Below are 57122 nucleotides of genomic sequence, written 5' to 3' on the forward strand. Positions count from 1 at the left end.
TCTCAAACAACAACCCCGTACCACACACCCCACACACACCCACAAAGGGATAACGCGCGTGATCGGTGCAGCCAGGAAACCAGAAACAAACAAAACCCGGAAAGAAACCCTCCCGGCCCTGTTGCCTCAGGACCCAACAGTGTGCCAAACACTAAACCGCCCTTTACCCTCCCCGCACCGTTCCAGGACACCCGCGCCTTCCAAAGGAAGAGCAGGATCCGTACTGGGTGCCGGGAAGAAACCGGCGGCCGCTATTCGTTGATATTCCACCCATGAGCACCCGCCGCAGAACTTGCGTCTGCGCAACGGGCCTTTACTCCTGACAACCAGCCCTCCGGGACATGCGTCCCGGCCACCGGTTGTAGGTGCTCCTTAGAAAGGAGGTGATCCAGCCGCACCTTCCGGTACGGCTACCTTGTTACGACTTAGTCCCAATCGCCAGTCCCACCTTCGACGGCTNTTGTAGGTGCTCCTTAGAAAGGAGGTGATCCAGCCGCACCTTCCGGTACGGCTACCTTGTTACGACTTAGTCCCAATCGCCAGTCCCACCTTCGACGGCTCCCTCCCACAAGGGGTTAGGCCACCGGCTTCGGGTGTTACCAACTTTCGTGACTTGACGGGCGGTGTGTACAAGGCCCGGGAACGTATTCACCGCAGCGTTGCTGATCTGCGATTACTAGCGACTCCGACTTCATGGGGTCGAGTTGCAGACCCCAATCCGAACTGAGACCGGCTTTTTGGGATTAGCTCCACCTCACAGTATCGCAACCCTTTGTACCGGCCATTGTAGCATGCGTGAAGCCCAAGACATAAGGGGCATGATGATTTGACGTCGTCCCCACCTTCCTCCGAGTTGACCCCGGCAGTCTCCCATGAGTCCCCGCCATTACGCGCTGGCAACATGGAACGAGGGTTGCGCTCGTTGCGGGACTTAACCCAACATCTCACGACACGAGCTGACGACAACCATGCACCACCTGTGAACCGGCCCCAAAGGGGAAACCACATTTCTGCGGCGGTCCGGYCCATGTCAAGCCTTGGTAAGGTTCTTCGCGTTGCATCGAATTAATCCGCATGCTCCGCCGCTTGTGCGGGCCCCCGTCAATTCCTTTGAGTTTTAGCCTTGCGGCCGTACTCCCCAGGCGGGGCACTTAATGCGTTAGCTACGGCGCGGAAAACGTGGAATGTCCCCCACACCTAGTGCCCAACGTTTACGGCATGGACTACCAGGGTATCTAATCCTGTTCGCTCCCCATGCTTTCGCTCCTCAGCGTCAGTTAATGCCCAGAGACCTGCCTTCGCCATCGGTGTTCCTCCTGATATCTGCGCATTTCACCGCTACACCAGGAATTCCAGTCTCCCCTACATCACTCTAGTCTGCCCGTACCCACCGCAGATCCGGAGTTGAGCCCCGGACTTTCACGGCAGACGCGACAAACCGCCTACGAGCTCTTTACGCCCAATAATTCCGGATAACGCTTGCGCCCTACGTATTACCGCGGCTGCTGGCACGTAGTTAGCCGGCGCTTCTTCTGCAGGTACCGTCACTTTCGCTTCTTCCCTACTGAAAGAGGTTTACAACCCGAAGGCCGTCATCCCTCACGCGGCGTCGCTGCATCAGGCTTGCGCCCATTGTGCAATATTCCCCACTGCTGCCTCCCGTAGGAGTCTGGGCCGTGTCTCAGTCCCAGTGTGGCCGGTCACCCTCTCAGGCCGGCTACCCGTCGTCGCCTTGGTGAGCCATTACCTCACCAACAAGCTGATAGGCCGCGAGTCCATCCAAAACCACAAWAAAGCTTTCCACCCCCCACCATGCGATGAGGAGTCATATCCGGTATTAGACCCAGTTTCCCAGGCTTATCCCAGAGTTAAGGGCAGGTTACTCACGTGTTACTCACCCGTTCGCCACTAATCCCCCAGCAAGCTGGGATCATCGTTCGACTTGCATGTGTTAAGCACGCCGCCAGCGTTCATCCTGAGCCAGGATCAAACTCTCCGTTGAAGTAAAACAGACACAACCAGGCACCACGGGAAAACGCGGAACCAGGCTGCACAAAATTTGAAACCAGCTAAAAACACCAGACCATCCACGGGGTGGACGAGTCCGGCACAATCAACCAATTCATATAAAATAAACCGGTATCAACAAACTTGGCACACTATTGAGTTCTCAAACAACAGACACATGGGTGGACGAGTCCGGCACAATCAACCAATTCATATAAAATAAACCGGTATCAACAAACTTGGCACACTATTGAGTTCTCAAACAACAGACACACCCGGCACCACCACAACCACATTCGGTCGCGGATCGCTCCGGAGCAACTTTCCAAACTTACCCGGTTTCAAGACTCAAAGCAAATCAGCGTTTCCGCGATCCGCCGGCCATCGAAACCAGCCCCACCCTCACACAGCACACCAAACGGCGAACCATATTTCAGGCTGTTCAGAAGGGGATTGGCCGCCTCCGGTAACCAGCTCCTCGCCGGCCCCCTCTCGGCGACTTAGAAAACAATACACCCACCCCACCCCCACCGCAAACCCACCGGTATCAACAAACTTGGCACACTATTGAGTTCTCAAACAACAGACACACCCGGCACCACCACAACCACCATTCGGTCGCGGATCGCTCCGGAGCAACTTTTCAAACTTACCCGCTCGCTTCCTCCGTGTCAAATCGGCGTCTGCGGCTCCTGGATGCCTTGGGCATCTTAGCTGCTGTACCGACCAACTCCGGGGAGCGGCGCGGAAATAAACTCTACCACTACTTTGCCCTGCAGCCAACCCACCGCCGCAAGGGGCCGAAAAGGCCCGGAATCACGGGGATTCCGGGCCTTCTCGTCGCCCCGTCTGCGGGGTCCATTTGTGGGGTCCGTCAGCGGCGTCCGCTAACCTCGACGGACCGACCGCATGGTGCTTAAGTCAGCGGTCCGCCTGGCAGTGCCGCGCCACCGTCCTCGGGTGCGGGTGCGGGTGCGGCTGAGGCTGCGGCCGTGCCGCCTGCGACCCCTGCGATGCCGGCCGGCTGGAAGTAGGCGACGCCCAGCGGCGGCAGCGTGACGGTCAGGGTTGCGGGCTGACCGTCGATGCCCTCGTCCTCCGCCGTCAGGGTCCCCCCGTTGAGAACACCCGATCCGCCGTACGCGGGCGCGTCGGTGTTGAGCACTTCGGTCCAGGCACCGGTGGACGGCACTCCGAGGGCGTAGTCCTCATGCGGCCCGCCCGAGAAGTTGACCGCGCAGACCAACGGGTTCCCCTCGGTGTCCCAGCGGACGAATGTCAGGACGTTGCGGTCCGCGTCGGCTCCGTTGATCCACTGGAATCCGCCGGGCTCGTTGTCCCGCGTGTACAGCGCGGGAGTGGACTTGTACAGTTCGTTCAGGTCCTTGGTCAGCAGCTGAAGTCCCCGGTGCGCCGGGATGTCCGCCAGCCACCAGTCGAGGCCGTGCTGTTCGGACCATTCGGCTTCCTGGCCGAATTCGGTACCCATGAAAATGAGCTGCTTGCCGGGATGCGCCCACTGGTAGCCGAGGAACGCACGGAGGTTGGCCAACTGCTGCCAGCGGTCGCCGGGCATCTTGCGGAGCATGGACCCCTTGCCGTGGACCACCTCGTCGTGGCTGATCGGCAGGAGGAAGTTCTCGGTGAAGGCATAGACCATCGAGAACGTGACCGTGCCGTGGTGCCATTTCCGGTTGACCGGATCCTCAGAGGCGTACTTGAGCGAATCGTGCATCCAGCCCATGTTCCACTTGAGTCCGAAGCCGAGGCCGCCGTGGCTGGTCGGTGCCGTGACTCCGGGGAATGCAGTGGACTCCTCCGCGATCATGACCGCTCCCGGATGGGTCTTGTACACCGTGGCGTTGGTCTCCTGGAGGAACGAAATGGCCTCAAGGTTTTCTCGCCCGCCGAACCTGTTCGGCTGCCATTGGCCGTCTTCGCGGGAGTAGTCCAGGTACAGCATGGAAGCGACGGCATCCACGCGCAGGCCGTCGATGTGGAACTCGTCCAGCCAGTACAGCGCGTTGGCGACCAGGAAGTTGCGGACCTCGGTGCGCCCGAAGTCGAAGATCAGGGTGCCCCAGTCCGGGTGCTCCCCCAGGTTGGGATCGGCGTGTTCGTAAAGGGGCTGCCCGTCGAACTGGGCCAGGGCCCAGTTGTCCTTGGGGAAGTGCGCCGGCACCCAGTCCAGGATGACGCCGATGCCGGCCTGGTGGAGAGCATCCACCAGGTGACGGAACTCGTCCGGGTGGCCGAAGCGGGAAGTCGGAGCGAAGTAGGACGTGACCTGGTAGCCCCAGGAGCCGCCGAAGGGGTGCTCGGCCACCGGCATGAACTCAACGTGGCTGAAGCCCAGCCACTTCACATACTCCACGAGCTCCTTGGCCAGCTCGCGGTAGCTCAGGCCGAGCCGCCAGGACCCGAGGTGCACCTCGTAAACGCTCATGGGCGAGTTGTGGGGGTCCAGTTCGGCCCGCGCCTTCATCCAGTCATCGTCCTCGAACCGGTAGTGGGACTCGACCACCCTGGATGCGGTCAGCGGCGGCACCTCCGTGCCGAAGGCCAGGGGGTCAGCCTTCTCCACCCAGTAGCCGCCCTTGGCCTTGATCTCGAACTTGTAGCACGCCCCTGCTAAAACTCCGGGGACGAACAGTTCCCAAACACCGGAGGACCCGAGGGAGCGCAGTGAATTTTCGCGGCCGTCCCAGGCATTGAAGTCGCCCTTGACCCGCACGGCTTCGGCATTGGGAGCCCACACGGCGAACGACACGCCGTCGACGTCACCCAGTGAGGACTTGTAGTGCTGCACATGCGCGCCCAGCACCTCCCAGAGCTTCTCGTGGCGGCCCTCACCGATCAGGTGCAGGTCCACTTCGCCAACGGTGGGGAGGTAGCGGTACGGATCGTCCACGGTCACCGGTTCGGCACCCTCGTACGTCACCTCAAGCCGGTAGTCCGGCACGTGGCCGGCCTGCAGGGGCTCGACGACGGCAACCCACACGCCGTCGGACTCATGGGTCATGGGCACTGCGCCGGCAGCGGTAACTACGTTTACCGCTTCGGCCAGGTGCTTGACGGTGCGGATGGTTACGTGGCCGTAGTCATCGAGGTGGGCACCAAGCACCGAGTGCGGCGCGTGGTGTTCGCCAGCCGCCACCTGCGAGAGCGTATGCGCATCCACGTGTAACGGCGCGTGGTGGCTGTCGGTATGTGCAGAGCCTGTCATCTTCTTACCTTCCGCTGCGGCGCCGGCCGGTTCGCCGGTGCCTTTACTGCTGAGAAGCCGCTTGGACGCATTGACCGGAATGGCCAGCCAGCCGGGCCTGTTGCGCAATTCATAAACGACTTCGTACAACGCCTTGTCCAGCCACAATGCCACAAACAGCGGCGACTTCCGGTCGATCGTGCCGGGCGTGACTTCGGAATAGCCCGCGAGGAAGGCCTCGGCGCAGTCGTCGACCCAGGATTCGGGCACGCGGGCGTCGGTTCGCTCCCGCTCCGCGGCACCGGCGGCGTAGTCGAAGGAGCGCAGCATGCCCACCACGTCCCGCAGCGGCACATCGGGAAAATTACGTTCAGAGATGGGCCGCAGGGGCTCCCCCTCGAAATCGAGGATGGCCCACCGGTCAGGTCCGCCGCCGCTGCCGGGAACCTGAAGGATCTGGCCCAGATGGAGGTCTCCATGAATGCGCTGCAGCGCACCGGCCGGGACACCCTCGAGGTTGTTGAGCAGGCTTTCCAGCGCCTCTTCGTGAGGCCCGACGGCGGCACGGGCCTCCGTCCATGCCTGGCGGACGCGCTGCGCTACTCCGGGGGCGATGACGCCGCCCGGGACGGCTTCGGCGGAAACGCCGAGCGTTTCCGCGAGCCTGCGGTGGACCGTGGCTGTTGCGTGGCCCAGGGCGTGCGCCTCTGCGGTGAAGTCAACTCCGGCGCCGGCGGCTTCGACGGCGAGCCGCCAGGCGTCCCGGCCGCCGGCCAGGAACTCATGGGCCACCGCCAGTTCACCTTGGGCACGGCCGGCCGGGGCGTCCCATTCGCCGGTGACCCAGCCCAAGGTGGCCGGCACCTCGGTAGTGCGCGCGGCGGAAAGGGCAGCCCCGACTTCCACTTCAGGATTGCGTCCGGCGGAAAGCACCCGGAAGAACTTCACGATGGCCGCGGAGACGCCGTCGTCCACTATCACCGAACTGTTGGACTGTTCACCGGAGAGGACCTTGACCGTCCCGGAAGCGCGCGGCAGGGGCTGCCCGGCGCCCGACAGATGACCACTGGCCGTGCCGGCGGAAGCAAGTCCTTCCGTACGGATGAGTTCCAGCCATTCCGCAATGAACACACGGTCGTGGACGGCATCGTAGATCCATCGGTGGCCCAACTCGGCGTCGTCGCTTTCGCCGATCAGCGCACCCTCGGCGCCGGGCAGCGGTTCGCTGCGGTAGCTCAGCGGCACCTGCACAACATCGGTGCGGCGGCCGCCGTCGGCCGTGCCGGAAACCACGGCGGCGAGGAACACCTCGAGGCCCACCTTGCCCGAGGCGTCGTTGAGGATGAGTCCGCCCACGGGAGCCAGCGAAAATTCGGCAGATTTCACCGGGAACCAGCGCTGGCGCGGCAGCCAGCCGCGGAGCAGTTCTTCGAGCGTGGGTGTCAGCGTGGATTCGCTCATGTCAGCCCTCAATGGACAGGATCGGCATCGCCTGGGTAAACGGGGACGCCGGGTTGGAGGACGCCGTGCGGACCCGCAGCCAGAAGAAATCGTGGCTGCCCAGCGTCAGGGTCAGGTTCCCGTCCTCACCGATGCCCGGAAACGGCTGCCCGCCAAAAACGTCCCGGAGCCCGCGGCCGGCAAACTGCGGGACCTTCAGCGTTGTGGCCACCGGATGCTGCGAGAGGTTGAAGGCGCACAGGATGGACTCGGCCGGCTCACCTGCCGCGTTGCCCTCCGGCAGTTCGCGCAGGTAGGCCACGACGACGTCGTGGTCGGCTTCAACGTGCTTAAACCCGCCGAGGCCGAACGCCGCGTGGTTGCGCCGGACGCTCAGGATCTGGCGGGTCCAGCGCAGCAGGGATCCGGAGTGCGCGGCCTCAGCCTCGACATTCGCCATGCTGTAGTTGTAGACCAGCGACTGGATCACCGGGAGGTACAGCTTGCCCGGGTCGGCGTTGGAGAATCCCGCGTTGCGGTCCGGGTTCCACTGCATGGGCGTGCGGACGGCGTCGCGGTCTTCGAGCCAGATGTTGTCGCCCATGCCGATTTCGTCCCCGTAGTACAGAAAGGGGCTGCCCGGCAGGGACAGCAGCAGGGCGTTGATGAGCTCAATCTCTGCCCTGGAGTTATCCAGCAGCGGCGCCAGCCTGCGCCTGATGCCGATGTTGGCCCGCATGCGGGGGTCCGGGGCGTACCAGCCGAGCATGGCCGCCCGTTCATCCGCGGTGACCATTTCGAGCGTCAGTTCGTCGTGGTTCCGGAGGAACGTTCCCCATTGGGCGCCCTCCGGGATCTCCGGCGTGTCGTGCATGGTCTCGATGATCGGAGCCGCCTTCTGATCACGCAGCGCGTAGTACAGCCGCGGCATGATGGGAAAGTGGAACGCCATATGGCATTCAGGCTCTTCCTCGGTCCCGAAGTATTCCACCACCTCGTTGGGCGGCTGGTTGGCCTCGGCGATGATCACCCTGCCCGGGTAGCTGTCATCCACCATTTTCCGCAGCTTGCGCAGGAAGTCATGGGTGGCGGGCAGGTTTTCGCAGTTGGTGCCCTCTTCCTCGAACAGGTACGGAATGGCATCGGCCCGGAAGCCGTCAATCCCCTGGTCCAGCCAGAACCGCACGACGTCGAACAGCGCGTCGATGACCTTCGGATTCTCGAAATTCAGGTCCGGCTGGTGGCTGAAAAAACGGTGCCAGAAAAACTGGCGCCGGATGGGGTCGAAGGTCCAGTTGGACTCCTCCGTGTCCACGAAGATGATACGGGCGTCCTGGTACTTCTCATCGGTGTCGCTCCACACGTAGAAGTCACCGAACGGCCCGTCCGGGTCCTTCCGGGACTCTTGGAACCACGGGTGCTGGTCCGAGGTGTGGTTCAGCGGCAGGTCAATGATGACCCGGACTCCGCGGGCATGTGCCTCGGCAACAAGCCGTTTGAAGTCGCTGATGGTGCCGAACTCGTCAAGTACGGAGTTGTAGTCCGAAATGTCATAGCCGCCATCCCGCAGCGGTGACTGGAAGAACGGCGGAAGCCAGAGGCAGTCCACGCCCAGCCACTGCAGGTAGTCGAGTTTTTCGATCAGGCCATGGAAGTCGCCTGAGCCGTCGCCGTTGGCGTCCGCAAAACCCCGGACAAGCACCTCATAGAACACCGCCTTCCTGTACCACAGGGGATCGTGCTGCAATCCGGGGGCGTTGAGCTCGAACGAGCTCTTGGGTGTGAAGTGGTGACTCGGGTTCTGCGGGCTGAAACTCACTTGAGGCTACCTCCGGATGTTCAGAATGTGTGCAGGTTCAACATGGGCATCGAGTCTTACGTAGTTGTATTCGCCCCATTCCCACGCCTCGCCCGAGATCAGGTCATCGACACGGAATCCGCCGTTCGCGGTGAGGTCATCGGGGTCGAGTTGCAGTGCGGCGAGATCAAGCGAAACTGTGCTTTCCCGCGTGCTGTGCGGGTCCACATTGACCACCACGATGATGGTGTCCTTGGTGCCGTCCGGAAGGGTCTTGTGCTTGGAATACACGATGGTGGCGTCGTCGGTGCTGTGGTGCAGCGTCAGGTTCTGCAGGTCCCCCAGCGCCGGGTGGGCCTTCCGGATTTCGTTAAGCCGGGTCAGGTACGGTGCGAGGGTCCTGCCGGACGCGTCGGCCGCGTCCCAGTCGCGGGCCTTGTACTCGAACTTCTCGTTGTCGATGTACTCCTCCGCCCCTGGCCTGGCCACATGCTCGTACAGCTCGTAGCCGGCGTACACGCCCCACAGCGGGGTGGCGGTGGCAGCGAGGGCCGCCCGGATCTTGAACGCGGCGGGCCCGCCGTACTGCAGGTACTCGGTGAGGATGTCCGGCGTGTTGACGAAGAAGTTCGGCCGGAAGTAGGCCGGCGACACGTGGCTGACCTCCTGGAAGTACGCTTCGAGTTCCTTCTTGGTATTGCGCCACGTGAAGTACGTGTAGGACTGCTGGAAGCCGGCCCTGCCCAGCGCATGCATCATGGCGGGCCGGGTGAAGGCCTCGGCGAGGAACACGACATCCGGGTTCTTCTTGTTGACCTTGGCGATCAGCCATTCCCAGAACCACACGGGCTTGGTGTGCGGGTTGTCCACGCGGAAGATCTTCACGCCATGGCTGACCCAGAGCTGGACGATGCGCAGGATTTCCTTGGACAGGCCCTCGGGATCGTTGTCGAAGTTGAGGGGGTAGATGTCCTGGTACTTCTTCGGCGGGTTTTCCGCGTAAGCGATGCTGCCGTCAACGCGCGTGGTGAACCATTCCGGGTTGGTCTGCACCCAGGGGTGGTCCGGCGCCGCCTGCAGCGCAAGGTCGAGTGCCACCTCCAGACCGAGTTCGTTGGCCCGCGCCACGAAGGCGTCGAAGTCCTCAAAGGTTCCGAGGTCCGGGTGGATGGCGTCGTGGCCGCCTTCCTTCGAACCGATGGCCCAGGGCGAACCGGGATCGTGGGGACCGGCAATCAGGGTGTTGTTCGGGCCCTTGCGGTGCTGCACGCCGATCGGGTGGATGGGCGGCATGTAGATGACGTCGAAGCCCATGCCGGCGACGGCGTCCAGCCTCTTGGCCGCAGTCCGGAAGTTGCCCGACGTCCATTCGCCCGTCGAATGGTCCCGGACGGCGCCTTCCGACCGGGGAAAGAACTCATACCAGGCCCCGCGGCCGGCGAGGTCCCGCTCAACCAGCAGCGGAAAGGCTTCGGACACAGCGACCAGCTCGCGGATCGGCTCCCGGTCGACGACGGCGGCCACGTCCGCGCCGAAGCCCGCCCCCAGCCGTTCTTCGGCGGACAGCGACGTGTCGGACACCACCGAGGCGGCGGTCCGGAGGGTTCGCCTGTCGTCGGAGTTCCGGGAAGGATCTTCGGCAGCCTGGGACAGCAGTGCGGCCCCTTCGTCGAGCATCAGCTCGACGTCGATGCCCGCTTCGACCTTGACCTCGGCGTTGTGGTGCCAAGTGCCGTAGCGGTCGTGCCAGGCTTCGATGACGAACGACCAGTTGCCGGTTTCCGCCGGCGTCAGCAGGCCTTCCCAGAGGTCCGTGCCCTTGCCCCGGTCCCCGGGCGGGGGCTGCAGCCGCACCCGCTGGCGTTCCTTGCCTTTCGGATCCAGGAGGACCGCGCTCACGCCAAGCTGGTCATGGCCTTCGCGGAAGGACCGGGCACTGACCACGATTCCCTCGCCGGGGAGGGCCTTCGCCGGGAACTTCCCCCCTTCAACAACAGGCTGGACGTCCGTGATCGGAAAACGGCCAAACCGGAGGCCGTCCATGATCGAAACTTTCGGCGTTTGCTTTGCTGGGGCACTGGTTCGCGTGTTAGTCGTCACAGGCTCGACGTTAGCGAGAAACGGGGCGAATTGCTAAGCCTGCGATCCTAATTTGCGAACAGATTCGTCATTTACCGGAAAGTAATCGAAAGCGGTTCCTGCCGTTCATCTTGTCGGTTAGTGTGGCGCAGGTGAAGGCAATCCGCAGATTTACCGTCCGTACCGTTCTTCCCGAACCGATCCGGCCGCTTGCCCGTTTGGCCACCAACCTTCGCTGGTCCTGGCACCGGCCCACGAGGGAACTCTTCGAGGGGCTCAACCCCAAAGTATGGGCCGAAAGCGGCAACGATCCGGTAAGTTTCCTGGGACTTGTGGGCCGCGAGGAAATGCACCGGCTGGCCACTGACCAGGATGTAGTGGCCCGTGTGCAGGCTGCGGCCGATGACCTCGACCGGTACCTCCAGGAACCGCGCTGGTACCAGAGCCTGGGTCACGACGCCCCTGCCTCCATTGCCTACTTCTCCCCCGAATTCGGCATCACCGAAGTCCTGCCCCAGTACTCGGGCGGCCTCGGCATCCTCGCCGGTGACCACCTCAAGGCGGCCTCCGATCTCGGTGTTCCGCTGATCGGAGTGGGACTTCTTTACCAGGCCGGTTATTTCAAACAGTCCCTGTCCCGCGACGCCTGGCAGCAGGAGACCTATCCGGTGATTGACCCGGACGGCCTGCCCCTGACGCTGCTGCGCGAGCCCTCCGCGGACGGCAACGGCAAGCCCATCCAAATTGCGCTGCCGCTGCCCAACAGCCGGCGCCTTTTGGCACACATCTGGCGTGCCGACGTCGGGCGAGTCCCCCTTCTGCTGCTCGATTCCAACGTCCCGGGCAATGACGACGCCGCCCGCGGCATCACCGACCGCCTCTACGGAGGCGGAGGTGACCACCGGCTGCAGCAGGAGCTCCTGCTGGGCATGGGCGGCGTGAAGGCGCTGCGGGTCTACGAGCGGCTGACGGGCACCACGGCGCCGGAGGTGTTCCACACCAATGAGGGCCACGCCGGGTTCCTGGGCATCGAGCGGATCCAGGAGCTGATGGCCGGGGAGCAGGCCCTTACGTTCGATGAGGCCCTCGCCGCCGGACGCGCGTCCACCGTGTTCACCACCCACACGCCCGTTCCGGCCGGCATCGACCGCTTCGAAACGGCGCAGATACAGCATTTCTTCGAAGCAGGCCTTGCACCGGACGTTCCCATATCGCGGATCCTGGACCTCGGCCGGGAAGACTTCGCGGACGGAAACCCCTTCCTCTTCAACATGGCCGTCATGGGCCTCCGGCTTGCGCAGCGCGCCAACGGCGTGGCCAAGCTCCACGGTGAGGTGTCACGGGGCATGTTCTCTGCGCTCTGGCCGGGATTCGACCACTCCGAGGTGCCCATCACCTCGGTGACCAACGGCGTGCACGTTCCCACCTGGGTTGATGCCCGGATTTCAAGTTTCGCCCGGAAGCGCTTCGGCCCCGAGGCGGACGTCAACGGCCGCTGGGACCTCGCCTACAACGTCAGCGACGCCGAGGTCTGGGCGCTGCGTCGTGAAATGCGTGTCTCACTCGTCGAGGACGTCCGGCGCAGGCTGCGTGCGGCCTGGAAGAAGCGGGGTGCTGCCGACGCCGAGCTGGGCTGGACCGACTCGGTGCTGGATCCGGACATCCTCACCATCGGGTTCGCCAGGCGCGTGCCCACCTACAAGCGGCTGACGCTGATGCTGCGCGAGCCCGAACGGCTGAAGGCCCTCCTGCTGCACAAGGAGCACCCCATCCAGCTGGTCATCGCGGGGAAGTCCCACCCGGCGGACGACGCCGGGAAGAAGATGATCCAGGACCTGGTCCGCTTTACCGATGATCCCGCCGTCCGCCACCGCATCGTGTTCCTGCCGAACTACGACATCGCCATGGCCAGGACGCTGTTCCCGGGCTGCGACGTCTGGCTGAACAATCCGCTGCGTCCGCTGGAAGCCTGCGGCACGTCCGGCATGAAGGCGGCCATCAACGGGTCCCTCAACCTGTCGGTGCTCGACGGCTGGTGGGATGAGATGTACGACGGCGAGAACGGCTGGGCGATTCCGACCGCCAACAACGGCGCTTCCGCCGAGGAACGGGACGACATCGAGGCAGCTGCGCTGTATGAGCTGCTCGAGACCCAGGTTGCCCCGCGTTTCTACGGCAACACCGTATCGGAGTCGGCCGGCGCTGCGGGTCCGTCCGAGTCCGGCCAGGAGAAGATTCCCACGCACTGGGTGTCCATGATCAAGCACACGCTGGCCCACCTGGGTCCGGCCGTCTCGGCCGAACGGATGCTGCAGGACTACGTCAATATCCTGTACAGGCCCGCCGCAATCTCGGGCCGGCATGCCGTGGCCGATTCCTTCGCCCAGGCCAAAGCACTCGCGGCCTGGGTCTCAAAGGTCCGTGCGGCCTGGCCCTACCTCCACGTGGAGCATGTGGACTCCGTGGGCGTGTCCGAGGAGCCGCAGATCGGTGACACGCTGCAGGTCAACGCCTACGTGGGGCTGCAGAACCTGTCCCCCGGCGACGTCTCCGTGGAGGTGGCTTACGGCCAGGCGGAGGAAAACGACGAACTCGCCAATGTGACCTTGGTTGAACTGGAGCCCAAGGAGGAACTCGGCAGCGGCCACCACCTCTTCAGCGGGTCCATCGTGATCGACCGCTCCGGGTCCTTCGGGTACACCGTCCGCGTGCTGCCCAAGCACGAAGCGCTGGCATCCAAGGCCGAACTGGGGCTGATCGTCAACGCGTAGTCAGCCTGGGCTCAAACGTCGCCGCTTAAAGGAAGACGGCGATGACTGACAGGTCCTGGCCGGCGTAGCTTTCCGCGTCCTGGAGGATCTCGCAGATGATGCCGAAGGACCGGTCGCTGCGGAAGGCGGCAGGCACCTGCCAGATGACGGTAAGAGGTTCCTGGCCGTCGTCGGAGATGGCGTCGGCGAAGTCGTGCAGCGAGTCGTTGAGGGCGTCAAGGTTCACGCCGTAGTGTTCGGGGAAGTCCAGTGCCTCACCGAAGGTCGCCAGCACGGCCTTCTTGGAATCCGCGGCCGGGATCACCAGGCTGCGGCGGCCCGCGTCGGAAACCTGGTCGCGCAACTCGTCAACGGTCCAGGTGTCCCCGGAATAGATCTTCATGGGTGTTACTTGCCTTCTGCTATGAATTTGAACGACTCGTAGTGGTCCGGAGTGTAGTACTTCTCGCCGTCCTTGCCCGCCACTATCCTGCGGGCGCCCCTGTCTGACTCGCCGGGCGTCGGAACCGTGTACTCCGTGTAGTACCCGACCGATTTGCGCGGCAGGAGGCGTTCAAAGTTGCTGAACGTCGCGCCGTCGCGGTTGTAAGGAAAGGGGCCGCCCAGCCGGATCAGGGCGAGGGTGCGGCGGCCTTCGGCCGGCAACTGGGATTCCCTGATGGAGGCGAGGCCGGAGAGGTTGGGAACGGCCGTCGCGTTGCCGGACGGCACGGGTGACGCAGCGCCCGGCGATGCCGTGGCCGCGGGAGGCTGCGCCGTGGGTGACGAAACGAGGCTGAACGCCACGAGGATCACCAAGGCGAGCCCGATCAGCAGCGACCCAACGGCCAATAGCCTGCGCATGTTGGTGGGGTGCACGTGGCCTAGGTGCGGTAGATGCTGATGGTGTTCGCCGGCACGATGTCCCGCTCACCGGAGGAGACCTGGGCGCCCTGGCGGCGGTCGTGGAGGTCGGACGTGGTCAGGCGCAGTTCGAAGATCCGCTTGCCCGTGCCGTCATCGTTGGTGACCTGGGGAAGGGTGACGTCGGCATCCTCGCGGCCGCCGTTGACCACAACGAGCCCTGCCATCTGCCCGTCGTCGGAGCCCAGCAGCAGCTGCACCACCCTGTGCCGCGGATCGTTCCACCGTTCCATGGACATGGGCTGGCCGTCCTCGTCATACCAGTACAGGTAGGACTGTGCGTCGCGGACCGGGTAATCGTGGGGCTGGCCGGCCAGGAATTCCTTGCGGAGGCGGATGACGCGCTTGGTGCTGCGCAGCATGGCGTGGGACTCCGGCGTGCTGGTCCAGTCGAGCCACGCAAGGGGATTGTCCTGGCAGTAGGCGTTGTTGTTTCCCTGCTGGGTGCGTCCGAGTTCGTCGCCGGCCGTGATCATCGGAACCCCGAGGGAGATCATGAGCGAGGCCATCAGGTTGCGCCGGGTCTGGGCGCGCCTGGCGAGGATGCTTTCGTCCTCGGTGCGCCCTTCAAAACCGTGGTTGTAGCTTCGGTTGTCGCCGTGGCCGTCCCGGTTCTGCTCGCCGTTGGCCTCGTTGTGCTTGCGGTCGTAGGACACGAGGTCGGTCATGGTGAAACCGTCGTGGGCGGTGATGAAGTTCAGCGACGCCAGCCAGGAACGCCCTGACGGTTCGAAGAGGCTCGCCGAGCCGGACATGGCATCCGCCAGCCGGGCCACGGATCCGCCCTGGCCGCCGGCGTCGATCGCCGCACGGTCCGTGAGCCAGAAAGAGCGCACGGCGTCGCGGTAGTGGTCGTTCCAGTCCACCCAGCCTCCCGGGAAGCGTCCGGTCTGCCAACCGCCGTAGCCTACGTCCCAGGGTTCGGCGATCAGCTTGACCCGGGACAGGACCGGGTCCGCCGCGACGGCCACAAGGAACGGATGGTTCGGATCGAACTCGTTGTCGGCGTTCCGGCACAGCGTGACGGCCAGATCGAAGCGGAAGCCGTCGACGTGGAATTCGTCCACCCAGTAGCGGAGCGAATCCATCACCAGCTGGACCACGCGGGGCTCGCCAAAATTGAGCGTGTTCCCGCAGCCTGTGGTGTCGATGTATTTGCCGTGGCCGTCGGTGCGGTAATACTTCTGCTCGCCCAGTCCGCGGAAGCCGAAGGTGTGGCCGTCCGGCCCGCCTTCGGCGGTGTGGTTGTAGACGACGTCCAGGATGACTTCGATGCCGGCGGCATGGAGCAGTTTGACCATGCCTTTGAACTCGTCCTGAACGGCGTGGGGCCCGGAGTCCTGTGCGGCCTGCGTGGCGTACGCCGGGTGCGGGGCGAAGAATGCCGCCGTGTTGTAGCCCCAGTAGTTGGTCATGCCGAGGTTCTGAAGGTGCGGCTCGTCGAGGTGGAAATGCACCGGCAGCAGCTGCACGGCCGTAATGCCGAGGCCGGTGAGGTGCTCAATCATGGCCGGATGGGCCATGCCCGCGTAGGTACCGCGCAGGGCCTCCGGGATATCCGGGTGCAGCATGCTCTGCCCCCGGACGTGGGCCTCGTAGATGATGGTGTTGCGCCACGCCGTGTGCGGGCGGTCGTCGCCGCCCCAGTCGAAGTCGCTGGACATCCTGACGTTCGTCAGGAAACCGTTGCGTTGGTCCACGGCGCGCCCGTAGGGATCGAGCAGCAGCGGCTGCCGGTCGTCGTCGTGGTCGTCGTCAAAATTCACGGTGGGAACTGAGAGCGGCAGCACCTGCCCCTCGGTAGCGGAGCGGAATCCGTAGCGCGAGCCGACCGGGAATCCCTCAACAATGCCGTGGTGGACGCCATTCGTGACGTTCGGCAGTGGCTGGAGCCGCCAGCTGCCTCCCGGTGCCTGGTACGCGACTTCCAGTGTGAGAACGCTGGGCGCATAGACTGCCACGTTGGCGCGCCCGTCGTGCGAGCCGTCCTCGGCCGACCTGGGGCGCGGGGAACTGACGCCGAGGGGGAAGGCCTGGGAGGCGTCCACGGCCGAGGCTGTGTCTAAGAGAGGCATTACCATCGGTTAAAGCTTAGCTGGCACAGACAAATAGCTGATCTATTCCGCGATGTTACATGCGACGGGGCCGAGTCCGGGCAGCGGCATACTGGTAGTACGCACCGATATGGAGGTACTCGTGAGGGTTGCACTTGCCCAGATCATCACCGGCCGGGACCTGGCCGCCAACCTCGTGCTGGTCGAGGAGTATGCCCGCCGCGCCAAGGACGGCGGCGCCGAGCTGGTCGTGTTCCCTGAGGCCACCATGCGCGCCTTCGGGAATTCGCTCATCGACATCGCAGAACCGCTGGATGGCCCGTGGGCCAACCAGGTCCGCGCCATTTCCGCCGAGCTGGGGATCGTGATCGTCGCCGGCATGTTCACCCCTGGAGCATCGCCCTCCGGAGGGCAGGCTAAAGTCCGGAATACTCTGCTGGTCACCGGTCCCGGCGTGGAAGCCAGCTACGACAAGGTTCACCTCTTTGATGCCTTCGGCTTCCTCGAATCGGACACCGTGGACGCCGGGACGGGTCCCGTAACGTTCGACGCCGGCGGCGTCACCTTTGGCCTGGCCACCTGCTACGACATCCGCTTCCCGGCGCTTTTCACGGCTAACGCCGACCGTGGAGCGGTTGCGAACATCGTCTGCGCCTCGTGGGGTTCGGGGCCGGGCAAGGTGGAGCAGTGGCAGCTCCTGGCCCGCGCCCGCGGAGTGGACACCACCACGTACGTGCTTGCGTGCGGGCAGGGCGATCCGGCCACGCAGGGTGTTGAACCGCGAGGCGCCGCGCCCACCGGCGTGGGGCACACCGCCGTCGTTTCGCCTTTCGGCGAAGTCTTGGAAGAGCTCGACGGCGCCCCCGGCCTGCTGTTCGCCGACCTGGATCCCGCCGTGGTCAAGGAAGCCCAAACCAAGCTCCCGGTCCTGGCCAACCGCCGCGAGTTCTGAGCTCAGCCCCCCAGCGAGACGCCGCGGACGCCGAGTTCCGCTGATGCGTTCCGCGGACACCGACGCCTTGCCGTCGCTTAGACACCTCCCGGCGCCTTCTCCGGCCGCGGCCGGCCTCCGGCGGCTCTGGTCGGCGATGCGCTCCTTAGCAAGCCATCGCCGCCCGCTGGTTAGGGTCGGCACGCACCTCCGTTTCACTCACGGTTAAAAGGAAACGCTCCCGCACATCATGTGCGGGAGCGTTTCCCGTTTTCCGGCAAGAGCTGCGAGAGCGTTTCCGATTCTCGAACGACCGAAAGACGCCTTAACCGCTAGCCGCAGCGGCCGTTTTGCTAAGGAGCGCATCGCCGACCAGAGCCGAAGAAGGCCGCCCGCGGCCGGATGAGGCGACGGGAGGAAGGGATGCCCCGAGGGCCCCGAACTGAGCTTGCGAAGTTTGGGAAGGGGCATCCCGCTAAGCGACGGCAAAGCGGCCGCTGCGGCGGACCCTTGGAGAGGACCCGACGGCAAAGCGGCCGCCTCGGGAAGCTACTTGGCGGCGCGCTGGCGGGAGACTTCGTAGAGGGAGATGCCGACGGCCATGGAGGCGTTGAGCGACTCCATGGCGGAGTCGATCGGGATGGAGACGATCTGGTCGCAGTTCTCACGGACGAGGCGGCTGAGGCCCTTGCCTTCGGAACCCACAACGATGCAGACGGGCTCAGTGGCCAGGGTGAGGTCCGGCAGCGAGACGTCGCCGTCGCCGTCGAGCCCCAGGACGAAGATGCCCATGGACTTGAACTGCTTCAGGGCGTTGTTCAGGTTGGACGCACGGGCCACGGGCACGCGGACGGCAGCGCCGGCGCTGGTCTTCCAGGCGGCGGCCGTAACACCCACGGACCGGCGTTCCGGGACGATCACGCCGTGGCCGCTGAAGGCCGAGACGGAGCGGATGATGGCGCCGAGGTTGCGGGGGTCCGTGATGCCGTCCAGGGCAACGAAGATGGGCGCGTTCGAGACGTGCCCCTTTTTCCACCGTTCGACGGTCTGCTCGGCCAGGTCATAGGCATCCTGGTATTCGTACGGCGGGATCTGCAGCACGAGGCCCTGGTGCACGGCGTCGTCGGTCATCCGGTCAAGTTCCGGCTTGCCGGTTTCCAGCAGCGGGATGCCGCGTTCGGCGGCAAGCTTGAGCGATTCCTTGACGCGGTCGTCCATCTCGATGCGGATCGCCACGTGCAGTGCCTTGGCCGGGATCCCGGCACGGAGCGCCTCCACGACGGAGTTGCGGCCCGTGACCACTTCCTCAGTGGCGCGGCCCTTGGGGCCCGAACGTGCGCCGGCGCTGCGGCCGCCTCCGGCGCGCTTGGCCTCGGAGCGCTCCGAGAGCTGCTTGCTCTTGTAGGCCTTGTGATACGGGCGATCCTCGGCTTTGGGGGTTGGCCCCTTGCCTTCGAGTGCCTTGCGCCCGTGGCCACCGGTTCCGGTGGTGGGGCCCTTCTTAAGCTTGCGGATTGCGCCCGGGCGACCGTTGTTGGCCATGAGTTCCACCCTTGGTTGTATTGAGTAAGTCTGAACTCCAGTCTACTGACTCAAGTTAAATCGTTGACCGGGGCGGGTCGCTGCCGAAGGATCTAGCCGCGCTGAAGGCTCCAGGTGGCGCCGTCCGCGCTGTCTTCAACCACGACGCCGGCGGCCGACAGGGTGTCCCTGATGGCGTCCGACGCGGCCCAGTCCTTCCGGGCTCGGGCGTCTGCGCGGGCGGCGAGTTGCGCCTCCACGAGTGTTCCGAGGGCCGCGGTGGCCTGATCGTCGACGGCGGGCTGCGCGGCGTCGCTGATTCCCAGGACCCGGAGCATGTCAGTCACGCCGGTCAGCGCCTGCCGTGCCGCCGCGAAGTCACCGGCGGTGAGCGCTGAATTCCCTGCGCGGACCGTGTCATGCAGGACTCCGAGGGCTTGCGGCACGTTGAGGTCGTCGTCCATGGCGGCGCCGAACGCGTCCGGTACAGTGCCGTGGCTGCCGAAGAACAGGGAACCGTCCGCTGACAGCGCCCGGACCGCCCGGGCGATGAAACCGTCGATGCGTTCAACGGCGGCCGTGGCCTCCTGTAGGGACGTCGGCTGATAGTCCAGGACCGAGCGGTACTGCGCTTGGCCGAGGTAGTAGCGGACCACACGGGGCGGGGCGAGTTCCAGCATTTCCGCCGGGCTGACGGTGTTGCCCACGGACTTGGACATTTTTTCGCCCTGGTACGTGACCATGCCGTTGTGCATCCAGAAGTTGGCAAATGCGTGGCCGGCAGCCTGCGACTGTGCCATCTCGTTCTCGTGGTGCGGGAAGCGCAGATCCAGGCCGCCGCCGTGGATGTCGAATTCGGTGCCGAGGTACTTGGTGACCATCGCTGAGCATTCAAGGTGCCAGCCCGGGCGCCCGGCGCCCCACGGCGAAACCCAGCTCGCCGTCGTCGGCTCGCCTTCCTTGTGGCCCTTCCAGAGCGCGAAGTCGCGCGGGTCCTTCTTGCCGCGGGGGTCAGCGTCGGTTGCCCCCTGCATGTCGTCGAGCTTCTGCCGCGTCAGCGAACCGTACTTGTTCCAGGAGCGCACGTCGAAGTAGACGTCACCCGAGCCGTCGAGGGCCGGGTAGGCGTGGCCGCGGTCGATCAGCTGCTGGACGAGGGCGAGCATCTCCGGGATGTGGCCGGTGGCGCGCGGCTCGTAGGTGGGGCGGGAGACGCCGAGGGTGTCGTAGGCCTTGAGGAATTCCTGCTCGTACCGGTAGGCCAGCGCCCACCATTCCTCTTCCGGGACGGCTCCGGGCTCCTGCTCGAATTCCGGGTGGAAGGACGCCTCGGACTTGGCCAGGATTTTGTCATCTATGTCGGTCACGTTGCGGACCACAGTGACCCGGAACCCGCGGTACTCGAGCCAGCGCGTGAGCTGGTCGAAGGCAATGGCGGAGCGGATGTGCCCCACATGCGGCATCCCCTGCACCGTCGCCCCGCAGTAGTACAGGCTCGCCTTGCCGGGTACGAGAGGAACGAAGTCGCGGACTTCGGCGGATGCGGTGTCGTAAAAGCGGAGGGTCACCGCTCCAGATTAGCCGATGGCATTGTCCGCTTACTTGCAGACCTCGCCGATCCTGTTGTTCTGTTCCTTAAGCTCGGCAAGCTGCTCTGCGCTCTTGTCCCCGAGCGAGGTGCCGGCCACCTTCTTCATGACGTCGGCCATCTTCTGGATCGGGTCGGCAAGCTCCGGAGCAACTTTGTCGGCAACTTCCTGGTAGTGCTTTGCGATCTGGTCCGCCTGCTGGACCTGGCTGCCGGTCGGCTTGAAGGTATCTCCCTGGAGGAACGTGCAGCTCTCTGCCACGCTCATCTTCGGGCTTCCGGCGCAGCCTGCAAGGAGCAGCCCTGCGATCACGACGGCGGGAAGCAGCTTTTTCACGACGGGTCTCCTGATATTGCGGTACTGGTGCTGCTTCCAGCCTAGGCGATTGCGCTACGGAGCCGGATACACCAGGGCGGTGGCCACGGCCGAAATGCCTTCGCCGCGGCCGGTGAATCCGAGCCCGTCGCTCGTGGTGGCGGTGACGCTCACGGGGGCGCCGGCGGCCTCGCTCAGGACGCGCTGCGACTCTTCCCGCCGGGGACCGAACTTGGGCCGGTTGGCCACGAACTGCACCGCGATGTTGCCGATCTCGAAGCCGGCGGCCCGGACGATCCGGGCGGCTTCCGCCAGCAGGGTGACACCCGAGGCGCCCGCGAGTTCCGGGCGGTCAGTGCCGAAGTGGGTGCCGAGGTCCCCGATGCCGCAGGCGGAAAACAAAGCGTCAGCGGCAGCGTGGGCAACGGCGTCGCCGTCAGAATGGCCGGCCAGCCCGCGCTCCCCTGCCCAGAACAGGCCGCCCAGCCAGAGCGGCTGCGGTGCACTTTCCGGAGCAAAGGCATGGACATCAATGCCGATTCCGGTGCGGGGCAGGATCATTTTCACCTCAGTTGGAGTGACCGCCGCAGCGGGTTTCTCTGCGCTCATGGCCCTTAGCCTTCGACCCAGCGGGCGCCGAGGGGACCCTCGAGGAGGCCTTCCGCGATGATCAGGTCTAGCGGCGTGGTGATTTTCAGGGACTGGCTGGCGCCTCGGACGGCATGGACCGGCACGCCGAGGAGCTCCACCAGCATGGCGTCGTCGGTCACGGCGGCGGCCTGGCGTTCGTCGAACTGGAGTGCGGCCTGGTGCGCCTGCCTGAGGGTCTCAAAGCTGAAGCCTTGGGGCGTCTGGACGGCCCGCAGCTCCTCCCGGGGTGCCGTTCCGGTCACGAGCTCAGGCGCAATGTCCAGGTCGCGGCCCCGGGTGGCGGCGACCGTCTTGACGGTGTCCACGACGGGAATGACCGGGATGACGGCCGAAGCTCCGGCGGCCAGGGCCTGGGCCACCCGGTGGAAGACTGCCTCGGGCGTCAGGGCGCGGGCCGCGTCGTGGACGAGCACCGCTTCGGTTCCGTCCTCGAGGGCAGCCAATGCTGACCGGACGGAATCCGCCCTGGTGGCTCCGCCGTCGACCGTGGTCAGGACCGGGCCACCGTCAACGAGCTCCACCCGGAAGTCCTCGCACAGCTGCCGCAGCTGGTCATCGCCGGCTGGCAGCGCGACGCAAACCTGGCTCGCGACGCCGGAGGCCACAATGCCACGGAGCGCATGCAGGAGGATGGGTTCGCCGCCGAGCGGAACAGCCGCTTTGGGCATGCCGTAGCCGAGCCGCTGCCCGGATCCGGCCGCCACCAGGATCACGGCGGTGACGGGGCGAGTGGGTGCACTGTTCATGCGGTCTAGCCTACGTCGCCGCCACCCGGGCCCGCCCAATTTCGCGCAGGCCGGCCCAACTGGGTCGCAGCACACGCCGCTTTGAGCGCCCATAACGGCGTCAGCTGCTACCCAGTTGGGGCAATTTGGGCAAAAAGAAACCCCGGTGGCTCTCTGCCACCGGGGTTCAATTCTTAGGAAGCCAAGACCTCGTCGAGAACGCTTGCCGCCTTCTCCTCGTCGGTCTTTTCAGCCAAAGCCAATTCTGAGATCAGAATCTGCCGGGCCTTGGCCAGCATTCGCTTCTCGCCTGCGGAAAGGCCCCGGTCGTGATCCCGGCGCCACAGGTCGCGAACGACCTCTGCTACCTTGATGACGTCACCGGAAGCAAGCTTCTCCAGATTTGCCTTGTAACGACGTGACCAGTTGGTGGGCTCCTCAGTGAACTCGGCACGGAGAACGTCAAATACGTGCTCCAAGCCTTCTTTGCCCACTACGTCGCGAACCCCAACAAGGTCAACGTTCTCTGCTGGAACTTCAATGGTCAGATCACCCTGAGCCACCTTGAGCTTGAGATACATCTTCTCTTCGCCCTTGACAGTGCGCATCTTGATTTCTTCAATTTTCGCTGCACCGTGGTGAGGGTAAACTACTGTCTCGCCGACCTCAAAAACCATGTGGACTTTCCCCTTTCCCGCAGACCAGTTTATCACGATTAAGGCATATGACTGGCACGGATCGGGGTCAGGAACCGCGTAAATCCGCGGAAAATGGGCCGAATCGACCGCCCAAACCCCTTGACGAACGCGGATAATAGTGTATTCGCGACCCGCCGACAAGCGTTACGCGCGGGTAGCCAGAGCCTCCCGGGGCGGCCCCACCAGGGGCCGAAGCCAGCTGCCGAAGCGGCACGTATGTGTACTGGCCGAATCCTTGTTTGGGTCTGTTTGCCGATAGGCTATGCGTGAAAACTGTTTCAAGACTTTTCAAGGAGTGCGTGACGTGCGTTTCACTGCGATGAACCGGGGCCAGCGCGGCAAGTTGGCAATGGCGGCTGCCGCCCTGAGCGTCGGCCTGCTGGCCCTGACAGGCTGCGGCTACGTCAACGCCCAGCAGACCTCTCACCAGTACGCCGCCTCCGACGGCATCCGCGCCGACGTCGGCCCGCTGCAGCTGCGCAACATGCTCATCGTGTCCACGGGCGAAAACGGACCCGGCCGCGTGATCGGAGCCGTCTACAACTCGTCCTCCAAGGACGTCAAGCTGACGCTCAAGGGCGCGGAGGGTTCCCAGACCGAGGTTTCGGTGAAGAAGAACTCCTACACGCTGCTGAACGACTCAACGGATGCGGCCACCCTGAGCACGACGGGCGGCAAGCCCGGGTCCCTCGTGGACGTCCAGGTCACCGAAGACGGAACGAACGTCAACAAGACCGTCAAGATGCCCGTCGTTGACGGAACGCTGAAGGAATACGAGAAGTACGTTCCCGCCGGCAGCACGCCCACCGGAACTCCGACGCCGAGCGAGACCGCAACGCCGGGCGAAAGCACCGCGGCACCCGCCGAAGGCCACTGACGCCGGCTGACGGACTGCAGCACAGCTGGATATCAGAGAAGGAGGGGCTCCCGGCCGGGAGCCCCTCCTTCTCTGATATCCGGACCGCGGTGTTGGTACCCGGACCGGGTTGCGCGCCCTCTCCAACGTAGTGCCCGCGGCTTGAGGCTAGGGTTCGAACTTGTAGCCCAGCCCGCGGACGGTGACCAGGTACCGCGGCAGGGACGGATCGGGCTCAATCTTGCTGCGGAGCCGCTTGACGTGCACATCCAGGGTCTTGGTGTCGCCCACGTAGTCGGACCCCCACACGCGGTCTATCAGCTGGCCCCGGGTCAGCACCCTGCCCGAATTCCGCAGGAGCATCTCCAGCAGTTCAAATTCCTTCAGCGGCAGGGACACCTGCTCGCCGTCGACGCTCACGACGTGGCGTTCGATGTCCATCCGCACCGGTCCGGCGTGGACCGTGGAGGAAACGAGTTCTTCCGGCTCCCCCTGGCGCCGGAGCACCGCACGGACCCGGGCCACGAGCTCCCGGGAGGAGTAGGGCTTGGTGACGTAGTCGTCGGCACCCAGTTCGAGCCCCACCACCTTGTCGATTTCCGAGTCCTTGGCCGTCAGCATGATCACCGGGACGCTGGATCGCTGCCGAAGCTGCCGGCAGACTTCCGTGCCGGACAGTCCCGGCAGCTGCAGGTCCAGGAGCACGAGGTCAGCCCCGTTGCGGTCGAATTCCGTGATGGCGTCCAGGCCGTTGTCCACAACCTCGACCTCGAACCCCTCCTTGCCTAGCAGATAGGACAGAGGATCGCTGAACGATTCCTCATCCTCAACAATAAGAATCCTGCTCAAGCGTTAGCTCCTCGTTCGTGGACGCCGGCGGCGTCGCGTGGTTCCTTGGCGTTTTGGGCTTGGCTGCCCTCTGGCGGCCTGGCGTGGCCGGACACTTTGGCGCCGCGTGCCTCCCCCGCGGCGGTGCGCGTCCGGGGCGGACGGGCCTCGGACGCGGAGTCGCTGTCCTGCCCCTCCAACTCCGGCAGGCGGAGTGTGAACGTGGATCCCTGCCCGGGCTGTGACCACAGGGTGACTTCGCCGCCGTGGTTGGAAATGACATGCTTAACGATGCTCAGCCCCAGCCCGGTTCCGCCGGTGTGCCGTGACCGCGCCGCGTCCACGCGGTAGAAGCGTTCGAACACCCGCTCCTGGTCCTCGGGCGAAAGGCCCTCGCCCTGATCGGTGACCGAAACCGAGATCAGGCCTTCCTTGGAGCGCACCCCGATGCCCACCCGCGTGTTCTCCGGGGAGTATCGGATGGCGTTGTCGATCAGGTTTCGCAGGGCCGTGACAAGGAGGTCCTGATCGCCGTAGACCTTGGCCTCAACGCGGCTGCCGATGACGATCTGGATGTTCTTGCTCTCGGCCGGGAGCTGTGCACGGTCCACGGCTTCGGAGATGACGTCGTTGATGTCCACGGCATGACCCCGCTGCGCCACGTTCGCGCCCTGCAAGCGGGACAGTTCAATGATGTCCTGCACGAGTGCCGCCAGCCGGGCGGACTCCTTGTGCATGCGCTTGGCGAAACGGCGGACAGCTTCTTCGTCGTCCGCGGAGGATTCGAGTGCCTCCGCAAGGAGCGAAATGGCCCCCACGGGCGTCTTCAGCTCATGGGAGACGTTGGCCACGAAGTCGTTGCGGATCTCCTCCGTGCGCGTGATCTCGGTCCGGTCATCGGCCAGCAGGAGGATGTATTCTTCGCCCAGCATGGCTGCCCGCACCTGCACGATGATGGTTCCCTGGCCGAGCGGCCCCCGCGGGAGCTCGAGCTGCTTCTCCAGGATGACGCCGTCGCGGCGCACGTTGGCCGTCATGTCCAGTAGCTCGCGGTGCACAACCGTGTGGCCGCGCACCAGGCCGTAGGCATAGGCGGCAGGGCTGGCGCGGACTACGCCGTCGATGGCGTCCACCACAACAAACGCCTGCCCGACGACGGCTAGCACCTCAGCGGATCCCGGCGGCAGGGCGGGCTCGTCGTATTCGACGTCCACGAGTTTCCGCTGCTGCTCGCTGACCCTGAATGCGAGCACGCCAAAGACGCCGAACGACAGGCCGAGCAGGCCGGCGATGACACCTATGAGCATTGGATCCACGGCTCCAGCTTATGCTTCTGTGAGGCCCGAATAGCCGATCTGCGGCCAAGACGGTGCGGATTCAGCTAACGTTCATCTAGAGGTGCGTAACAGTTCACCGGACACTGGAATAGTGGCCAGTTGGACTGCCGGAACGGTGACACGAAATTCTGACCGCCGCGGCGGGGCGGAGTTTCCAAGGAAAGGACGCCTACGTGCGTAAGGTTTTTCAGGAGGAGCTCGCCCAGGTGGGCGAAGACCTCATCGAAATTTCAAAGCTGGTCAGCGAAGCGATCGCGAAAGCAACGAATTCCTTCGAGGTGGCCGACGTCGATCTGGCGCAGGATGTCATCGCGGCCGACGCCCGCATCGACTTCCTGCAGAACAGCCTCGACGAGCGCGCCATCGACATCCTTGCCCTCCAGGGCCCGGTCGCCAGCGACCTGCGCATGATCGTGGGATCGCTGCGGATGAGCGCATCGCTTGAGCGCATGGGCGACCTTGCCCGCCACATCGCCCAACTGGCGCGTCTCCGTTTCCCCTCCACCGTCATCCCGGCGTCGCTCACGGAAACGTTCAAGAGCTTCGCCGAGCAGGACATCCAGATTGCCAACAAGCTCACGGAGCTGCTCGAGACCCGTGACCTGGAAGTTGCCCGCGACATCATGAAGGCCAACTCCACGGTGAACGACCTCCACCTCAGCGTCTTCAAGGCGATCGCCCGCAGCGACTGGCAGGAGTCACCCGCCACCACCGTGGATGTGGCCCTCGCCAGCCGCTACTTCGAGCGCTTTGCAGACCACGGCGTCTCCGTTGCCCAGAAGGTCACGTACCTTGTGACCGGCGCCTGGCACCCGAACAGCATCGAGCACGGCTAAGGGCCCTCGCCCTCTTAAAGAGAGAGGCCCTCTTAAAGCAGCGAACGACGGCGGCCGGTCACCTCAGGTGACCAGCCGCCGTCGTCGTCTGCTGGCGAAGAACCGCGAAGCTTTACTTTTTGCCCTGGTTGGCCACGGCCTGGATGGCCTCCGCAGCGGCCTCGGGATCGAGGTAGGTGCCGCCCGGGTTGATGGGCTGGAAGTCCTCGTCCAGGTCGTACACGAGCGGGATGCCTGTGGGGATGTTCAGGCTGGCAATGGCGTCGTCGCTGATTCCGTCAAGGTGCTTGACCAGGGCGCGCAGCGAGTTGCCGTGGGCCGTGACCAGGACGGTCTTCCCGGCCTTGAGGTCTTCCTTGATGTCCGATTCCCAGTACGGCATGAGTCGGATCAGGACGTCCTTGAGGCATTCGGTGCGGGGCACGGCGTCGCCGATGTCGGCGTAACGCGGGTCGCCCACCTGGGAGAACTCGGAATCGTCGGCCAGGGGCGGCGGCGGGGTGTCGTAGGACCGGCGCCACAGCATGAACTGCTCCTCGCCGAATTCGGCGAGGGTCTGCGCCTTGTCCTTGCCCTGCAGTGCGCCGTAGTGGCGTTCGTTCAGGCGCCAGTCGCGCTTGACGGGGATCCAGCCGCGGTCGGCCTTGTCCAGGGAGATGTTGGCCGTGTTGATGGCCCGCTTCAGGACCGATGTGTAGAGGATGTCCGGGAGCACGTTGTGCTCAACCAGAAGCTCGCCGCCGCGGATTGCCTCCTGGCGGCCCTGGTCGTTCAGGTCAACGTCCACCCAGCCGGTGAAGAGGTTTTTGGCGTTCCAGTCGCTGTGGCCGTGGCGCAGCAGAATCAGCTTGTAAGTCATGATTTTCATCCTAGCCGAGCGGAACCCGCCAGCGCCGAGCGTTACATTCCGCCACCCCGTTGCCGCCCCTGCGCGGACGTGGAACGACAGGGAGACGGCCCCGAGTTGGGTAGGCTGGGGCGGTGGTGCAGAAAGCAGAGCGGGTGGCGGCGAACCGGAACAACCGGGGAAGACCCGTCGGCAACGTAACCCGCGGCACCACGAATCCCAACCGAATGCGCCGGCTGGACCGCTGGCTGGCCGGGCCGCAGGCCTGGCGGCTCCGGGCAGCGGGCAACCCGCTGGTCATCGATCTGGGCTACGGCGCTTCCCCGGCCACCGCCGTCGAGCTCTTTGATCGGCTCGGTGCCGTCCGGGCGGATGTGCGCGTCTGCGGAATCGAGATCGAGCCGGAGCGCGTGCGCGCGGCGAAGGCCCTCGAGCGTCCCGGGCTGAGCTTCCTGACCGGCGGCTTCGAGCTGCCCGTGCAGGGGCGGCCCGTCCTGGTCCGCGCGTTCAACGTGCTGCGGCAGTACGAGGAAGCGGACGTCCGCGGCATCTGGCAGCTGGTGCAGGGCCGGTTGGCGCCGGGCGGGATATTCATCGACGGCACATGCGACGAGATCGGCCGCCGGGTCACGTGGATTGCGCTTGATGCCGGGGGCCCGCTGAGCCTGAGCATGTCCGTGCGGTTCGGCAGTTTCGAACTGCCGTCCGACATCGCCGAACGCCTGCCCAAGGCGCTCATCCATCGGAATGTTCCCGGCGAACGGGTGCACGGGCTGTTGCAGGCCATGGACCGGGCGTGGCTGGAATCGGCGCCGTTGGCGTCGTTCGGAAACCGGCAGCGGTGGACCGCCATGTGCCGGGCACTGCTCGACGGCGGATGGCCGGTCCACGACGGGCCGGCGCGGTGGCGCCTCGGGGAACTTACGGTCGGCTGGGAAGCCGTGGCGCCGGACCAATAGGTGGCTGGGCCCACGCCGGCAGGGTTCCCTGAGCGAGCTTGCGAGCTTAGGGTGCCGGTGGGGATTACCAGGGGCCGTACGGGCCCATGTTGCGGCTGCCGCCGCGGCCGGCGTCCTTCACTGCGGGGCGGACGTCCGCCAGGTACACGGAGGCCGCCACCACCGCCGCCAGGCCAAACAGGCCGAGGGGACCGATCAGGCCGCCTCCCCCGCCTCCCAGCACGGACAGCGCGCCGACAGCCAGGCTGCCGCCGGTCAGTGCCAGCCAGAACGTCTTGGTCCGCTTGCCTACAGCCTCAAAAGCGTTGGCCCTGTGGCGGACGCAGTCGAAGAAGGCCCACACTTCAAGGGCCAGCGCCACCAGCCCCAGGATGTAGTAAACCGTGTTCTCCACATAAAAGATCAGTACTCTTGCGTCCACCAACCCAGCCTAACTGTCCAAACCGTCCAAAGCCTGCTGCAAATCGGCCCAAAGGTCCTCGACGTTTTCGATTCCGACGCTCAACCGGACCAGGTTCTCCGGAACGCTGACCGGTTCAGCCGTGTGCCGGCGTCGTCGTTCAATCAGTGATTCCACGCCGCCGAGCGAGGTGGCGGGCAGCCACAGCTGCAGGGCGCGGACCAGCTTGTCCGCGGCGTCGGCGCCGCTAAGGCCTCCTGCCGGGGCAATCTGGATGCAAAGGATGGAGCCGAAGCCCGTCATCTGCGACTTGGCGCGGTCGTGACCCGGGTCCGAGATCAGGCCCGGATACCGGATGCTTTCGACGGCCGGATGCGCGCTCAGCCTCTCGGCGAGCACCGCGGCGGAGGCCTGCGAACGCTCGATCCGCAGCGCGAGCGTCCGCAGCCCGCGCAGGGCCAGCCAGGCTTCGAACGGGCCGGCGATGCCGCCGTGGATGATGCGGTGGTGAAGCAGGGTCGCCCGCAGTTCGGCGTTCGAGGTCACCAGGGCGCCCAGCACGACGTCGGAGTGGCCGGCCAGGTATTTGGTGACCGAGTGAAGGACGACGTCGGAGCCCAGCTTGAGCGGCTGCTGCACCAGCGGCGTGGAAAAGGTGTTGTCCGTGACGACGACCGCGCCGGCGTCGTGGGCCGCCTGGGTGAGCGCCCTGATGTCGGCGATTCCGAGCATGGGGTTCGTGGGGCTCTCCAGCCACAGCATGTCAGCGGGCTTTCCGTCCGCGGGGGCAATCTGCGCCCGGACGGCGTCGGTGTCCGCGATATCCACGGTGCGGAGCTCGAGCAAGCCCTTCTCGGACAGTTCAGCGGCCATCACCAGCGAACCGGCGTAGCTGTGGGACGGCATCACCAGCACGCCGCCGGCGGGAACGAGTGAAAGCGCGGAACTGACCGCTGCGAGTCCGGATGCGTAGAGAAGGCCCGGCAGCGAGGCGCCTTCGAGCTGGCCTAGGGCCTCCTCGAACGGGTCCCAGGTGGGGTTCGCGTAGCGGCCGTAGCCGCGGTCGCCGTCGTCAAGGGCGCCGGTGCCGAAGTAGGTGGAGGACAGCACGATCGGTGGGTTGACGGGCGCATCATGCTCGCGGGGAGGACGGCCGGCGGCCACAACCACCGTTTCCGCCGAAAGGGACGCGGCATGCTGTTCGGAAAGACTCATGGTCAAAGCGTACGTTGGCCGCCTGCCCGGCGAAAAAGCGGTTACGGCGGGCCTTTCCTGTCGGTGATTGTCGGTAGGCTGGACCAGTGAATACGCAGAGTCCCGGACTTTTCATCGCCTTCGAAGGCGGTGACGGCGCCGGCAAGTCAACGCAGGCCGCCCGGCTGGCCGGATCACTTGAATTGCTTGGCCTGACCGTGCTGCGGACCAGGGAACCGGGCGGAACGCCGATCGGGGAAAAGCTGCGTTCCCTGGTGCTGGACCACGGCCACGGCCACATCGATGCCCACACGGAAGCCCTGATGTTCGCCGCCTCCCGCGCCGCCCATGCGAGCCAGGTCATCAGGCCGGCCCTGGAACGCGGCGAAGTGGTGCTGACGGACCGCTACATCGACTCCTCCGTGGCTTACCAGGGCGCAGGCCGGGACCTCGGCACGGACGCCGTGCGGAGCATCAACGAGTGGGCCACCTCCGGGCTGCACCCGGACCTCACGGTGCTGCTGGACGTCCACCCGGCAGAGGGCCGCAGCCGCCGCACGGCCGGCGAAACCGCGGAGGACCGCCTGGAATCGGAAGCGGACGAGTTCCATGCCCGGATCCGGCAGGCCTTCCTGGATCTCGCCGCCGCCCGGCCGGACAGCTACCTTGTGCTCGAGGCGCGGCTGCCCGTCGATGAGCTTGCGGCCACCATCCTGGACCGCGTCGAGCAACTCCTGGCATCCGCCGGCAGGAGGCTGGGATGACGGTCTGGGATGACCTGCAGGGCCAGCCCGCCGTCGTCGCCCAACTGCGGCAGGCCGCCATGGGTGACGGACCTACCCACGCATGGCTGTTCACGGGGCCGCCCGGCTCGGGCCGTTCGAATGCCGCGAAGGCCTTCGCCGCGGCCCTGAACTGCGACCAGGACGACGTCTCCCTCCGCGGCTGCGGCCAGTGCCCGGCGTGCCTGACCATCCTCGGCGAGACCCACGCCGACGTCGCGTTCGTGCGCACCGAGAAGGTGACCATCACCATCGAGGAGGCACGCGAACTGGTTTCCACCGCGGGCAACCGGCCGTCGTCGGGGCGGTGGCGGATCATCGTGGTGGAAGACGCCGACCGCATGGCCGAGCGCACCACCAACGTGCTGCTGAAGGCCATCGAGGAGCCCACGCCGCGCACCATCTGGATGCTGTGTGCCCCCTCCCCTGCCGACGTCCTGGTGACCATCCGGTCGCGGTGCCGGGCAGTGGCGCTGCGGCTCCCGCCCGCCGCGGACGTTGCGGCCCTCCTGGTCAAGCGCGACGGCGTGGATCCCGCGCTGGCCGAACGCGCGGCCCGCGCCGCACAGAGCCACGTGGGCATCGCCCGCCGCCTGGCCCGCGACGCCGAAGCCCGGGAACGGCGGCTTGAAACAGTCCGGTTCCCGCTCGGCCTCCGGGGTATTACGGCCGCCGTGATGATGGCTGATAAACTGGTGAAGATCGCCACCGAGGAGGCCAACAGCTCCAATGAGGAGCGTGACGCCGCTGAGAAAGCCGCCCTGCTTGCGACACTGGGCGCCCCCGAGACCGGAACCCTGCCGCCAGCCATGCGCAGCCAGGTGAAGCAGCTTGAGGACGATCAGAAGCGGCGTGCAAAGCGCTCCGTGACGGACTCCCTGGACCGGACGCTGACGGATCTTCTGTCGTTCTACCGGGATGTTCTGATCATCCAGCTGGGGAACGCCGTGGATTTGGTGAACGTTGAGCTGAGAAGCGAGCTGGAGGAATTTGCAGGCAGGTCGAGCCCCGAGGTGACCCTTGCAAGGATGGACGCCATCAACAAGGCCCGCAAACGCCTCACCACCACGAACGTCGCTCCGCTGCTGACCATCGAGTCAATGGCCGCCAGCCTGATCTAGCCCCACCACCGTCCGCCCTGCCCCCATGATGCCTGACGCCGTTGCCCACAAGGAGAACCGCATGATGTCTGCACCGCCCCTGTCCGCGCGATCCCGATCCCTTGCGACCGGGCTGCGGGCCGTCGGCGCCATGGCCCTGGTCATGCTGCTGGCATCGTGCAGTTTGCTGGGGCAGTCCAAGGACGGCTCGTCGCAGGGCAACTCCACCGGCCAGGCGGACCCGTCCATCGCGGCGGCGGCCCCGGACGGACTGAAGGACTTCTACTCCCAGAAGGTGGTCTGGGAGCCCTGCGAGGACAAGCTCCAGTGCGCCAAGATCAAGGTCCCGCTCGACTACGCCAAGCCCGGCGGCAAGACGATCGAAATCACCGCCCTGAAAATGTCCAGCAAGGGGGGCAAGAAGCAGGGCAGCCTGCTCGTCAACCCTGGCGGCCCGGGCGCTTCCGGCTACGACTTTGTCCGGGATGCCGGCGCGAGCCACTTCTCCGAGAAGGTGCGCTCCAACTACGACCTCGTCGGCTTCGATCCCCGCGGCGTCAAGCGTTCGGCTCCGGTCACCTGCCTGACCGATAAGGAACGCGACGAGGCCCGTGCCAAGATCTACACGCCGGAAACCGACGCCGGGCTAGCAACCCTCCTCGCCGACAACAAGGCTGTGGCGGCCAAGTGTGCCGCGGGCACCGGGCCGGTGCTGGGGCACATCGACACCGTCAGCTCGGCCAAGGACCTGGACGTCCTGCGCGCCGTGCTCAACGACTCCAAGTTGAACTACATCGGATTCTCCTACGGGACCTTCCTCGGCTCCACCTACGCTTCGCTGTTCCCCGACAACGTGGGACGCATGGTCCTCGACGGCGCCCTGGACCCCTCGCTCAGCGCCGAGGAGCTCACCAGCGGCCAGGCGAAGGCCTTCGACAAGACGCTCCACGCCTACGTCGCCCACTGCCTGGGGGAGAACGGCTGCCCCCTGAGCGGCACCGTTGAGGACGGGATCCAGCAGATCCGCGACGTCATCGAGTCCGTGATACAGACTCCCCGCACTGCCAAGGACGGCCGGGTTGTGGGCGGCAACACCTTCGTCAGCGGCCTCATTATTCCGCTGTACGGCAATGAAAGCTGGCCGGCCCTGACCCAGGCGCTGGACGCGGCCATGAAGGGTGACGTGAGCCCCATGCTTCGGCTGGCCGATCTCGGCGCGGACCGCGGCCCCAACGGCAAATACACGTCAAACACCGCCTATGCCTTCAGCGCGATCAACTGCCTGGATTACCCCACCACCAGCGATCCGGTGGCCATGCGGGCCGAAGAGCAGCAGCTGCGCGGGGTCTCCCCCACGTTGGGCTACTTCTTCGCCTACGGCGGAGCGAACTGCGCGGATTGGCCGTACAAGAACACCCGCACGCCTGCCGCCGTCGATTACACCGGCGCCGCGCCGATCGTCGTGGTGGGCACGACAGGCGACCCCGCCACTCCGGTGGAGTGGGCCAGCTCCCTGCGCAAGCAGCTCGGCAATGCCTCGCTGCTGACCTGGAAGGGCGAGGGCCACACCGCGTACGGCCGGTCCAACAGCTGCATCGGCGACGCCGTGGACAAGTACCTCGTGGACGGCAAGGAACCGGCGGACAACACCGTCTGCTGACGCGGCCTCCGGTCAGAGGCCGGCTGCGCGGCCCTCGAGCAGCGCCGGAAATTCCTTGATGGAAGGAACGACGGCGGTGGCTCCGGCTCCGCGCAATGTCGCCTCCGAGTGCGCCCCGGTGAGGACACCTGCCGCTACGGTGGCTCCTGCACGCAGGCCGGTATGGATGTCCGCGCTGGTGTCCCCCACCACGGCCACCTTCCGGACGTCGTCGATGTCGAGGGCAAGGACGGCAGTCAGGACCATGTCCGGGAAGGGCCGGCCGCGGCCCGCATCAGCCGGGCACAGGCTCAGGTCGGCAAGACCCATCCAGCCGAGGGACTCCAGCACCATGTTCTGCGTGTGCCGCCCAAAGCCGGTGGCCAGGCAGACCTTGATGCCGGCATCACGCAGCCAGCCGATGGATTCCTCGGCCCCGGGAACAGGGCGGATTCCGCCGGCGGCTATCAGCTCGTCGCAATTCAGCTCAAACATCCTGTTGGCGCTGACTGCAGTCTTCGGATCATTGAACAATTCGCTGAAGACGGTCATCCGGGAGATTCCGGAATGGTCGCGGGCGTAGCCCAGCATGCGCCCAAATTCCGGGGAGCCCTCCGGGACTCCCTGTTCCACCAGCGTGCGGGACATCGCCCGTTCCATCAGGCCGCCGTCGAACACTGTTGTTCCGACCATGGCAAGCACCGCCAGCCGGACGTCCTGCCCTTCAGGCACGGCAGCCCGGCCATGGGACCGTTCGCTGCCCGGGGTCGCTCCTGACACTCCCCCGTTGAAGGCCGTCACGCTGTTCATGGCTGTTGCGCTGTCTAACGTCATGGTCAAGCTCCTTTGCCGGCGTGGCCCAATGCTGCGCCACCGTGTATCTGCCAGCATCGCCGCTCTTGTTGGTGGCCGCCTAAACCCGATCCGACGGCCGAATGAACATCCTGCCAACGTCAATCTCGGGCTGGAACCGGCGTCATTTTGACCCGGACGCAGGGACTCTATTACAGTTGACTCTTGCATGAACCGGCCGGGTTTTCCGGTTGTTTGGTGCGGTGCTTCCTTAGCTCAGTCGGTAGAGCGTTTCACTCGTAATGAAAAGGTCATCAGTTCGATTCTGATAGGAAGCTCGAAACGAACCCCGTATCCCCGCTGATCCAGCGGGGATACGGGGTTTTTTGCTGACTGTTGAAAATCGCGCGTGCAAGTGCAGGGCACACTTTGGTCCTACACGGCCAGTTCTGGAGCGACGGCACACTCATTTCGAGTGCGCCAAAATCGGGCACACCGTTTGAACATCTGCTCGCATCCGAAAAACCTGGACGCCCGGCTGGGCCGTCGCTCTGAGCCCCGGGTTCTCAGTCTGGCAGCGGAAAACGATGAGAGACACCGGTCACCGAGGGCAGCCTTGCGAGGGCTACCTTTGAAGCTGCCCGGAGGTGAGCCAAGTGGCTGCATTCTCGCACAGTCTCTGCTGGGCGGAGGCCCTTACTGTCAGACCTGTCTTTATCCTGCTCATATGACTGCCCATGGAATCGATTTCGGGCGCGGGTCCTTCCGCATCCGAACGGCTACCGGCTCGCTTTACCTTCTGGACCTGTCGGCCGGATCACTCACACGCTTTGTTGCTGCAGTGGAGCCAGCAGTGGACCACCGGACAGATGATCCTGATGTGCCGACTTTGCGAACCACGAGTCGTGTAGTAGCGATAACCACTCTGGGCGAGGATGAGGAAGGCGAACAGCAATAGCGACAACCGCGGAAGAGTTTTACCTCCACTACAGCACGGCTCGAGCCCGTGCGCCTCCAGGAGGTAGAACACCGGCTTCCAATAGTCCGAGGTCGCTTCCATGACCACCCGCTCGATGCGCAGGTCGACCAGATGGTTGGCCAGCTCCGTCAACGAACGGGTCATCGTCGAATGCGTGGACACTTCCTGCAACCGCTTACTTCGGTTCCCCGCGGCCGGGACCCGGACACAACACACGAGTTCGGCTTTGCCCAAAGCACCCGCTCCGGTTGCATCAGCGGCCACCCGTGGGGATCACCGGGGAAATCGGAAATCTAGTCCTCGTTCTCAGCAAAAGAAACAGTGAAGGGCCCACAGCGTGATCCCCGCCCGGCTACTTAACGGCCTCAACGAACCATAGAAGCGCGGCGTCGGCAGGCGACCACAGGCACATTTTCAGCCCGGAACGTGCGTCCGACAAGGGACACAATGGCTACTTAGCTGCCGGCAGTGTCGTTCCGGCGCGCAAGCCAACAGCGAGATCCGCAGTCATCCCGAAAACCTCCACGAGCACGTCCTCTTTCCGTTCGATGTCGGTGACTGTGATGGAGCGTGCTGCCTTTTCGATCCGGCCGATCGGATAGCCATTAATCGCGATGGCCCAGGAGTCTGCAGCCGGGTCATCGGATTCCCAGGTCACCTTGCTTTGGCTCACCCCGTTCACTGTGGAGAGGGCCTCGGCCTGGACGTTCTTGGGTGGAGCCAGCTGCTGGTGTGCCGGCGTCGTGCTGATGTGAACCGGGGTTCTCAGGACGTGGGTACTGCCGATCGGGTTCGAGACCCGCAGGATCATCTCACCCTCGAATTCGTTCGCATAGGTGTGCTTGAGGACCGGCTCGGCGGTGGTCGCATCGTAGGTGCCGTCGCCGTCGAAGTCCCACTCGTATTTACTGATCGCACCGACGGACTCGGATGCATCGAAGGTCATCTCCATGCCTGGTGCTGCGAAGAAGCCGTTGATTGGGAATCTGGCTTCAACGCCGTTGTTCTTGCCTAAGGGGATGGTGGTGACCTTCAGCGGAGAGTCGCTGGCCTGCCCGGACGGCGCGGGATTGGGCTGGCTGGATGTGCCCGACGGGGAAGGAACCTCTGTTGCTGTTGGGCCGGACAGAATGCCCGATTCCTGGGCACAGCCCGTGGTCAGCACGAGTGCCAATCCTGCGGTCGCGAGTCCCGCCGCACGGCTTCTTTTCATGATCTCCCCCATCGATCTTTGCTGTCACGGAACAGCATGCGCAGATAATCTGCGGCCCGGCTATAGGCAGTCGCAACGGGAGTGCCGCAGGGAGTCCATCCTGGCGGGCTAAGCGCCCAACGTGTGACGGATTTCTGCCCGCACGAGACGCTCGGCGTCGTGGCCGAGGTCCAGGGTGAGGATGGCCTTGAGGGCGCGGGCCATGTCAGGCGCCGCGGCGACGAATTCCGCCAGCTCCTTGTCACCGCCCAGGTCCAGGTTTGCGAGATCAGACGGTGTCCATCTCATCTCTGATGTGTGCGGCTAGGCGGCTCCGCGTTTCCGTATGCGGATGTCTTCACGATCTGTTCACGTGCCGTTCGCAACGCGGGCCTGTCGAGCGAACTGTGGTCCGCCGCACACATCTCTGGCATGAAAGCTTCTTCCTGGACCGTTGCACCGGCGCGTCTGGTCCTTGCGTCCCTGGACCGAGGCCGGTCAAGAATGAGAACCCCCCGGCTTCCCGACGACGGTCGTGGTTGCCCGCGCTTATGCCCGCGAAATCAAGGCCGATCGTGCCAAGCGCCTCCCGTGGTGGAGGATCGGCGAGAAGATGTCCATCTTACGGATCGAAGCGATCCGCCTGGCGCACAGCCTGGACGAAGTGCTCGACGAGATAAGGGAGTCGAAGACGCCGAAGCAGAACGACAGCGCCGTGCAGGACACTCAAACGACGGGAACCGACCCTGCCGCGGCCTAGGCTAGTCCCGTGAATCCGAGTCCATTCCCGAGCCCGCTTGACGTCGTCTTCCACTCCGGGCCGGCCGACTGGTGGGTGATCCTTGCCGGCCTGGGACCCCTAGCCGTCCTGATCGCGGCCCTGCTCGCCTTTTACATCAACTGGCGAACCCTGAAGCAGCGAACCGCGGCCGATACGACAGCTCTGGAGCAGAAGCGTGAGGCTGACGTCCAGGCCCTGAAGCAGAAGACCGAAGCAGACAGCAGGGCGGAATGGTGGCGGCGGGCACAGTGGGCGCTGGACCGGGCCCTGGATGAAGACGAGGGCACTAAGGCCCTGGGGCTTGCGACCTTGGACGTCCTGGCTCGCAGCGAACTGGCACGCAAGGAGGAGCTCGAGCTGTTCGACATTGCCTGGAAGAGCGTCGCCGGTCCGGATCATAACGGCGAATCGGATGAAGATGTCGACGAAGCGCAAGCTTCCCAGCAGTTGCACTTTGTGCCTGGTTCTTGGCGCCGCCCCGGTTCGTTTGTATCTCTTCGAAGCGCTTACTTGCAGAGTCTCTGGACGCCACGATCCGAGGAAGGCTCCTCGACGCATCTCTTTTCATGGCTCCCGGGCCTCTCGGGAGGCCGTTGGTCCTCTCCTACGTCCGTGGACTCCGATGACAACATCGGCGACAATGGAACGACGGACGAGGACAAGACCAAGGAGGATGGGCTATGAGCGCAAGCACCTCTGAACACAAGTACGTCCACACTCCCCGGAGCGCCTCCCCCGCGACGTCCAAGAAGGACCCGCAGGCTGAGCACCGCGTACAGGTGGCCGCCGCAAGGCTGCGCGTAACCCTTGATGAGCGCCTCGGGCGCGAGACCCCGGCCAAGACCAAGGCCCTGGCCAAGGAACCCATCTAGACCCTCCTACGTCGGCAGGGCCCAGCGTCTCCACTGTGTCAAAGTACGGTGCCGCCGCCGGGGTCCAGGCGTTGCGCCGAACATCAAGGGTCTTGAACGCCTGCTCTTTCTTGTGCCAATACGTGACTGGCTCCTCGGTCAGCTGGACGGATGAACGTACCATGGCGCACTGCCTGGTCCAGATCCTCCCACCTCACGCCAATTCCGGCGAGCATCGTTTTGCGCTCCCGCACTGATACACCCGTCAGCGTTCGGTGCTTGAAGTGCGTGTCTATGAGATTCCGCTACTGGGTCTGGACAAATCGCTGTTCACAATGAACACATCAGGCCAGAACTCCATCCTGTATCCAGTTCCGGCCTCCTTGTCTTACATGCCATGGGTCGCTTTTTCACAGTCCGGCGTAGTTAGGCCCGCCACGCCGAGCTTGCCAAGGGCAGGCAGGATGTGGTGACGAAGATTGCTCTCATAGGACTCCCAGCTCTGCATCCGTAGCCCTGCGGTCGGAGTTGTGCCGGTCTGGGTGATGCTATCGATTTTTAGTGGGGCTGGTTTGCGGGTCTCTAGCCACGTGATCTGCTGTGTTGTCCATGGGCTGCTCTATGCGGCTCGGAAGCTGGCAGGCGTCACTTTGGCGACGGCACACTCTGGGGCACACTTTGGGAAGTGACGAGCGTGAACGTCCGGGAACTTCACATCGATAGAAAATGCCTAAAAAACGGGGGTTCGAGTAGCACCAGGAACCCGCGGGATGACCCGGGAGCCACTCACTCGTAATGAAAGGTCATCAGTTCGATTCTGATGAGAAGCTCGAGAAAAACCCCGTGTTTTCGCTGATCCAGCGGGAACGCGGGGTTTTCTGGTTTCCTGAGCGGCGGGCTGCCCGCTGGGGCGATATGGTTTCCCAGTGGGTCTTCCCTTCCCGGATCGGCCCGGCGCAAGGCTGGCCCGAGGGAAGGGAACAGTGATGAGTAAGTGAGCGCCAAGTATCCGTCGACGCGTGTGACCGAGAGCAGGGACGTGTTCGCCCGCGTGGGCCGCTGGCTCGGGGATGAATCGGGAGGCCGCACCAGGCCCATCATCCTGGCCGTCGTGCTGACATTGGCAGCGATCGGGCTGGTGCTGGTCGCCTCAGCATCGTCCGTCGAGTCCGTCGCCAACGGGCTGAACCCCTACGACCTGCCCCTGAAGCAAGGCATGTGGACAGTGGGCGGCGTGCTCATCATGTTCGGCCTGGCACGCCTCCGGTCCCGGCATATCCGGAAACTCGCCTGGCCCCTGTTGCTGGCCGCCATTGTGGCCCTCGGCCTGGTGTTCACGCCCCTGGGCATGACCGTGAACGGCAACCGGAACTGGCTGAGCTTCGGCGGGTTGACCGTCCAGCCGTCCGAGTTCGCGAAACTGGCGCTCATTGTCTGGGCGGCGGCCGTCCTCTCCCGCAAACAGGCATTCCTCCGCGAGTGGAAGCACGCCGTCGTGCCGGTGGTCCTCCCCGCCGGCGCGCTGGTGGTCGGACTCGTCGCGCTCGGCCGCGACCTTGGCACGGCCATGATCATCATGATGATCCTCGCCGCTGCCATGTTCTACGGGGGCGTACGGATGAAGGTCTTCGGCGTCGCCGGCGCCTTCTGCACGGTGGCGGTACTCGTCCTGGCGGCCACCAGCGGCAACCGGGTCGGCCGTATTTCGTCCTGGCTCGGCATGGGCTCGGCGGACGACGCCCAGGGCGTGGGCTACCAGGCGCTGAACGGCCAGTACGCGCTGGCCTCAGGCGGATGGTTCGGGGTAGGCCTCGGCCAGAGCCGGCAAAAGTGGAACTGGATTCCTGAAGCACACAACGACTTCATCTTCACGATCCTCGGCGAGGAACTCGGGTTGGCCGGCACCCTCCTGGTCCTCGGGCTGTTTACGGTGCTCGCCATCGCCGTTTTCAAGGTCATCGCCCGGACCCAGGACACGTTCGCCCGCATAGTCTCCTCCAGCGTAATTACGTGGATCATCGGCCAGGCCATCGTGAATATCGCCATGGTCAGCGGGCTGCTGCCGGTCATCGGCGTGCCGTTGCCGTTCATCTCGTACGGCGGGTCCGCCATGGTCTCTTCACTCGCAGGGATCGGCATGATCCTCGGCGTTACCCGCGCAGAAGCGGCAGCCGTCCCCCGCACCCGGCCGAAGAAACCTGGGTTGGTTGCCCTGTAACAACGGCGGCGCAGGCCCCGAAGTGGCGGCGCCGGGCGGGGCTGGCATGCCGACCTCTCACGGCTCAGGCGGTGAACGTTACGTCTTTAGCGTCCGTGACCTGTGCGGTGCGGCCGGGAGCCGTGTGGTACTTCCAGTAAAGGTTCGTGTGCGCAATGACCTTGTCCGGCGTCGGGGCGCCCCACGCGCTCTGATCCTCCGTCGTGTGTGCATCGCCGACGAGCGTGACGTCGTAGCCGCGAACAATGGCCCCATGGATCGTGGAACGGATGCATTCATCCGTTTGAGCGCCAGTGACCACCAGGCGCCCGACTCCGGCCCTGGCCAAGACGTCCTCCAGATCGGTGTCTTCGAAGGAGTCCGCAAACGTCTTGTGCACCAACGGTTCCGGCTCTTGGCGTGCCAGCTCCGGGACGTACTTCCAGGCGTCGCTTCCCTTCTCCAGTTGCTCGTCTGAGTGCTGGACCCAGACGATCGGGGCGCCCGCTTCGCGTGCCTTGTCGACGAGCATGCCGATGTTTGCGATGACCGAGTCACGCTGGTGAACATCGGCCACGACGCCCATCTGGACGTCGATGACCATCAGGGCGGTGTTGGGTCGATCTGGCAGCGTGGTCATGACGATCTCCTCTGCTGGTCGGGCGGGTCCTGCCACCCGACCATGATAAGCCGGTGAGACGACGACGGCTCCTGTCCAGTCAGTGCTTTTGCCGGGTGACATTCCTGGTAGGGCGCCGCATGTGGGGGTATCGCCCCCGCCAACGGCTTAGGGCCTCCGGCTTTCCCTAGGGTGGTCCCGCAACACTCGGGTATCTGGACGAAACGGGCACCCTCATGCAGCACAATCTGAAGACCTACTCGTTTCCGCTCGGCGCGGGAGAGCAATGCCCCTCGGGAACGTTCCACCTGGACCTGGCATCGGGCCGCTGCGACTGGTCCGACGGCGTGTTCGCCATCCACGGCTACGCGCGCGGGGAAGTCGTCCCCACCGCGGAACTGGTCATGGCCCACAAGCATCCGGAGGACCGTGAACCCATCCTCCAACTGATCAATGAAATCCGTTCGACCGGAGGGCAGGGGGCTCTCTTTCACCGCATCATCGACAGCAGAGGGCAAGAGCATCGCGTGCTGACCCTGGCACAGGCCGGCGAAGGCCAGGGACCGGTTACAGCGATCTACGGCTTGGTGATGGACTTTACCCGGACAGTGGCGGCGGAAGCCGGACGGGAAGCCGCAGCGGCAGTGGCCGGGGCCTACGCCAACAAGGCAACCATCGAGCAGGCCAAGGGAATCCTCATGGGCCGCCTGGACGTCCAGGCCAACGAGGCCTTCACCATCCTCGCCGTCCGAAGCCAGCACACCAACACGAAACTTGCCGCCGTCGCGGCTGAACTTGTCGATGCCGCGGGTCAGGGGAAGCTCCGGGCGGCACTGCAACGTTGGGGGCAGTCATAGGTTCGCCTCCACCCGGCCGCTGGCCGGAGGCCGGTCGCACTCAGCGAGCGTCTCGTCGCCGGCGCGCCGGCTCGTAGTCGGCTTGACCCCGCGCTGGCGGCGGGCCGCTCGGGGCGATGAGTAGCTCACCGAGGCGGGCTGCTTCAGCATGCGAAAGCCACACGGAGAACGGATGGTCGTCATCCATCCTCTCGATCGTCAACGTAACACCATTGCCGCGCCCGCCAACAAGGTAGTCCGCCAGGGCCGGCGCCAGGTCCGGTCCCATGAGAATGCTCCCGTCGCGCCCCGTGCAATCCCAGCGTTCGCCTGCGTCCAGCGCACGCTTGTGCTCTCCGCACACCAGTGCTGTGACCCTGCAGTCGGCCGACACGAAACGGTCGGCCGAGGGATTAGGGCATCGAAGTACCTGGCATCCAGCCATCGCTGATCCTTCCTGGCCGTATAGCTGTCCGAGCCGCGTCCCTGCGGGAGCGCGCCCGTCCCTGCAACTCCAGGCGTCGATAGACGGCTACCTTCCCCCCGGAAGTCTTCACTCTCGCTTCTGCGCCTTGGGAAAATCCCGGAGCCATGATGCCCGTTGTGCTCCGGACACCCTAATCAAGGGGGCCAGCACTCTAACCCAGCGTCTGGCACACGCGGCTAATCACACTCGGTCGATCAAGGGGCAGGGCCACGTGGCACGACGAAGTCCGGGAAGAAATCCGCGAACCGGAGCCCTGAAAAGACAGCACGGAAGGGCAACCGTATGCACAACGCGGCCAAAACCGTGGGGACCCCTGCGCCGCCCTAGAGGGCGGCTGCCTCGTCGCCGTCCCGCTGCCGCCAGTCTTTCAGTTGGAAATGACCGACCCTAGGGTGCACCACTCAGGCGCATTTCCCTTGTCCCGCGGGGCCGGTTGTACCGCGGGAACCGGTTGTACCGCGGGGCCGGTCAGACCCGGCTTCTGCGGGTGACTGCACCGAAGATCAGCAGCACGATGACGGCGCCAAGGATCGACAGCAGCCAGGTCCTGAGGTCAAAGAATTCACCAAGACCCCCGTCGAAGACCAGGGAACCGATCCAGCCGCCGAGTATCGCCCCGACAACGCCCAGGACGAGGGTCAGCAGCCACCCGCCGCCCTGTCTCCCCGGAAGAATGGCTTTGGCTATGGCCCCCACAATCAGGCCGAGCAGGAGAAAACCGAGAAATCCCATGACGCACTTCCTTCCCAACAAACATGTACCGCTGGTATCGCACCAGCCGTATTTACGAGTTAATCAGTATGCTTAGTATCTGGCAAGGATTAGGTTTACGATGAAATGGTTAGCCGCCGGCGGATCCGCCGGCGGAAGCCAACGGCGAGGGGAAACACCATGGGTCTGGATGACAAGATCAAAAACGCCGCCGAGAAACTCGGAGGCAAGGGCAAGGAAGCCGCCGGCGAGGCTACGGGCGATGAGAGCCTGAAAGCCGAGGGCCAAGGCGACCAGGCCAGATCAGATCTGAAACAAGCCGGCGAAAAGGTCAAGGACGCGTTCAAGGAATAACGGCCGTCGGGACTCACGAAGGGTGCAGCTCCACGCCGGTGCCGCACCCTTCTTGCCTGCGCTTTCGACACGGATGTTCGCGGCCGAGCGAGGGGCCTGCCTGCCGACGCACGGCGCTATTCCGCCCCTGGAAATCGCTTGTCAGGCCATGGGGGCGGTGCTATAAAAAGCCGTATCAGCCCTCATAAGCCGGTTAGTGCCGTGCAGGACCGAATGTAAGACCTAAGACCAGGGGGTCGGTGACAGCAGATCAACGCCTGATGGGCCGGGACGGGATGCCCGTACACGCCTAGGCTGCCATTCGGGCGCAGAGCTATTAGAGAACGCCACAGCGCAGCGTCGCGCATGTGCAGCACCATTAGCGCGCGGAATATCTGTCCCGCAAAGTGGTCCCCGGTTAGTACCTTCCGGAGACCGCATCACCCAAAGCTGCAGAGGGAGACAGCAGCACCAGAAGCCACTCACCTGGCTGTTGATCGGATTCCAGTGGATCAGGCGACGATCGTCGGCTATGCCCTCGCCTATATCGCGGCAATTATTGCCGTTTTACTCATGTTCCTGCCCGCTATCATCATGTTTGCCCTCCTCCTGCTCGTGGCAGGCGCGGTGCAATTGATGATCCTCTTCATGAACGCCCTGGCCGTCGGGCTGTACAGGAGCCTTCTGAGAGCGTACCGGCACATGACCGACCGGTGGCACCGGACCCGGGGAGGCGGCAAACTGGCGCATTGACCACCGCCGGCCCGGCCCGATGCCGCGCCAAAACGTCCGCTCGTCCTGACATGCCGCAGGCGGCCCTATGATGGCTGGCATGGTGGAGGTTCTGGAAGACGTCGCACGGCGACTGTACGCGCTTCCTTTCGACGAGTTCGTGCCCGCCCGGACCGCCGCCGCGAAGGACGCTGCCCCTTCCGACCGCCCGCTTTCCCAAGCGATCCGGGAGCTTCCCAAGCCCTCCGTTGCGGCCTGGGCAGTCAACATGCTGGCTCACCACCGGCCCGAGGCTGTGCAGCAGCTCAGCGACCTCGGCCGGACGATGCAGGACGCACAGGCGTCGCTCGACGCCGCCGCCCTGCGTGAGCTGGCACGCGAGCGGCGGAAGCTGCTTGGCGAGGCGGTGGCCGCCGCCCGGCTTGCAGCTGAGGGGCACGGCCGGAAAATCAGCGGACCTGTGGCCACGGAGGTGGAAGAGACCCTCCGTGCGGCCACCGCCGACCCAGCGGCGGCCGCCGCGGTGCAGAGCGGGATGCTGCTGCGGGGACTGTCCGCCGACGGCGTGGACCAGGTTGATCTAAGCGGTGCAGTTGCGGTTCCTTCCGCCCTCGGCACACGGCCGGTCATGCCTCGGACGGCACGCACAGCTGCTGGACAGGCATCGACGGGCGGCCGTCCGGCGCAGCCGCACGCATCCGGTCAGACTGGCGCCCCGGAAAAACCGCGCCTTCAGGCCGTGCGCCAGACGCCCCGCCCGCCGTCGCCGTCGGTGCTGGACAAAGCGCTGGCAGCCCTCGCCGGGGCCGAAATGGCCGCTGCGGAAGCTGCCCGCGAAGCGGAGTTGCGCGCGGAGGCCCAGGAGGAGGCGTCTGCGGCTTTCGAGCGGCTGACGGCCGCGATGACTGAGGCCCGGAAACGGCTGCAGACGCTGGAGGTCTCGCTGGAAGCGGCGCGGAAGGAACGGGACGTGGCTGCCGCGGAGGCAAAGCAGTCGGCCAGGGCAGCGGAGAAGAGCCAGCGGTCAGCCATGCTGGCCAAGGAGCGGGTGCTCCGGCTGCGCAACACACCGGACTGAAGCACGAATAATGTCAGACCCCGGTTGCACCATGGAGTCATGGAAATGAATCAGGAATTCCACGTAACGTATTTCGATGCCGACTGCGGGCGGGCCAGGACCGAGGTCTTTGACACCGCTGCGGAGGCAGAGCGGTTTGCCAGCCGCAGCATTTCCGGCGAGGACGGTTGGGCAGTAGTTGACGCCGTGGAAACGGCGCAGGACCGGCTGGCAGCTTAACTGACTGTGGCCCCGTCCCCGCTGTTGATCAGCGGGGACCGATCAACAGCGGGGACGGGGCCAGCAATCCCTGACTCCCTACGCGAAGTCAGAGACCGCGGGGTCCGGGCCGATCCGGCCGGCGCCTTCTGCGGTGCGGTCCAGGCCGTTGATCGCCTCGACGTCCTCGGCGTCCAGCGTGACGTTCAGGGCCTCAAAGTTCTCGCGGATCCGGGCCTCCGTGACGGACTTCGGGATGACCACGTTCCCGACCGCCAGGTGCCAGGCGATAACCACCTGTGCCGGCGTGGCACCGTGCTTGTCAGCGATGCTTGCGACGGTGGCGTCCTCGAGGAGCTCGCCGCCCTGGCCCAGGGGCGACCAGGCCTGGGTCAAAATGCCCTTGGACGCATGGAACGCCCGGAGCTCGGCCTGGTTGAAGAACGGATGCAGCTCCACCTGGTTGATGGCCGGTACCACTCCGGTCTCGTCGATGATGTGCTGGAGACCTTCGATGGTGAAGTTTGAGACACCGATGGACTTGACCCTGCCGCGCTTCTGAAGCTCGATCAGTGCCTTCCAGGTGTCCACGTACTTGTCCTGCTTCGGCTGCAGCCAGTGGATCAGGTACAGGTCGAGGGATTCCAGGCCGAGGCGCTCCATGGATTCCTCAAACGCCGCGAGGGTCGATTCGTAGCCTTGGTCCGAGTTCCAGAGTTTGGTGGTGATGAAGATTTCCTCGGGCGACAGCCCGGAGCTCGCAATGGCCCGGCCAACGCCGGACTCGTTGCCGTAGATCTTGGCCGTGTCGATATGGCGGAAGCCCGCCTGGAAGGCCTGGAAGACAACCTTTTCGGCGATGTCGTCTTCAACCTGCCACACGCCGTAGCCGAGCTGGGGAATGGTCTTGCCGTCATTAAATGTCAGGGTTGGTGAAGAAGTCATCTGCCCATCCTGCCAACAACCGGCACCCGGGCGCAGCCCGTGCAGCGAGGCTAAGCTAGGCGCTTAATCCCGCGGGCCGGGGAATACCACGGGCCCGGAGTCAGGATCCGGCCAGGAGGCGCTCGGCGTCAGCCACCTGCTCGAAGACGGTTTCGGCACGGCGCCGCACGGACGCGGCACCCACGGGAACGGGACCGACGGCGAGGCGGAGCATCGCTGCTGCCTCCGCAGTGGCGGCCAGCGAGTTCCCCGCCTTCGACAGTGCGCGGTGTACGCCGGACAGCGCGTGCGGAATATCAAGCCCGTCGCTTGGCGAGCGCCGCTGCGCCTCGACGCATACACTGCGTACCCGGCCGGACAGTTCTGCCAGCTGGTTGGCCACCTCGACGAGCTCCACGTAGAGCTGTTCGTCCTCGACGCCTTCCAACACCTGGTGGTAGCGGTCCAGGCCGCGGTGGAAGCGGTCGTGGGCGCGACGCCACAAGCCCCTGCCAAGTTCGGCGTCATCTTTCCGCCCTTGCCTGGCGGCCGTGAAAAATCCCAAAGAAGACCTACAAGTACTGACCGGGGCCGTGATCGGAGTCTTCCTTCCGACCCGGTTGAGCGGTGTCGGCCCCGGGCTGCGGAGCCTTGGCACGCTGCGGCTCGCCGTGCTCGCCGATCACGACGCCGGGTGCAATGACAGTCCCCGGCGGAAGCTGCCGCAGCTGCATCTGGGCCATGGCTTGCTCCCGGGCTGCGTGCTGGGCTGCAATGGCCGTTTGGATGCCGTGGAACAGGCCTTCCAGCCAGCCGACCAGCTGTGCCTGGGCTATCCGGAGCTCGGCGTCCGACGGAGTCGCGTTGTCGGGGAAGGGCAGGCTGATCCGTTCCAGCTCCGCCACGAGCTCAGGCGCCAGGCCGTCCTCTAGTTCCTTGATGGAGCGCTCGTGGATCTCCACCAGCCGGCCCCGCGCGGCGTCGTCCAGAGGCGCCGCCTTTACCTCTTCCAGCAACTGCCGGATCATTGTGCCGATCCGCATCACTTTGGCGGGCTCATCCACCAGGTCCTGCAGGCTTGTTCTCTTGAGTTTGGCAGGCTCCGAAGGCGTGTGGCCATCCTCCGGGACGGCATCCCCGTCAAGGGTTGTTCCCTCCACGGGCACGTCGTCGCCTGGCTGGAACCCGCCCTGCGGCGCGGCACCGGCATGGTCGGCCGCAAGGGGTTGAGTGGCTTTCGGATCGCTCATGCGTTCATACTCTCACGAGCCCGGAATGCGGAGTCCAGTCAATGAAGCTCCTTGACCAGGATTGCGCCTTCATCGGCAACGAAACCGCATTTGCGGTAAAAACCAACGGCGTAGGTGTTGGCCGGAACCCACACTTCCGCCACCGCGCTCTCCTTCATCCACACTTCCATCGCCGCCACCATGGCCCGCCCGATCCCCCGCCGGCGCCAGTCCGCATGGGTCCCCATCTCCATCAGCAGCAGTTCCGCCCAGGGGCCGGAACTCCGGCGGCGCTGGACGTAGCAATGCAGGAATCCGACCACCTGACCGCCCGCCTCGGCCAGCCAAAAGAGCACCGAGGGGTCCGCCAGGAAGTCCCGGGCGCCGTCGGGCGTCAAAGCGCCCGACGGCTCCGTGGCGGGATCCTCGTCGAAGTGGTTGTCACGTTCCGCAAGCGCGTTCAGCGCCCCGGCGTCCTTCGGTCCGATCCGCCGGATCAAGACCCCGGCGGGCACAGCTGCCAATGTCAGCAGCACCTGCCCTGCGGGTTGCTGTCCTGGCGATCCGTCCTATCCCGCCAGAATTCCCGCTCGGTCATGGGCGGCGCCCGGTGACCGGAGGCGGCGTGGTGCTCCAGGTATTTCTGGTAGGCGTCTGCGCCCATCACGCCACCGAGGTACCGGGCAAAGCCCCGGAACCCTTCGACTATCGTGTTCATGGCTGTCTCCGCATCAGTGGTGGCCGGACCTTTCGAGCCGCAGCTCGGCGGGTAGCTTGTTCCATTCGGCCATGAGCTCCCGCTCGGCCGGAGTGGGAATCAACCCTGCCGGGGCGTAGCCCCTGGACGCCACGGGCGTGTCTTCGTGGTCAGCATGGGCAACGCCGGCAGCCTCGTTGCGGAACGCCTTCACCGTGGCGATCAAACCCGTGATGATGACGATGATGCTCAGCACCACGAAGATCACCGACAGCCAGCCCTGGATCATGGTGTTGCGCACCACTGCCTCCATAGCGGCCACAGTCTTGGCGGTTCCGAATTCCGTCTTGCCGTCCGCCAGGGCCTTGGAGAAGGCCGCATTGTTGGCGAAGTAGCCCACGGCAGGGACAGGCGAGAAGATCTTCTGGAAGCTCGCGGTGATGGTCACAACGGCCGCGAACGCCAGCGGCAGGGCCACAATCCAGAGGTACTTGATTGAGCCCCGCTTGGCTGCGATGGCCAGGCAGACGGACAGGGCGATGGCGGCGAGCAGCTGGTTGGCGATGCCGAACAGCGGGAAGAGCGTATTGATGCCGCCCAGCGGGTCCGTAACACCCATCAGCAGCACCGCACCCCAGGCCCCGACCATGACAGCCGTGCAGAGCCAGGCTCCCGGCCGCCAGGAGTGTTCCTTGAACTTGGGGATGAAGTTGCCGATGGAGTCCTGGAGCATAAAACGGGCCACGCGGGTGCCGGCGTCCACGGCGGTCAGGATGAACAAGGCCTCAAACATGATGGCGAAGTGGTACCAGAACGCCATCATGGCCGTGCCGCCGATGAACTGCTGCATGATGTGGGCGAGCCCCACGGCCAGTGTGGGGGCGCCGCCGGTGCGGGACACAATGCTTTGCTCGCCGACGTTGGCAGCTGTCTGCGACAGGAGGTCCGGGGTGATGTTCACACCGGCAAGCCCCAGGCTATTCACCCAGGTGGCGGCGGTTTCCACCGTGCCGCCGGTCAGGGCAGCCGGCGAGTTCATGGCGAAGTACAGCCCGCGGTCGATGGAGATGGCCGCCACGAGGGCCATGATGGCGACAAACGATTCCATCAGCATGCCGCCGTAGCCGATGAGGCGGGTCTGGCGTTCCTTTTCGATCAGCTTCGGCGTGGTGCCGGAAGAGATCAGGGCGTGGAAGCCGGACAGCGCGCCGCAGGCAATCGTGACGAACAGGAACGGGAACAGCGCCCCGGGGAACACCGGACCGTTCTCCCTGCTGGCAAACTCGCTGAAGGCCGGAACGGTGATTTCGGGGCGGACCACGATGATGGCCAGCGCCAGCATGACAATCACGCCGATCTTCATGAACGTGGAGAGGTAGTCACGAGGCGCCAGCAGCAGCCAGACCGGAAGGATAGCGGCGATGAAGCCGTACACGATCAGGCCCCAGGCGATGGTGACCTTGTCCAGGTGGAAGAAGGCCGCGCCCCACTCGGTGCCGGCCACAGCGCCGCCGCCGATGATGGCGGCCATGAGCAGGACGAAGCCGATCAGGGAAACTTCCAAGACCTTGCCGGGCCGGATGAAGCGCAGGTACACGCCCATGAAGAGCGCGATCGGAATGGTCATGCCGACGGAAAAGACGCCCCACGGGCTTTCGGCCAGCGCGTTCACCACGACGAGCGCGAGGATGGCCACAATGATCACCATGATCAGCAGGGTGGCGACGAGGGCGGCGGTTCCGCCGATGACGCCGAGTTCCTCACGGGCCATCTGGCCCAGCGAGCGGCCGCCGCGCCGCATGGAGAAGAACAGGACCAGGTAGTCCTGGACGGCACCGGCCAGTACGACGCCGATGATGATCCAGATAGTGCCGGGCAGGTAGCCCATCTGGGCCGCGATGACGGGCCCCACCAGCGGGCCGGCGCCTGCGATGGCGGCAAAGTGGTGGCCGAACAGGACGTTGCGGTCCGTGCGGACATAATCCTTGCCGTCGGCCTTGTATTCGGCCGGAGTGGCGCGGCGGTCGTTGGGCCTGGTGATGTAGCGTTCGATCACCTTCGAGTAGAAGCGGTAGCCAATGAGGTACGTGCAGACGGAGGCAAACACGAACCAGATCGCGTTGACCGTTTCACCCCGGATGATCGCGACCATGAACCAGGCCACGCCCCCCAGCAGCGCTATCGCCGCCCAGATCGCAATCTTCGTGGGCGTCCACCTGCTCTCTTCCGCTTCGCGGACGGCCTCGTCCACGGCGGTCGGCGGCAGCGATGGATCCGGCGTCAGTTCCAGATCCTCGTCCGTCGTCCGAGCCCTGCCGCCAGGCATGCTGCTCATGTCTCCTCCTTGAGATTAAAAAATGTGACAACCCCCTAAAGCGCACCCTACCAACGGGTGCCAACAATCGATACGCACAATTGCAACGTGCCGCCGGACGTAGCGCCGAGCGGTGCAGCCGAGGCGGTGAACGGGGGTTTGCTGCGGCCGCTCGACGTCACGGCGTCAGTCCTGAAAGCCGCCGGCGCTACGTGCCCAAGCGTCGGGACATCGGCAGGCGGGCACGCGTAAAGAGCCATGCCAGGCCCCCTCCGCTCAGCGGCACGGCCACGAGCAGTGCGAGCAACTGCAGCCAAGGGACCACCGGGGCTGCAAGAGTCCGGGTGGCCGCCATGACCAGGACGGCAGGCACCACTCCCGCCACAAGTCCAAGGGACGTTCCCAGCACAGCCGTCATCAGGGACTGTGCACCGGCCATGGACTTCCGGAGCCGCGGCGGCGCCCCGACGCCGGCGAGGGTCATGTGGTCGCTGCGGGCATCCGCGAGGGCCAGCCCGGCGGTGATCCCGGCGGCGCTCAGCGTTATGAGGGCGCTCAAGCCGACGAGCAGCCAGAGCAGGGACGTACTGTCGCGGTCGGCACCCGCCTCAACATGAAGGGCGGCGGGCTGGGTCTCATAGATTCCGGCGAGCGCGGCCGAGGCCTTGTCCAGCTCCGCTACGGCGGGATACCCGGAGAGCTGGATCAGCAGCACGGCCGGCTCCACTTTGATACCCAGGCGGGAGGCGGCTTCGGCTGAGATGACGCCGTAGTAGGGCACCGGCACCTCCGGGCTTTCCACCACCGCCGGCAGGCTCTCATCGCTGACCACCTCGAAGTCGGCGCGATGGTCAGGACGGGTCACAGCCTGCCGGAGGTCATAGGCCTGCAGGAGCGTTTGACCGTCCTTGACGAAGACCGGGTTGCTCACCACCACGCCGCCGCCGGCCAGCGCTTCCAGGGCCTCCCTGCCGGGCTTTCTGCCCAGCAGGGCCTCGAGCTCTTCCGCACCGCCCACGATCAGCTGAGGGATCTGGCCGCTGATGCCCAGAGGAAGCATCGATCCCTGGCATCGCCAGTCGCCTGCGTCCAGGACCAGTCCCCGCTGGGTGGTGGGGCATTCATTGCCCGAAGGCACGCCCAGCTTGTACTGGAGGCAGTTGCCGTCACCGGGACGGGAGGAAGCGACGGCCCCGGCCCGCATATTGCAGTTCCGGGCCACCGGTGACGCCAACACCCGCGTCCACTCCACCGTACCCAGCGCACGCTCAAGCGCACCGGTGACCGCGGCCGGATCAACGACCCTGGCGGGTGCCACCGCCCCGTCTGCCAGCAGGGGACCGGTCTCAGCAAGCGGCAGGGCCGCCTGGTTCGCCCGCGCCGACCAGGGGTGCGTCTTCCGTGCGTTCTCAAACTGGCTGGCCGCCACCACCATTACGGCGATGGCCAAGGTGGCGGCGGCAACGATGGCGGCCACGGCTGGGACGGTGCGGCTGCGGTTGCGTGCCGCGTCCCTGGCCGCCAAGCGGGCGGGCAACGGAAGCCACCCGCTGCGGGCCGTCAGCAGCGCGACGACGCCTCCCGTGAGGAGCACCAGGGCGGCCGCGGTCAGGACGGCGCCCCCGATCAGCAGCCCGGCCACGAGCGGTGTCCGGGACGCAAGAACATCGGGGTCACCCCCAACCAGGCCCAGGCCCGTACCCGCCGCGAGCGCAGCCACCGCCACGACCAGCAGGAGGACACCAATCCTGGCCGGCCAGGGCTGCGCCGCCGACGGCGCACGGCCGGACTTCAGCGCGCCCAGCACGGCCTGCCTGGCGACCTGGCCCGCAGGCACGGCCGCAGCAAGAAGGCAGGCGAGGAGGCCCATGCCCATGGCCGCCGCAATCAGCAGCACGTCCGGATGGAAGCCGGGAAACCGCACCGAACCGAGATGGCGTCCGACGGCGACGACGGCTGCCGCTGCCAAGGCTCCCAGCAGGGCACCGGAGGCAACGGCAACGGTGCCGAGCCACAGGCCGCCGGCTGTCACCACGGCCCGAACGGTGGGTGCCTCGGCGCCGGTCGCGGCGAGGAGAGCAAGTTCGCGGACCTGCCGTTTGGCGCCCACGGCAAAGGCCGCCCCGGCCAGGAGCCCCACTTCCAGCAGGGCGAGCGCCCCGATCAGGCCGCCGGCAAGATAACCGCCCCAAAGCTGGGAGTCGTAGCCTGTGCCCGGGGCATCGCCCGCTTCATTCCGGGGCGGCGGGCTGAGCGCCACGCTTCGGGAAAGGACAGCGACGCCCACCCTGTTCAGTTCCCGGATCTGGTCCCAGGTCACCTGGTCCCGCCCAACGAGGTAGTAGATGGTCTCCGGGGCGGGCCCTCGGGCGGTTGCCTCCTCCTGGACTTTCTGCTGGCCGGGTTTGAGGAAGAGGATGGCGTTGCCGTCCGAATAGGTGGCGTCACGCAACTTTCCGACGGCGGTGAAGGTGCCCTCCGACGTCGTCAGCCTGTCCCCCAGCCGGAGGCTGAACCGCTCCAGCAGGCCGCGGGACACGAGGACTTCGTCGGATGCGGCGGGTGCGCGGCCGTCCAGGAGTGTGTACTTGCCCGTGAAGGCGGGGTCCAGGGCGTCCACCGCTTTGGCCATGAGCGGGACTTCGGCCGCACCCACTGTGACCCTTAGCGTCAGTTGCGACTCCGTGAGGACCCTGTATCCGGGCGGGATGGCATCCTTGGGGTCCAGCGGGACGAAGTCGGGGTCCGGCGCGTAGTTCCGCGACCCTGTGGCTGTTTCCACGACGGGGTCCTGGACCATGTCCGCGTTGTAGGCGTGCATGTTCCGGAACCTCGCCTGGGTGTCCCCCAGCTGGTGCTGGATGCGTTCGGCGGGTGTCTCCTGCATGCTCTGCACGAGCGTCGCGGCCCCGGACATGCCGGCGACCGGCACCATGATCAGCAGGACGATCAGGAGCGAACGGCCCCTGTGCCTGCTGATATCCCTGCGTGCCATCCGCAAGGCGACGCGGAAACTGTGCCGGCGCCCGCCTGGTGCCGGCCTGACGTCGATCGCCATGTCAGAGGCCGGTTCGAGCCAGCAGCATCGCTGGATCGTGCATCGCCGCCGCCTCGTCCACGATCCGGCCGTCGCGGATGAACACCACCCGGTCCGCCCAGGCTGCATGCCGGGCCTCGTGAGTGACGAGCATGACGGCAGCGCCGGCGTCGGCCCTTTCCCGAAGCACCTCCATCACGCCGTGGCCGGTAGTTGAATCCAGGGCGCCGGTGGGCTCGTCTGCGAGGATCAGCCTCCGGTCCCCCACGATGGCCCGCGCGATGGCCACGCGCTGCTGCTGCCCGCCGGACATCTCGTCCATGAACCGGTCGGCGAGTTCAGGGATGCCCACCAGCCGCAGGGCGTCCAGGGCCTGGCGGTGGGCCTTCCTGGCCTGCACGCCGTCCAGTTCCAGCGGCAGGGCGACGTTTTCCGCCGCGGACAAGATGGGGATCAGGTTGAAGTCCTGGAAGACATACCCCACTGCGCGGCGGCGCAGCCGCGCGAGTTCGTTGAGTCCTAGCCCTGCCAGCGGGGTGGATTCCACAAAGACACCGCCCGACGTCGGACGGTCCAGTCCGCCGGCCAGCGAAAGCAGGGACGACTTGCCGGACCCGGACGGTCCCATCACCGCCACGAACTCGCCAGCGCTGACGGTGAGGTCGACCTCGCGCAGGGCGGCAACCGCCGTCGCGCCCCGGCCGAAAGTTCTGCTCACCTTGGCGAGCTCCAGGACCTGCCGCGGCCCCTGGACGCTCAACGCCGTGTCTCCGCGTTGAGCGGGGCGGCCTCTTCCACTGTGACCCCGTTGGATGTTTTGCGTACCGCGCCCTGCGTGCCTGCCGTCTGGGAGAGCTGCACCATGCGGGCTTCGCAGAGATCCAGCCAGCGGACCTCCGCCTCGGTCTGGAAAATCAGCGAATCCAGCACCAGCAGCCAGGCGGTGTCGCCCGGGCGGTGGCTGGCGGCCGTATCCCGCCGCGACTTCGTGCAGTCCTGCAGTGCCCGCATGGAAGCCACGCGTTGCGCCTGAATGATGGCGGCCACGTCCACGCCGGGCAGCGTGACGGCGAGCGCCAGTTTGATGGCGAGCTCGTTCCGCGGCGGATTGCTCCGCTCCACCGGCGTGGCGAACCAGCCCTGGACCTCGGCCTTGCCGGCGGCCGTAATGCTGTAGACCACATGGCCTTCGCCGTCGCCGCCGTCGTTACTGACCAGGCCGTCGCGTTCGAGGCGGTCCAGGGTGGTGTAGACCTGCCCGATGTTCAGCGGCCAGGTGGACCCGGTGCGGTCCTCGAATTCGACCCTGAGCTGGTAGCCGTAACGCGGCTGGTCCTGCAGCAGGGCGAGGAGGCTGTGGCGGATGGACATGTTGCTCCTTGGCTAGGAAGGCCGCGGTATGCACAAGCCCCCAAGACCAGTGCATACCGCGTATAGGCCGAGCCTAGCGGCACTGCCCGGACATGGCAATACCGGGTATGCATGGGTCTGGTTCCGCCCGCTGGGACGGGGCGGGTGCCGGCTACATGACCAGCAGGATCTTGCCCACGTGCTCGCCGGAGTCGAAGTACTCATGGGCTGCGCGGACCTGGTGCAGCGGAAACGTCTTTGCCACGAGGGGGTGGATCCGCCCTTCCGCGATGAGGGGCCAGATGGCATCCCGGACAGCCGTCATGATGACGCCCTTCTCTTCGACCGGCCTGGGCCTCAGCGCTGTGGCGACGACCGCCGCGCGTTTCCGGAGCAACTGCCCCAGGTCCAGCTCGCCCTTGGCTCCGCCCTGCAGCCCGATGACGATGAGGCGGCCGTAGTCCGCAAGGGCATCGATGTTCTGCTGGAGGTATTTGGCGCCAACGACATCCAGGATCACATCCGCGCCTTTGCCGCCGTTCTGGGCCCGGAGGCTTTCCGCGAAATTCTCCTGGGCATAGTTGATGGCGATATCGGCCCCAAGGAAGGCCTTGGCCGTGCTGACTTTCTCCTCGGTACCGGCCGTGGTGGCAACAGTTGCGCCGATTGCCTTTGCGAACTGGATGGCCATGGTGCCGATGCCGCCGGTGGCGCCGTGGATCAGGACGGTCTCGCCGGCCTGCAGCTGTGCGGTCATGATGAGGTTCGAGTACACGGTCGCGGAAACCTCCGGGAGGGCCGCCGCGGTAACCAGGTCAACGCCGTCGGGAATCCTCACCACCTGCTCCGAGCGGACCGCGACCTGCTGCGCATAGCCGCCGCCCGCCAGCAACGCCACCACCTTGTCTCCGATGGAAAACGGCTTGGTGACTCCCGGACCGAATCCGGCGATGCGGCCAGAGACTTCCAGGCCTGGAATTTCCGAGGCGCCGGGTGGCGGCGGGTAGTAGCCCTTCCGCTGCTGCACGTCGGCGCGGTTCAGGCCCGCGGCCACGACGTCGATCAGGACCTCGCCCTCGCCCGGAACAGGGGCGGGCACGTCGCGGACTTCCAGCTTTTCGGGCCCGCCCGGTTCCGAGATGTAGACGGCTTTCATGGAGAACTCCCGATTTCCTAGCTGATTACTGCCCAAAAATAGTGTGCACCGGCAGCAACCGCCACACTCCGGTTTTTGTTGCAGCCAACTGCCTATGAAACACTACTAGTTAGGGAAGGTTGTCCGAGCGGCCGAAGGAGCTGGTCTTGAAAACCAGTGTGCGGTAACCCCGTACCAAGAGTTCGAATCTCTTACCTTCCGCGCAGTGCAGTCAGAGCACAAAGTAGGGCCGGTTGGGCCAATCGAAAGGTTGGTTCGGCCGGCCCTTCTGCGTGGGCAAGTAGACCCCTTCTGCGTGGGCAAGTAGACCCGCAGGCGGCGGGCCCAAAAGCAGGTAGACCGAGTACCGCCTTCGCAGAAATCGAGTACGCACCACGCATGCGCAGACCCCTGCCGGGGGCGTTCACTGGAATCAGCATTGCTCCTTCCTTCGAAAGCGGGAAAGAGCGTCCGCATCCGCAGCGATTTGGGGGAGTTTCGCCGTTATGAGCAAGGCCGACAAGCAGAGCCTGAGGTACTCGGACTACTACTGGTGCATGTCCCTGAAAGACTTCATTGAGTGGGTCGAGGCGGACGACGACCGGGAACCCGCAACGTCGTATTCGGACCAGCGCTGACGCCCTAACCATTGAAACTGTCACACCCCCGGCATAGTCTCGATCCTGTCTCCATGAACGCCATGAAGTGCGGACACGTTCCGCACACCACACCAGGAGCTGATCATGCCTACACCAGACATCACGCCCGGCGCACCATGCTGGATTGACCTCATGACCTCGGACCCCGACCAAGCCAAGCGGTTCTACGGCGAACTGTTCGGCTGGGACTTCCAGACCGGGGACCAGGAAAAATACGGCGGCTACATCACCGCTGCCAAGAACGGTAAGTCCGTTGCGGGAATCATGCAGAAGCAGGAAGACCAGGCGGGGATGCCGGACATGTGGTCCACCTACCTGCGCACTGATGACGCCGCCGCCACGGCCGCCGCAGTCAAGGCCAACGGCGGGCAGGTCTACATGGAGCCCATGGATGTTCCCGAACAGGGCCACATGGCGTTCTTCGGGGATGCTTCGGGGGCTGCGATCGGCGTCTGGCAGCCCCGTGAAATGCGCGGCTACGAGCTTGTCGCCGAACCCGGCGCGCCTGCCTGGCACGAGCTTCACA

The 57122-nt window shown here is 65.3% G+C and carries 52 protein-coding genes, 2 tRNA genes and 1 rRNA gene (1 of these 55 running past the window's edge); 21 read left to right on the forward strand and 34 right to left on the reverse strand.

The genetic code is table 11. The features are described 5' to 3' along the window. Window positions 1-477: 477 nt before the first annotated feature. The 4 genes from ASG92_RS17005 to ASG92_RS17020 all read right to left on the reverse strand — a co-directional run bounded on the left by ASG92_RS17005 (window position 478) and on the right by ASG92_RS17020 (window position 10493). Window positions 478-2002 (reverse strand): 16S ribosomal RNA (locus tag ASG92_RS17005). Window positions 2003-2923: 921 nt separating this feature from the next. Continuing rightward, on the reverse strand, window positions 2924-6673 hold the full coding sequence (locus ASG92_RS17010; protein WP_240987178.1) for a 1,4-alpha-glucan branching enzyme: 3750 nt from the start codon (window positions 6671-6673) through the stop codon (window positions 2924-2926). 1 nt (window position 6674) lies between these two features. Next, a complete protein-coding gene (gene treS / locus ASG92_RS17015; protein ID WP_056630760.1) occupies window positions 6675-8471 on the reverse strand; it encodes a maltose alpha-D-glucosyltransferase in 1797 nt (598 codons plus the stop codon). A 6-nt stretch (window positions 8472-8477) separates the two neighbouring features. Further along, complete coding sequence (locus ASG92_RS17020) at window positions 8478-10493, reverse strand: alpha-1,4-glucan--maltose-1-phosphate maltosyltransferase (protein WP_056630761.1); 2016 nt, start codon at window positions 10491-10493, stop codon at window positions 8478-8480. A 188-nt stretch (window positions 10494-10681) separates the two neighbouring features. Here ASG92_RS17020 and glgP point away from each other — a divergent pair, with 188 nt between their 5' ends. Beyond that, entirely contained in the window at window positions 10682-13300 is a 2619-nt protein-coding gene (glgP, locus tag ASG92_RS17025) for an alpha-glucan family phosphorylase (protein ID WP_200952005.1), read from the forward strand. Window positions 13301-13325: 25 nt separating this feature from the next. Here the strand turns inward: glgP and ASG92_RS17030 are convergent, their stop codons facing one another. From ASG92_RS17030 to glgX, 3 genes are read right to left on the reverse strand one after another with little or no spacing between them, the layout of a single operon-like run. Beyond that, entirely contained in the window at window positions 13326-13682 is a 357-nt protein-coding gene (locus ASG92_RS17030) for a barstar family protein (protein ID WP_056630767.1), read from the reverse strand. Window positions 13683-13687: 5 nt separating this feature from the next. Beyond that, window positions 13688-14143, reverse strand: a complete 456-nt coding sequence (locus ASG92_RS17035) for a ribonuclease domain-containing protein (RefSeq protein ID WP_056632110.1) — start codon at window positions 14141-14143, stop codon at window positions 13688-13690. Between the two features lie 20 nt (window positions 14144-14163). Further along, window positions 14164-16284, reverse strand: a complete 2121-nt coding sequence (gene glgX, locus ASG92_RS17040; RefSeq protein WP_056630770.1) for a glycogen debranching protein GlgX — start codon at window positions 16282-16284, stop codon at window positions 14164-14166. A gap of 115 nt (window positions 16285-16399) precedes the next feature. Here glgX and ASG92_RS17045 point away from each other — a divergent pair, with 115 nt between their 5' ends. After that, window positions 16400-17209: a carbon-nitrogen hydrolase family protein gene (locus ASG92_RS17045; RefSeq protein ID WP_056630773.1), complete on the forward strand. Its 810-nt coding sequence runs from the start codon at window positions 16400-16402 to the stop codon at window positions 17207-17209. Window positions 17210-17737: 528 nt separating this feature from the next. Here the strand turns inward: ASG92_RS17045 and rlmB are convergent. From rlmB to ASG92_RS17075, 6 genes are all read right to left on the reverse strand, one after another. Next, window positions 17738-18730: a 23S rRNA (guanosine(2251)-2'-O)-methyltransferase RlmB gene (gene rlmB, locus ASG92_RS17050; RefSeq protein WP_056632113.1), complete on the reverse strand. Its 993-nt coding sequence runs from the start codon at window positions 18728-18730 to the stop codon at window positions 17738-17740. A 92-nt stretch (window positions 18731-18822) separates the two neighbouring features. Beyond that, on the reverse strand, window positions 18823-20277 hold the full coding sequence (gene cysS / locus ASG92_RS17055) for a cysteine--tRNA ligase (RefSeq protein WP_056630776.1): 1455 nt from the start codon (window positions 20275-20277) through the stop codon (window positions 18823-18825). A 30-nt stretch (window positions 20278-20307) separates the two neighbouring features. Beyond that, window positions 20308-20634, reverse strand: a complete 327-nt coding sequence (locus ASG92_RS17060; RefSeq protein WP_056630779.1) for a hypothetical protein — start codon at window positions 20632-20634, stop codon at window positions 20308-20310. Window positions 20635-20688: 54 nt separating this feature from the next. Then, complete coding sequence (gene ispF / locus ASG92_RS17065) at window positions 20689-21174, reverse strand: 2-C-methyl-D-erythritol 2,4-cyclodiphosphate synthase (protein WP_157372282.1); 486 nt, start codon at window positions 21172-21174, stop codon at window positions 20689-20691. 53 nt (window positions 21175-21227) lie between these two features. Beyond that, entirely contained in the window at window positions 21228-22010 is a 783-nt protein-coding gene (gene ispD / locus ASG92_RS17070) for a 2-C-methyl-D-erythritol 4-phosphate cytidylyltransferase (RefSeq protein WP_056630784.1), read from the reverse strand. A gap of 173 nt (window positions 22011-22183) precedes the next feature. Further along, the gene (locus ASG92_RS17075; RefSeq protein WP_026266570.1) at window positions 22184-22666 is read right to left on the reverse strand and encodes a CarD family transcriptional regulator; all 483 of its coding nucleotides are present in this window, start codon (window positions 22664-22666) and stop codon (window positions 22184-22186) included. 340 nt (window positions 22667-23006) lie between these two features. Here ASG92_RS17075 and ASG92_RS17080 point away from each other — a divergent pair, with 340 nt between their 5' ends. After that, entirely contained in the window at window positions 23007-23564 is a 558-nt protein-coding gene (locus ASG92_RS17080) for a hypothetical protein (protein WP_056630787.1), read from the forward strand. A gap of 147 nt (window positions 23565-23711) precedes the next feature. On the opposite strand, the gene ASG92_RS17085 is transcribed toward ASG92_RS17080, so the two are convergent. Beyond that, window positions 23712-24392 (reverse strand): response regulator transcription factor, encoded by a 681-nt coding sequence (locus ASG92_RS17085; RefSeq protein ID WP_056630790.1) that lies wholly within the window; start codon window positions 24390-24392, stop codon window positions 23712-23714. Further along, window positions 24389-25678 carry an ATP-binding protein gene (locus ASG92_RS17090; RefSeq protein WP_056630792.1) on the reverse strand — a complete coding sequence of 430 codons (1290 nt, stop codon included), beginning with the start codon at window positions 25676-25678 and terminating at the stop codon, window positions 24389-24391. Before ASG92_RS17090 ends, ASG92_RS17085 begins: the two co-directional genes overlap by 4 nt. A 203-nt stretch (window positions 25679-25881) precedes the next feature. Between ASG92_RS17090 and phoU the strand changes: the two genes are divergently transcribed. After that, entirely contained in the window at window positions 25882-26544 is a 663-nt protein-coding gene (gene phoU, locus ASG92_RS17095; protein ID WP_056630795.1) for a phosphate signaling complex protein PhoU, read from the forward strand. Between the two features lie 112 nt (window positions 26545-26656). On the opposite strand, the gene ASG92_RS17100 is transcribed toward phoU, so the two are convergent. Next, complete coding sequence (locus ASG92_RS17100) at window positions 26657-27403, reverse strand: phosphoglyceromutase (protein WP_056630798.1); 747 nt, start codon at window positions 27401-27403, stop codon at window positions 26657-26659. A gap of 122 nt (window positions 27404-27525) precedes the next feature. Between ASG92_RS17100 and ASG92_RS17105 the strand changes: the two genes are divergently transcribed. Beyond that, complete coding sequence (locus ASG92_RS17105) at window positions 27526-28350, forward strand: class I SAM-dependent methyltransferase (RefSeq protein ID WP_200952006.1); 825 nt, start codon at window positions 27526-27528, stop codon at window positions 28348-28350. Between the two features lie 64 nt (window positions 28351-28414). Here ASG92_RS17105 and ASG92_RS17110 read toward each other — a convergent pair whose 3' ends face one another. Beyond that, a complete protein-coding gene (locus tag ASG92_RS17110; RefSeq protein ID WP_056630801.1) occupies window positions 28415-28771 on the reverse strand; it encodes a DUF2516 family protein in 357 nt (118 codons plus the stop codon). A gap of 9 nt (window positions 28772-28780) precedes the next feature. Continuing rightward, complete coding sequence (locus tag ASG92_RS17115; RefSeq protein WP_056630803.1) at window positions 28781-29965, reverse strand: aminotransferase class I/II-fold pyridoxal phosphate-dependent enzyme; 1185 nt, start codon at window positions 29963-29965, stop codon at window positions 28781-28783. A gap of 86 nt (window positions 29966-30051) precedes the next feature. On the opposite strand from ASG92_RS17115, the gene tmk reads away from it, so the two are divergent. From tmk to ASG92_RS17130, 3 genes are all read left to right on the forward strand, one after another. Further along, window positions 30052-30708 carry a dTMP kinase gene (gene tmk, locus ASG92_RS17120; RefSeq protein ID WP_056630808.1) on the forward strand — a complete coding sequence of 219 codons (657 nt, stop codon included), beginning with the start codon at window positions 30052-30054 and terminating at the stop codon, window positions 30706-30708. After that, window positions 30705-31847 (forward strand): DNA polymerase III subunit delta', encoded by a 1143-nt coding sequence (locus ASG92_RS17125; RefSeq protein WP_056630810.1) that lies wholly within the window; start codon window positions 30705-30707, stop codon window positions 31845-31847. The genes tmk and ASG92_RS17125 overlap by 4 nt, the downstream gene beginning before the upstream one ends. Window positions 31848-31911: 64 nt before the next feature. Continuing rightward, the gene (locus ASG92_RS17130; RefSeq protein WP_056632118.1) at window positions 31912-33486 is read left to right on the forward strand and encodes an alpha/beta hydrolase; all 1575 of its coding nucleotides are present in this window, start codon (window positions 31912-31914) and stop codon (window positions 33484-33486) included. Between the two features lie 12 nt (window positions 33487-33498). Here ASG92_RS17130 and ASG92_RS17135 read toward each other — a convergent pair whose 3' ends face one another. Next, window positions 33499-34158 carry an HAD family hydrolase gene (locus ASG92_RS17135; protein ID WP_240987206.1) on the reverse strand — a complete coding sequence of 220 codons (660 nt, stop codon included), beginning with the start codon at window positions 34156-34158 and terminating at the stop codon, window positions 33499-33501. A 364-nt stretch (window positions 34159-34522) separates the two neighbouring features. Between ASG92_RS17135 and ASG92_RS17140 the strand changes: the two genes are divergently transcribed. Continuing rightward, window positions 34523-34595, forward strand: a tRNA-Thr gene (locus ASG92_RS17140). 479 nt (window positions 34596-35074) lie between these two features. Here the strand turns inward: ASG92_RS17140 and ASG92_RS29280 are convergent. From ASG92_RS29280 to ASG92_RS17155, 3 genes are all read right to left on the reverse strand, one after another. Beyond that, entirely contained in the window at window positions 35075-35398 is a 324-nt protein-coding gene (locus ASG92_RS29280) for a hypothetical protein (RefSeq protein ID WP_200952007.1), read from the reverse strand. A 289-nt stretch (window positions 35399-35687) separates the two neighbouring features. Continuing rightward, window positions 35688-36449, reverse strand: coding sequence for a PKD domain-containing protein (locus tag ASG92_RS17150; protein ID WP_162256337.1), 762 nt, complete (start codon window positions 36447-36449; stop codon window positions 35688-35690). Between the two features lie 108 nt (window positions 36450-36557). Beyond that, window positions 36558-36737 carry a hypothetical protein gene (locus ASG92_RS17155; RefSeq protein WP_056630818.1) on the reverse strand — a complete coding sequence of 60 codons (180 nt, stop codon included), beginning with the start codon at window positions 36735-36737 and terminating at the stop codon, window positions 36558-36560. Between the two features lie 304 nt (window positions 36738-37041). On the opposite strand from ASG92_RS17155, the gene ASG92_RS17160 reads away from it, so the two are divergent. The 4 genes from ASG92_RS17160 to ftsW all read left to right on the forward strand — a co-directional run bounded on the left by ASG92_RS17160 (window position 37042) and on the right by ftsW (window position 40278). Further along, window positions 37042-37188: a hypothetical protein gene (locus ASG92_RS17160; RefSeq protein ID WP_162256336.1), complete on the forward strand. Its 147-nt coding sequence runs from the start codon at window positions 37042-37044 to the stop codon at window positions 37186-37188. 9 nt (window positions 37189-37197) lie between these two features. After that, complete coding sequence (locus ASG92_RS29920) at window positions 37198-37893, forward strand: hypothetical protein (protein WP_056630824.1); 696 nt, start codon at window positions 37198-37200, stop codon at window positions 37891-37893. After that, a complete protein-coding gene (locus tag ASG92_RS17170; protein ID WP_056630828.1) occupies window positions 37890-38081 on the forward strand; it encodes a hypothetical protein in 192 nt (63 codons plus the stop codon). Before ASG92_RS29920 ends, ASG92_RS17170 begins: the two co-directional genes overlap by 4 nt. 973 nt (window positions 38082-39054) lie before the next feature. After that, the gene (gene ftsW / locus ASG92_RS17180; RefSeq protein WP_056630833.1) at window positions 39055-40278 is read left to right on the forward strand and encodes a putative lipid II flippase FtsW; all 1224 of its coding nucleotides are present in this window, start codon (window positions 39055-39057) and stop codon (window positions 40276-40278) included. Window positions 40279-40342: 64 nt separating this feature from the next. On the opposite strand, the gene ASG92_RS17185 is transcribed toward ftsW, so the two are convergent. Then, window positions 40343-40897, reverse strand: a complete 555-nt coding sequence (locus ASG92_RS17185; RefSeq protein ID WP_056630837.1) for a cysteine hydrolase family protein — start codon at window positions 40895-40897, stop codon at window positions 40343-40345. 215 nt (window positions 40898-41112) lie between these two features. Here ASG92_RS17185 and ASG92_RS17190 point away from each other — a divergent pair, with 215 nt between their 5' ends. Further along, window positions 41113-41733, forward strand: a complete 621-nt coding sequence (locus ASG92_RS17190; RefSeq protein ID WP_056630838.1) for a PAS and ANTAR domain-containing protein — start codon at window positions 41113-41115, stop codon at window positions 41731-41733. A gap of 934 nt (window positions 41734-42667) precedes the next feature. On the opposite strand, the gene ASG92_RS17200 is transcribed toward ASG92_RS17190, so the two are convergent. Then, complete coding sequence (locus tag ASG92_RS17200; RefSeq protein WP_056630843.1) at window positions 42668-42931, reverse strand: GlsB/YeaQ/YmgE family stress response membrane protein; 264 nt, start codon at window positions 42929-42931, stop codon at window positions 42668-42670. Window positions 42932-43090: 159 nt separating this feature from the next. On the opposite strand from ASG92_RS17200, the gene ASG92_RS17205 reads away from it, so the two are divergent. The 4 genes from ASG92_RS17205 (at window position 43091) to ASG92_RS17220 (ending at window position 45272) form a co-directional block, all read left to right on the forward strand. Continuing rightward, a complete protein-coding gene (locus tag ASG92_RS17205; RefSeq protein WP_056632123.1) occupies window positions 43091-43264 on the forward strand; it encodes a CsbD family protein in 174 nt (57 codons plus the stop codon). Between the two features lie 486 nt (window positions 43265-43750). Further along, window positions 43751-43996 carry a hypothetical protein gene (locus ASG92_RS17210; RefSeq protein WP_056630846.1) on the forward strand — a complete coding sequence of 82 codons (246 nt, stop codon included), beginning with the start codon at window positions 43751-43753 and terminating at the stop codon, window positions 43994-43996. A 79-nt stretch (window positions 43997-44075) separates the two neighbouring features. After that, a complete protein-coding gene (locus tag ASG92_RS17215; RefSeq protein WP_240987179.1) occupies window positions 44076-45053 on the forward strand; it encodes a hypothetical protein in 978 nt (325 codons plus the stop codon). Between the two features lie 39 nt (window positions 45054-45092). After that, window positions 45093-45272 (forward strand): hypothetical protein, encoded by a 180-nt coding sequence (locus ASG92_RS17220; protein ID WP_056630852.1) that lies wholly within the window; start codon window positions 45093-45095, stop codon window positions 45270-45272. Window positions 45273-45350: 78 nt separating this feature from the next. Here the strand turns inward: ASG92_RS17220 and ASG92_RS17225 are convergent, their stop codons facing one another. From ASG92_RS17225 to ASG92_RS17270, 10 genes are all read right to left on the reverse strand, one after another. Then, window positions 45351-46196, reverse strand: coding sequence for an aldo/keto reductase (locus ASG92_RS17225; protein ID WP_056630855.1), 846 nt, complete (start codon window positions 46194-46196; stop codon window positions 45351-45353). Window positions 46197-46296: 100 nt separating this feature from the next. Beyond that, on the reverse strand, window positions 46297-46740 hold the full coding sequence (locus ASG92_RS17230) for a hypothetical protein (protein WP_056630858.1): 444 nt from the start codon (window positions 46738-46740) through the stop codon (window positions 46297-46299). Between the two features lie 7 nt (window positions 46741-46747). Beyond that, window positions 46748-47425, reverse strand: coding sequence for a bacterial proteasome activator family protein (locus ASG92_RS17235; protein ID WP_082579578.1), 678 nt, complete (start codon window positions 47423-47425; stop codon window positions 46748-46750). A gap of 38 nt (window positions 47426-47463) precedes the next feature. Next, window positions 47464-47919, reverse strand: a complete 456-nt coding sequence (locus ASG92_RS17240) for a GNAT family N-acetyltransferase (protein ID WP_240987207.1) — start codon at window positions 47917-47919, stop codon at window positions 47464-47466. A gap of 11 nt (window positions 47920-47930) precedes the next feature. Continuing rightward, on the reverse strand, window positions 47931-48122 hold the full coding sequence (locus ASG92_RS17245; RefSeq protein ID WP_056630865.1) for a YbdD/YjiX family protein: 192 nt from the start codon (window positions 48120-48122) through the stop codon (window positions 47931-47933). A gap of 13 nt (window positions 48123-48135) precedes the next feature. After that, window positions 48136-50436 carry a carbon starvation CstA family protein gene (locus tag ASG92_RS17250; protein ID WP_056630869.1) on the reverse strand — a complete coding sequence of 767 codons (2301 nt, stop codon included), beginning with the start codon at window positions 50434-50436 and terminating at the stop codon, window positions 48136-48138. A gap of 187 nt (window positions 50437-50623) precedes the next feature. Continuing rightward, window positions 50624-53410, reverse strand: coding sequence for an FtsX-like permease family protein (locus ASG92_RS17255; RefSeq protein WP_240987180.1), 2787 nt, complete (start codon window positions 53408-53410; stop codon window positions 50624-50626). A 64-nt stretch (window positions 53411-53474) separates the two neighbouring features. After that, entirely contained in the window at window positions 53475-54212 is a 738-nt protein-coding gene (locus ASG92_RS17260; protein ID WP_056630876.1) for an ABC transporter ATP-binding protein, read from the reverse strand. After that, window positions 54209-54823 carry a PadR family transcriptional regulator gene (locus tag ASG92_RS17265; RefSeq protein ID WP_056630880.1) on the reverse strand — a complete coding sequence of 205 codons (615 nt, stop codon included), beginning with the start codon at window positions 54821-54823 and terminating at the stop codon, window positions 54209-54211. The genes ASG92_RS17260 and ASG92_RS17265 overlap by 4 nt, the downstream gene beginning before the upstream one ends. 151 nt (window positions 54824-54974) lie before the next feature. Continuing rightward, window positions 54975-55958, reverse strand: a complete 984-nt coding sequence (locus ASG92_RS17270) for an NAD(P)H-quinone oxidoreductase (protein ID WP_056630883.1) — start codon at window positions 55956-55958, stop codon at window positions 54975-54977. Window positions 55959-56071: 113 nt separating this feature from the next. Between ASG92_RS17270 and ASG92_RS17275 the strand changes: the two genes are divergently transcribed. The 3 genes from ASG92_RS17275 to ASG92_RS17280 form a co-directional block, all read left to right on the forward strand. After that, window positions 56072-56159 (forward strand) — tRNA-Ser (locus ASG92_RS17275). A 284-nt stretch (window positions 56160-56443) separates the two neighbouring features. Continuing rightward, window positions 56444-56575, forward strand: a complete 132-nt coding sequence (locus ASG92_RS30325) for a hypothetical protein (protein ID WP_277309652.1) — start codon at window positions 56444-56446, stop codon at window positions 56573-56575. A 105-nt stretch (window positions 56576-56680) separates the two neighbouring features. Continuing rightward, window positions 56681-57122: the 5' portion of a VOC family protein gene (locus ASG92_RS17280; protein ID WP_056630886.1), read on the forward strand. Its footprint extends 365 nt past the window's final position; the window shows 442 of its 807 coding nt (coding positions 1-442); its start codon is at window positions 56681-56683; the stop codon falls past the right edge of the window.

The sequence above is a fragment of the Arthrobacter sp. Soil736 genome (genome assembly GCF_001428005.1).
Classification (GTDB): Bacteria; Actinomycetota; Actinomycetes; order Actinomycetales; family Micrococcaceae; genus Arthrobacter.

Bases quoted from the DNA above. Each gene is read 5' to 3' on its own strand.
- ASG92_RS17010 (WP_240987178.1), bottom strand. From the start codon at position 6,673: ATGAGCGAATCCACGCTGACACCCACGCTCGAAGAACTGCTCCGCGGC.
- ASG92_RS17020 (WP_056630761.1), bottom strand. From the start codon at position 10,493: ATGGACGGCCTCCGGTTTGGCCGTTTTCCGATCACGGACGTCCAGCCT.
- ASG92_RS17030 (WP_056630767.1), bottom strand. From the start codon at position 13,682: ATGAAGATCTATTCCGGGGACACCTGGACCGTTGACGAGTTGCGCGAC.
- ASG92_RS17035 (WP_056632110.1), bottom strand. From the start codon at position 14,143: ATGCGCAGGCTATTGGCCGTTGGGTCGCTGCTGATCGGGCTCGCCTTG.
- glgX (WP_056630770.1), bottom strand. From the start codon at position 16,284: ATGGTAATGCCTCTCTTAGACACAGCCTCGGCCGTGGACGCCTCCCAG.
- rlmB (WP_056632113.1), bottom strand. From the start codon at position 18,730: ATGGCCAACAACGGTCGCCCGGGCGCAATCCGCAAGCTTAAGAAGGGC.
- ispF (WP_157372282.1), bottom strand. From the start codon at position 21,174: ATGATCCTGCCCCGCACCGGAATCGGCATTGATGTCCATGCCTTTGCT.
- ispD (WP_056630784.1), bottom strand. From the start codon at position 22,010: ATGAACAGTGCACCCACTCGCCCCGTCACCGCCGTGATCCTGGTGGCG.
- ASG92_RS17075 (WP_026266570.1), bottom strand. From the start codon at position 22,666: ATGGTTTTTGAGGTCGGCGAGACAGTAGTTTACCCTCACCACGGTGCA.
- ASG92_RS17080 (WP_056630787.1), top strand. From the start codon at position 23,007: ATGAACCGGGGCCAGCGCGGCAAGTTGGCAATGGCGGCTGCCGCCCTG.
- ASG92_RS17090 (WP_056630792.1), bottom strand. From the start codon at position 25,678: ATGCTCATAGGTGTCATCGCCGGCCTGCTCGGCCTGTCGTTCGGCGTC.
- ASG92_RS17100 (WP_056630798.1), bottom strand. From the start codon at position 27,403: ATGACTTACAAGCTGATTCTGCTGCGCCACGGCCACAGCGACTGGAAC.
- ASG92_RS17115 (WP_056630803.1), bottom strand. From the start codon at position 29,965: ATGAGTCTTTCCGAACAGCATGCCGCGTCCCTTTCGGCGGAAACGGTG.
- ASG92_RS17125 (WP_056630810.1), top strand. From the start codon at position 30,705: ATGACGGTCTGGGATGACCTGCAGGGCCAGCCCGCCGTCGTCGCCCAA.
- ASG92_RS17130 (WP_056632118.1), top strand. From the start codon at position 31,912: ATGTCTGCACCGCCCCTGTCCGCGCGATCCCGATCCCTTGCGACCGGG.
- ASG92_RS17135 (WP_240987206.1), bottom strand. From the start codon at position 34,158: ATGGTCGGAACAACAGTGTTCGACGGCGGCCTGATGGAACGGGCGATG.
- ASG92_RS17150 (WP_162256337.1), bottom strand. From the start codon at position 36,449: ATGAAAAGAAGCCGTGCGGCGGGACTCGCGACCGCAGGATTGGCACTC.
- ASG92_RS17155 (WP_056630818.1), bottom strand. From the start codon at position 36,737: ATGAGATGGACACCGTCTGATCTCGCAAACCTGGACCTGGGCGGTGAC.
- ASG92_RS17160 (WP_162256336.1), top strand. From the start codon at position 37,042: ATGTCCATCTTACGGATCGAAGCGATCCGCCTGGCGCACAGCCTGGAC.
- ASG92_RS17170 (WP_056630828.1), top strand. From the start codon at position 37,890: ATGAGCGCAAGCACCTCTGAACACAAGTACGTCCACACTCCCCGGAGC.
- ASG92_RS17185 (WP_056630837.1), bottom strand. From the start codon at position 40,897: ATGACCACGCTGCCAGATCGACCCAACACCGCCCTGATGGTCATCGAC.
- ASG92_RS17190 (WP_056630838.1), top strand. From the start codon at position 41,113: ATGCAGCACAATCTGAAGACCTACTCGTTTCCGCTCGGCGCGGGAGAG.
- ASG92_RS17200 (WP_056630843.1), bottom strand. From the start codon at position 42,931: ATGGGATTTCTCGGTTTTCTCCTGCTCGGCCTGATTGTGGGGGCCATA.
- ASG92_RS17205 (WP_056632123.1), top strand. From the start codon at position 43,091: ATGGGTCTGGATGACAAGATCAAAAACGCCGCCGAGAAACTCGGAGGC.
- ASG92_RS17215 (WP_240987179.1), top strand. From the start codon at position 44,076: ATGGTGGAGGTTCTGGAAGACGTCGCACGGCGACTGTACGCGCTTCCT.
- ASG92_RS17220 (WP_056630852.1), top strand. From the start codon at position 45,093: ATGGAAATGAATCAGGAATTCCACGTAACGTATTTCGATGCCGACTGC.
- ASG92_RS17225 (WP_056630855.1), bottom strand. From the start codon at position 46,196: ATGACTTCTTCACCAACCCTGACATTTAATGACGGCAAGACCATTCCC.
- ASG92_RS17235 (WP_082579578.1), bottom strand. From the start codon at position 47,425: ATGAGCGATCCGAAAGCCACTCAACCCCTTGCGGCCGACCATGCCGGT.
- ASG92_RS17245 (WP_056630865.1), bottom strand. From the start codon at position 48,122: ATGAACACGATAGTCGAAGGGTTCCGGGGCTTTGCCCGGTACCTCGGT.
- ASG92_RS17250 (WP_056630869.1), bottom strand. From the start codon at position 50,436: ATGAGCAGCATGCCTGGCGGCAGGGCTCGGACGACGGACGAGGATCTG.
- ASG92_RS17255 (WP_240987180.1), bottom strand. From the start codon at position 53,410: ATGGCACGCAGGGATATCAGCAGGCACAGGGGCCGTTCGCTCCTGATC.
- ASG92_RS17265 (WP_056630880.1), bottom strand. From the start codon at position 54,823: ATGTCCATCCGCCACAGCCTCCTCGCCCTGCTGCAGGACCAGCCGCGT.
- ASG92_RS17270 (WP_056630883.1), bottom strand. From the start codon at position 55,958: ATGAAAGCCGTCTACATCTCGGAACCGGGCGGGCCCGAAAAGCTGGAA.
- ASG92_RS30325 (WP_277309652.1), top strand. From the start codon at position 56,444: ATGAGCAAGGCCGACAAGCAGAGCCTGAGGTACTCGGACTACTACTGG.